Below are 57,671 nucleotides of genomic sequence, written 5' to 3' on the forward strand. Positions count from 1 at the left end.
AGAAAAATTCCTGCCAAAATAGGTTTATTATGCACAGAAGCTATCTTATCCATGAACTTTTCTAGTCTTTCAAAATCAGTGATTAATTGACTTTGAAAAAATTGCGCTCCGGCTGCAACTTTGCGTTCAAAACGACTTTGTAAACCAGACCAACTACCACATTGAGGGTCTACGGCTGCACCGACAAATAAATCTGTTGCACCATCAGTCAAGGGTTTATCGTTGCAATCAACACCTTGATTCATTTTTTGAATTAGTTGCAGCAGTCGCACTGACTCTAAATCAAATACGCCCTTCGCATCGGGATGATCGCCTGCTTTTACTGGGTCGCCTGTTAAAGCTAAGATATTCCGAATACCCAAAGCATGAGCGCCCATTAAGTCGGCTTGCAAGGCAATACGGTTGCGATCGCGGCAAGCCATCTGACAAATTGGTTCAATGCCGTTTTGTAATAAAATCGCTGAAGCCACTAATGACGACATTCGCAACACAGCGCGGCTACCATCAGTAATATTGACAGCATGAACTCTCCCCTTAAGAGTCGCCGCCATTTCAATCATGTGAGTCGAATTTCCCCCTTTTGGGGGTGCTACCTCGGCGGTAACTAAAAATTCCCCCGCTTGCGCGGCTTTACGGAAATAATTTAAAGCAGCACAGCTATGGTTATCTTCCATAACGTTATTCTTTATGTTCTTTTTAAGCGTATAACGAATTACACCTTAAAGAACAAGGGGCATAATTGGGAAGGGGAGTATGGAGGAAGTGAGTCACAACTACCCCCTACACCCTGTTCATACTCGTGCTTTGCTCACGCTCAAGTCGAGATGCTTTCCAGCAGCAGCTTCTCAGCACTACCCACTTTATACCAAGCTTCGGGAATCAAATCATAATTACCAGCTTGTTGTGCGGGAAAATCACCAGCTTCTATTCGGGCAATAATTTTGGGTAAAGCAGCAATAAATTCTGGGCTTCTATCTTTAGGGTGTAGCGTCCACGCCGCAGGATTGGTTAAGTTTGCCCGAAAATAATCTGTCTGTTTTAGTTTTTCCGTTACCATAACTTCCCAAGAATCTAACTTACCTTTACCCGTAAAATTACTCAGAGCCGTTTTTAATTGAGTAGGTAAGTTATTCATCCATTGTTTGTTATATTTACACCAAATTATAGGTAGAGGCAGAAGCTGATTAAAACGCTGACAATTTATTAAATAAACTCTGCTACCAAAAGTTTTAAAAATATCATAAGGCTCTGATTTTTTCTTGGCTGTGGGTGGGCCAGCCAATGGTCTGACAAACATCATTTGGGGATTTTCTGTCATTAATTGAATTGCTTGGTTAATCCAATTATGATTAGGATTTTGGTACATTAACATATCACTATCGAAGTGCAACATATAGTCGCTTTTACATTCTTCAATGCTAAAAGCAGAGCCTAGAATGGGATAGCCTTTATAGTTATGGGTAAAGCGAATTTGTGTACCAAAATGTTTTTTGTAAACTTGCTCGTGATAATTTTTATCGTAGTTTATATCGACGATCCGATCCACAACACCTAATCGCAGTAGCTTTTCTGCACACTCGCGCAATTCTTTCATTGTGCCGATAGAAGGACGAGTTAGTTTATCTCCTGTTAGTGATGCTGTATCAATAGCTAAAACTTTTTCCTCAAAAGGAAAATTATTTACTTTTACTAAATGAGGAATTGTTTGTAAAATAAAAGATGTATCTGGACGCGCTACAAAAATCCACAATGAACAACTTGGATTTGTCACACTAAAAATACCTTGATTCTATAAATTTTATCTGTTTCTTAGGATATATAGTAATACGTAGGTATAGAACTAATTTCTAAATTAGAGTAAAGTTAGAATAAATTTTTTGTTTTGTCAGGGTTGTGGGCATTGGCGCTAATCCAGCGTCTATTCACTGAAAGTCTTGCTCTGCAATGAACGAGAAATCCTAAAAACCTGCATTTATCAGAATTAAGAAGTGGGGAAGAAAAACAATGATCATTCTTCCCCAGCACTTGCTAGTTAGAAAGTACGTAAGTATAAACTTAAGTACAAGCTTGGCTATAGGCCATGACGAACTACACAGGCATAGAGTAGCCTAACGCTGCTTTCACATCTGCTAAAGTTTGATTAGCGACCGCTTGTGCTTTTTCCCGCCCATCACGCAACACAGACTCCAAATACCCCTTGTCATCCATAATTTGCTGATATTTTTCTTGGATGGGTTGCAAAGCATTAATTGTTGTTTCTGTCAATAAAGGCTTGAATTGTCCCCAGCCCATATCTTGGCATTCGGCTGCTACTGCTTCTTTGCTCTTGCCAGACAACAACATATACAAAGTTAACAAGTTATTACACTCTGGGCGTTCTGGATCATCAAAAGTTAAACCCCGTACAGGATCAGTTTTGCACCGCTTGATTTTATTCGCAATCTGGTCTGGTGGATCTAACAGATTAATCCGGCTTAACTCTGACGGATCAGACTTAGACATTTTGCGTGTCCCATCGGTCAAACTCATCACCCTTGCGCCGTCTTTCCGAATCAAAGGATCTGGTAACTTCAAAACTGGTCGATCCTTGGCAAATTGATGATTTAATCGATTGACAATATCCCTTGTCAGTTCTATGTGTTGCTTTTGGTCTTCACCCACCGGCACTTTATCCGCTTGATAAAGCAAAATATCAGCCGCCATCAGCACTGGGTAGATTAACAAACCTGTACTAACGTTTTCACCTTGTTTAACAGCCTTTTCCTTAAACTGAATCATGTCTTGTAGCCAGTTTAGGGGAGTGATGCAGTTAAGCAGCCAAGCAAGTTCACTGTGTGCGGAAACGTGGGACTGGACAAAAATACTGGAATGGTTTAAATCAATCCCACAGGCCAGGTAAAGCGCGGCGATAGTGTAAGTATCTGCCGCCAAAGACGCTGGATTATGCGGTACAGTAATCGCGTGTAAATCCACTACACAAAAGAAATTTTCATACTGGTCTTGGATTTCTACCCAGTTGCGAATTGCGCCTAAGTAGTTACCTAAGTGCAGATTACCAGTTGGTTGAACTCCTGACAGCACACGCTGCTTACCCATAAATTCACTCTAGTTCTTGCTAAATGTTCATGCACGTATTCATCCCTATGATGCCGTGTCACACGGCATTATAGACTTTTTATGCGTCAAAGGTGGCAAGATAGCAATTTCTCTCCAAAACAGTAGGATGTGTTACGGCGATGAAAGGATTGAGCTTATGAAGGCATAAGAATTAGCCGTAACGCACCGAGATATATGGTGAGTTATCAGTAATCCTTAATTTTTAATTAAGTAGAAACTTCAAATTCAGATCAATATTCCAGAAAGAACACAAGGCTGTAACCCTCTTAAATTCTGCTTTATCTCAACAAGAAATATTTACAATCCCCTACTTTTTAACTTTACAGACAGTAGGTAATACTTAAATAGTGCTAGACCACTTTCAGTATTTTGATATGCGACAATTATTTCAGTATCTACGTACCTGGGTCATCGTCTGCCTGATGTGTTTGGTCTTAGGCTGGACACTACCTGCACAAGCAGCTACCGACATTGACTCTAAACTCGAAAAGCAAGTTTTAGAAATTATCCGTAACAATCCACAATTTGTTCTTAACTCTCTGCAAGAGTATCAACTGGCTAAACAAGAAAAATTACAGAAAGTCCAACAAGCTTTTTTAGATGATTTAAAATCTAATCCCGCAAATATCATTGGCGAATCACCAACAACTGGTGCGGCTAAGTCTAAAACAGTGCTAGTTGAGTTTTCTGATTTTCAATGTCCCTACTGTGCGGAAGTACATAAAACTCTGAAATCAGTAGTAGACAAGCACAAAGACGAATTAACCTTGGTTTACAAGAATTTTCCTTTGACTGGAGTCCACCCAGAAGCATTCCCCGCAGCACAAGCGGCTTGGGCTGCTAAACAACAAGGTAAGTTCTGGGAATACCATGATGCTTTGTTTGAAAATCAAAAGCAACTAGGTGAAACCTTATACGTTGATATTGCTAAAAAACTAAACCTCAATTTGGTGAAGTTTGAGAGCGATCGCAAGTTGGCAAAAACAGCCATTGAAAAAGACCTCAAACAAGCAAATGATTTAGGTATCGCTGGTACACCATTTTTAGTTATCAACACTGATAAATACACTGGTGCAGTCCAAGCAGCCGACATTGAAGCGAGATTGGGTAGTGCTAGTTAAATAGACAGAATTTACACACGAAGATTGTAAAAAATAGGTGTGAGGGTGTAGGGGTGTATGTATCCAAAACCCTTACACCCTTAATTTTTTGTACCAAATAACCGTAAAGGACGAGTAGGACACGAAGTTATAGAAATCCGATTTGATTTCTGAACTTACTTGTGAAGGTAGGGAACAGGGAATAAAAACTGTACTGAGTTTTTTACAGAAATCAAATACGAGTCCTGCATAAAAATCTCTCTCCCTTGTCTCCCTTATCTACCTTGTCTCCCTTGTCTCCCTATTCCCGAAGACTTTTTCGTTAATCTTCCAATGATTGGGCTTGTACTTCTACCGCAGTCACATCAATTGTGCCTTCTGGTGCAAAGCGTTGGAAGTGACCTTTCTGGATTGATAGCTGTTCGCCACAGTTAGGACATTGTAATTGGCTATTGTTCAAACCAGTGAATTCGTAGGCGCAGACAGGACACTTGTCAGTTACTAAGTTGCGTTGTAGCCACCAGCGAAAACCAAAGAAAGCCACTACAGGCGCTAGTGACAGCAGTGCAAACAGGATAAATAAAGATTTTACTAACCAACCCAGTCCCAATGAACCTAGCAACCAGATAACTGCTAAGAAAGTGAGCAAAGGGCGGAGATTTAGCATATTCAATTGTGAATTGTTAAAGCTCATTTTTTAATTACAGTCTTGCTCTCTTTCTAGGATAGCGAGTTTAGAGATTGTCAAGGGTCATTTGTTACTGGTCATTGGTTAAGATGTTTTTACTAACGCTGCAAGCTGCTGTTTAAAGGCTGCTGTTCCGAAATGCGCGATCGCTTGTTCTCGCAACCACTTGCCATCACAGCGTTGATCATTCTTTTGTAAAATTTCAATACAAGCGGCGGCGACAGCATCAGCATCACGGTGTGGCACTCGCCAGCCTAGTTTACCATCTTGTAAAGGATCAGCCGAGCCATCTGCATCACCGGATAAAACTGGGATACCACAAGCCATTGCTTCGAGATAAACAATCCCAAAACCTTCTTGAGAAGGCATGATATAAGCATCTGCTAGGCGATAGTGGGCGATTAAATCTTCTGTGGGGACAAAACCAGCAAACACAACGCGATCGCTTACCCCCAAATCTTGGGCTAACTGGGCTAATCGCGGTTGATCATCACCACGCCCAATCACCAAATATTTCACTTCTGGAAAAACCTGGGCGATTTGAGGTAAAGCCCGAATTGTCACATCTACGCCTTTATAAATATCACCCGACCACAGGCGTGCTACTGTCATCAAGACTTTAGCATCTGTTAAACCATACTTCTCGACTAATTCTGGTAGTTTTTCCCCTGGGGTAAATTTATCACCATCAATTGCACAAGGCAGCATTTTCACTTTTTCGGGGTCAATCCCATTCGCCGCACAAGCGCGATCGCGGCTGTAACGGCTGATAGTCCAAATTTCGCTGGCGGCGGCGAGTGCGCGGCGTTCTGAATTTTTTAAGGGTTCCCAGACTTCTTTCCCGTAGGTGAGGACTGTGTAGGGAATACCTAACGGCTGACAAAGAGTTTGGATTAAGACAGCAAGTTTAATATGACCACAAAATACACGTTGGGGACGTTTTTGTAAGAGAAACTTTAATAAAGCCCCGGCCATCGCCATTCTGCCGATTTGCGGCGACTTATTTTTAAAATAATGGAATTTTACACTCTCAGACGCAAAAGGATTAACACAATCTGGACTATCTCGCAGGACAAAAACATCTGTCTTGTAACCTGTATTCAACTCTGTATAAGCTTGAAAAATATCTTTGACATAAGACTGAATCCCTCCTTCACAGCCAAAAACTTCGATAAAAACGAAAAACTGGTGCGGAGTTTGGTGAACTTTGTTAATCCCTTGTGGTTTTTCTTCTGTTAAATCAGTCAGCATTTAAGTTTTTATTGATACAAGTTCCACTTTAGTGCAGCCAGAATTATCTCTATGCTGCTGCCAAATCTTAGCAAAAGTGTCACTAAAATCGTATGCTGACTTTACTAGACTGTGTATATTTTTTATACACAAATTTTGTATTTAACCTGAAATTCCCTTACATTTATCCATCGGAATTTATTGGCGACTGTACTCGGTAATTAACAGACAATTTCGCTCATCCGCGCTACGTTCATAAACCACCCGATCCGTCAAACGCCTCAATAAAAACCACCCATAACCTCCTTCCTGGGGAGTACCTGGTTTCGGCTCGGCGATCGCATCTGGATTAAAAGGCTGGCCATGATCCCAAATTCTAATTTCCATTCGGTCAACCCATAGACTCACTTCAATATCTATAGTTGTTTCCGGTGGCAAAGCCTCATGAGCATGGCGCACTGCATTGGTAAAGCCCTCTGCTAATGCTAAATTCAGACGATAAAGTTGGTTTTCTGTCCAACCACGTTGACATAAATATTTGAGACAAAACTGCTCAAACCATTGTTGAACTTTATTTAAGAGCGGAAGTTCGCTCCTGACAGTCAGATGGTCGCGCTCCACCATTCTCAGCATTGACCTTGACTTGAGTATTCAATAAAAAATGTTTTTACTGGTTGAATTTGGGAGATTTCCAATTTTGGTATAGCTTTGATGTCACAGGACAGCGTTAAATGTCCTTTCCACTGTGGCTATTGTTATAACCCAAAAAAATCTCAGGTACTGCCTAGTACAGTTTGGCGTAAATAAACAGACCCTCAGAAATTGCTAAAAAGCTTATGGTATCAATATTATTTCCTTTTGCCTTTTTACTTTTTCCTTTTGCCTTGTTGTACTAAATTACTAAAATTGACGCTTGTTAGTTGTTTAACTAGCATATTTTAGAGGGTATGAGTGGTTTTAGCCACCACTCACACCCTTTTACATGCTAATCAAACTTACACAAGCGTCAAAGCAATTTTTGGTAACTAATCTAATTTAGAAAAGTCCCAAGGTCAAGGATTTGTCTAAAGGTAAAGCTGCGCCAATACCCAACCACAAAGTTACCAAAGTTCCAAACAGAAATACTGTAGTTGCAACTGGGCGACGGAAGGGGTTTTGGAACTTATTCACGCTCTCAATGAAGGGAATCAGAATTAGTCCCAGGGGTACGGAAGCCATTGCGAGAACTCCCAACAATTTGTTAGGAAGCGATCGCAAAATTTGGAATACAGGGTACAAGTACCACTCTGGTAGAATTTCCAGTGGTGTAGCGAAAGGATCTGCTGGTTCACCTGTCATTGCTGGATCTAGTACAGCTAGAGCCACAATACAAGCGAAAGATCCCATAATTACAACTGGGAATATATAAAGTAGGTCATTGGGCCAAGCGGGTTCACCATAATAGTTGTGACCCATTCCCTTGGCGAGCTTGGCTCTTAAGATAGGATCGCTCAGATCGGGTTTTTTCTGTGTTGCCATTTTTAAATGCGTTCTCCTGCTGAATTTCAGTTAAAGCATTGATGTTAGCCATTTGCTTTGAGGCTACCCCAGTCTTGTCAGACGGGGGAATAGCCATTATTTCTTAGTCAAACTGTCTGTGATTTTTTGCTGATGTGCCATATCTAATTGTTCATCAGTTTAAAACAAACAAATTTGTCTGGAAATAGCTAATGCCTGTTCACATTTTGGCTGAACCAACAATGAAATTACAAAGGCCCGGAAATGCCTTGTTTGCGAATCATCAAGAAGTGGAACAGCATGAAGACTGCAATTAGCCAAGGTAGAACAAAGGTGTGGGCGCTGTAGTAACGAGTTAATGTTCCTTGACCAACACTAGAACCACCGCGCAACAAATCAGAAATCAATGTCCCAACAACAGGAATTGCTTCTGGTACACCACTCACGATTTTCACAGCCCAGTATCCTACTTGATCCCAAGGCAGAGAGTAGCCAGTTACACCAAAGGAAACGGTGATCACAGCCATGATGACACCACTTACCCAGGTTAATTCGCGGGGCTTTTTAAAACCACCAGTCAAGTAAACCCGGAAAACGTGCAGAATCATCATTAACACCATCATGCTGGCAGACCAACGGTGGATGGAGCGAATCAGCCAACCGAAGTTTACTTCGTTCATGATGTACTGTACAGAAGCATAAGCTTCTGTAACTGTTGGTCTGTAGTAGAACGTCATGGCAAATCCAGTAGCAAACTGGATGAGAAAACAGACGAGGGTAATTCCACCCAGACAGTAAAAGATGTTGACGTGGGGAGGGACGTACTTGCTTGTTACGTCTTCAGCAAGCGCCTGAATTTCCAAGCGTTCCTCAAACCAGTCGTAAACGTTGGCCATACAATCTCAAGTTCCTAAAAAATCGGTTGCGGTTGATAAATCTCCCAATTGGCAATTTTGGGATTTTCACAAAAAGGTTGTTTGTTTGGTTTTTTTGCTTTCAGAGTGATGAGCGTTTTCAGCAACTTAACACTCTGTAAATATGAAATATATGGCGTTCTCTTTGCAACCAAACACTTCAAATGCCAGTTCCAAAGAAGATTTTATCGTTTGTAGAGTGCCTTGTGTACTCATAGATTGCCTTAACAATTTGATGAGAGCAATGCACTACTTCTATAAAAAAAGTAACATAGTCGAGAGATAGATTTCATCAACAACGAGAGAACTGGGCAGTTCGATACAATTTGGGTTCAGGTGGAATTGAGAATGGGGTTCATGCAAAAGTACGTTTTTCGGGTGGTTTTGTCACTATTTTTGGCATTTTGTTTGGCGCTTGGCGGGTTTATCCCAACGGCCACAGCATTGACCGGTGAACAAAAGCTAGTTTCAGAAGTTTGGCGCATTGTCAATCGGACTTATTTAGACGACACATTTAATCATCAAAACTGGGCAAGTGTGAGACAAAAGGTGCTAGAGAAGCCTTTGACCAACAAAGACGCTGCTTACACGGCAATTCAATCCATGCTTAAGAGTTTAGATGATCCTTTTACCCGTTTTTTAGATCCAGAACAGTACCGTAGCTTGCAGGTCAATACTTCTGGAGAATTAACTGGAGTTGGGTTGCAAATCGCCCTCAATCCCCAAACAGGTCAATTAGAGGTGGTTTCGCCGATTGAAGGTTCACCAGCCGAGAAAGCCGGCATAAGACCGCGCGATCGCATTCTCAAAATTGAAGGATTTTCCACAGAGAATTTAACTTTGGATGAAGCAGCAGCCAGGATGCGCGGCCCTATTGGTAGTTTAGTAACGCTGTTAATTGAGCGTGATGGAGAAGCACAGCGAGAAGTTAGTATAGTGCGCGATCGCATTGAACTCAACCCAGTTGTTGCCCAATTGCGTACTTCTTCTCAAGGCACATCCATTGGCTATCTTCGCCTGACTCAATTTAACGCCAATGCCTCTACAGAGTTGGCACACGCTATTAATAGTCTAGAGAAAAAAGGCGCTGCTGCCTATATTTTAGATTTACGCAATAATCCAGGGGGACTTTTACAGGCTGGCGTGGAAATTGCCCGACTGTGGTTAGATTCTGGCACTATTGTCTACACTGTGAATCGTCAAGGTATTCAAGGCAGTTTTGAAGCCTTTGGCCCAGCACTCACAAAAGACCCCTTAGTAATTCTTGTTAATCAAGGAACTGCTAGTGCTAGTGAAATTCTCGCTGGTGCATTGCAAGATAATGGCCGCGCTCAATTAGTAGGCGAAACTACATTTGGTAAAGGCTTAATTCAATCTTTATTTGAACTTTCAGATGGTTCTGGTTTAGCAGTCACAATTGCTAAATATGAAACTCCCCAACATCGAGATATTAATAAACTTGGAATTAAGCCAGATAAAATAGTTACCCAACAACCCATTACCCGCGATCAACTCGCCACAGAAGCAGATTCCCAATATAAAGCCGCCGTCGAGATATTGGCACAGAATCCTTTAGTTGTGGGGAGTCGGGAGTAGGGAATTGGGAGTAGGGAGTTGAGCGCATCTGTCCCACCTCGGAATCAATTCCAAGTCTCATAGCGCAAGTTCTCTTTAGAGAACTCAAACAGAAGTTTATTCCAGTCCACTTGAGTGGACTTGGGCTATGAGCCTGGAACTTTAGTTCTAGGCGGGATTGGGTACAACATAGAAATTTTGGACTGGTGTATACACCGCAGAAAAGAGCAATTGACAACCGTATTTTACCTTTTCCTCTTGCTCCGTTTCCCCTTCCTACTCCCCACTCCCTACTCCCTATTCCCTCTATAAAATCGGTTGTACCTGCAACAACTCGGAGAAATCCAAGGCAGCTAAACGCTGATATGCTTGGTCTATCACACGCTTACCTCTCAGAAAACCTGTATTTGCACCCGGACAAAGATACTCAAGGGTGTCTGGGGTAAAGCGTTCTAGTAAAGATTGAACATTTTTAATTTGTCTAGGCCAGTGAAAGGTTTTAGCGGTACGTAATGGTACTGGTTCACCCTGTTGATTGGGTAATAAATGCCGACCAGAAAATAAAACGCCGCCGAATGTGCTGTCATAAAGACAAGCGGAACCAGGGGAATGTCCTGGTGTCCAAATAATTTGGGTTGTGGAAGTCAGAATAATTTCTTGGGTAAAGGTCGTAACAGTTAAATTAGGTAATAAATAGGCTTCTTGTTCTTGAATGATCACCTCACAACCCAAAGCTTGCTGGAGTTCTGGGGTTTTGCCAATGGCACCACGGTGCGTAATCACTAACCAGCGTACACCCCCATGAGATCGCAAAAAATCCAGATTTATTTGTTCTAACGCTGGGCAATCGATGAGGATATTCCCTTCATTTCTTACAATGAAATAGGAGGTTCCTCCCAATGTGTCCCGATTTGGCACAAAAGCAAAAATGCTGTCAAGTACAGGCCGTGGTGCTTTAGCATGATGACCGGGTGGTTGAGGTAAGGAACCCATGAGAAAAACTATACAAAAATGAGGAGTGCTACAAATTTAATCACAGAGTTGAACTACTGATCTAATTTTCGGCTTGAGATTGTCAAACCGTTGTTTTATTAGCTTTTGTGCAGTTCATCTGTGGTCATGATGGAACAAATTGGTACTAAAAAATTCTGCCTTAATAGTTAACTATTGTTAAAAATTGGGGTTTGAGATTCTGCTTTGTGGTGGTGACACTACTGGTGGGATATTTTTCCAAATTATTAAAGAAAACATGAATTTTTGGTTTCTCCTCCTCCTAGGACTAGCTACTTATTTGATGGTGCAACGCAGTGCGCTTGGCATTACACGTACGCCTGTTTGGTTGTTATGGCTAGTTTTAATGACACCAGCATTACTATTGACTGGATGGACAGCCAGATATGGCATTAAACAACCTCCGCCACCATCACTGATTATCGGTTCTTCTATTGTTTGTCTCTTGTTATACTGGCTGTTATTTCAATGGGGGCGAACAGCGTCAACAGATAAGCAAACTGAACCTCAAACTCCCAAACCAGAATCGGTTATCCATCCTACCGCAGAACCAGTACCAGTGCGTCCCATTGAACCTACCGAAGAAAGCCAGCTACGAAATTGTTTTCCTTGGTCTGTATACTATATTCAAAATCTTGAGTATCGACCCCAAGCGATTATCTGTCGCGGACAGTTACGAACTACACCGCAGCAAGCTTACCAGCGAATTAAAGCCAACGTCGAATCACAATTTGGCGATCGCTTTTTGCTCATCTTTCAAGAAGGCGTAAATGGTAAGCCATTTTTTGTGTTAGTGCCTAACTCACAAGCCGCTTCAGCAGCTAATCAAAACAAAACCGAAAAATTAACTAGACCAGGATTAGCACTTTTACTATTAATTACAACTCTTTTCACGACCACATTTGTGGGATCTAGAATCTCTGGGGTTGAACTCACAACATTACAATCTAATCCCCAAACTTTGTTAGAAGGATTGCCATATTCCTTGGGGTTAATCACGATTTTAGGCACTCACGAACTCGGTCATTACTTAACAGCTAAATTCTACAAAATTCGCTCAACGCTGCCATATTTTATCCCCATGCCTTTCTTCTTGGGGACTTTCGGTGCATTCATTCAAATGCGTAGTCCAATTCCTAACCGAAAAGCTTTATTTGATATCAGCATTGCCGGGCCAATTGCCGGATTTATCGCCACATTACCGATTTTAATTTGGGGTTTAGCTCATTCTGAAATCGTCCCCATGAATGAAAAAATGGGTATTCTCAATCCTGATGCCCTGAATCCGAAATATTCAATTTTATTAGCATTGCTTTCTAAGATAGCTTTAGGCAGTCAACTCACTGCTAAATCTGCTATTGATTTACATCCTTTAGCCGTGGCTGGTTTTTTAGGATTAATTGTCACAGCCTTAAATTTAATGCCTGTGGGACAACTCGATGGCGGTCACATTGTTCATGCAATGTTTGGACAACGCACAGCCATGATGATTGGTCAAATAGCGCGGTTATTACTGCTATTACTGTCTTTGGTACAGTCAGAATTTTTTGTTTGGGCAATAATTTTATTGTTTATGCCGCTAGTTGATGAACCAGCCTTAAATGATGTCAGCGAATTGGATAATGGACGCGATATTTTGGGATTAATGGCGATGGCTTTATTAATTATCATTATTTTGCCATTACCACAGGCGATCGCTAACTTACTTCAAATTTAAACATCATTACCTACTGACTAAATTGATAGTAGCCCACCCTGCTAGGAGCGATCGCTAATTAATAAATTCGGCAATGCCGTACTCTCGCCGCTAATGAATTCTACAAAATTGGCGATCGCACTAAACATAATTCAGAAATGGAATAAGTGGTACTAGGATGAAGGAGTGATGAGCCTTAGATTGGGTATTTCTAGGAAGTCTTTGATGTTGTGAGTGACTAGCGGTAAATCATAGTGTATGGCCGTTGCAGCAATCCACGCATATTGAGGCGAAATTGGTCGTCCTGCGTTTTGTCGATTAGCACGAACCTTTGCCCATTCTCGACAAAGAGGTTGATCCACTGGAATAATTAGGTAATTCGAGAGGTATTGTTCTAATTAGGTGATACGATGATTTCCCCACTGACGTAAGATTGCCCACTGAAATAATTCAGCGACACTCATGAATGACAATGCCAATTCTTGACCACTTAAAATTGGCAGGTAAGGGTCGGCATAATCACTACCTTTGAGGATGAAGGAAGCAATGTCAGTATCAATCAAAAGAAGACTCATGGGAGTTTAGTTAGATCGCCTCTTGGCGCTGTTGTCGCAGGAAGGTGAGAAAATCTTCAATAGAGTCTTCTTCCGGCCAAAAATCGGCAGCAATGTCTTTGAGGTTATCAACAGTTTTAGGAGGATGGTTGGCAAGTAGCTGCTTGAGTGTAATACCTTGAAAGAACTGGGTACTAAGGGTTTGAAGATCGGGTTGAGAATTTGAGTTTTGGGTAAGGATTCGCAGCAGTTGTTGGCGTTCTGTAGATGAAAGTTGTTGGATAGCAGCGATCGCAGCTTCAAATTGTTGAGTCATAGGTAGTTTTGTCGTTGTCTGCTTCTATGCTATTTGAATTTGCCTGCGTTAGCGAAGCTTTGCCGGAGGCATCGCTCACAACTATCTCAAGCTTAGGCGATCGCTAATTAATCAATTCGGCGATGCCGTACTCTCGCCGCTAAAGTATTCTAGAGAATTGGCGATCGCACTAATACACATCATCACGATCACCCAAATTTAGCAAGAGAATTGCGTCTTCTTTGCCTTCTTCTTGGTTAGCCACAAATTCAAAAAGAATGCGATAGCTGTAGTCGATGGAACAAGTCCAAATACCAGCAAACTCGCCTGAAAGCTTATGAATTTTCAACTTAGGATGGAAAGGATCTGCAACAAGTTGTTCTAGAGTTTCTTCAATTAAGGATAGTTTGCTTCAAGAGAGGACAGAAATGTATCGAGTTTATCGGGGCTGACTTTGCCTTCAAAACTTTTCCTGGTCAAACTCTTAACATCATCGATAGATGGAGTAATTGAGGAAGACATCATCATCATAAATATCCTTTAGATTTCAAAAAGGGATCAAAACTAATTAATGAGTTTCGACTTTCATAATGATTCTCAGGTTCGTAAACCTCAGAAATCTCAATGCTTTGAGTTGTTTAAAACACTATCAAAACTCCGAGGTGCAGTCTTTACAGAAAAGTATGGAGTTGAAGTATGAAAAGTATGGTTTGATGAAAATGTATACTTTGCTGAAGCTAGAAAATCTATGGAGTTTAAACAGGCACAGGCGATCACTCACCATGTTATCAATAACAAAATTGCTCGACCCCTAAGCTACCCAAACAGCGATCGCCAATCATGCTTTCAATAACAAAATTGGCGATACCTGCGGTAAGCTACGCTAACGCAAAACCAATTTAACCCAGAGAATCGGTGAGATGGGCTAAAATCAGGAGTATCTTCTACAAGCCCTAAACGCCATATCATGCAGATTAGAGTTGACATTCCCGATGAGTTGGCACTCCGGCTGAGTCCACTACAAGACCAATTACCCCAGATTTTAGAATTGGGATTGCGAGAATGGAACGCAATTGGTCAATCTGGATTTTCTGGGTTGACAGAAGTGTTGGAATTTTTAGCAAATCTCCCCTCTTTGGAAGAAATTTTGGCATTGCAGCCTTCTGAGGCGTTACAACAGCAAATCGCCAGCTTGTTAGAAAAAAATAGGACGGTTGGATTAACAGCCCAAGAAGAACAAGCTTGGCAGCAATATGAATATGTTGAACATTTAGTGCGGATGGCTAAGGCGAAAGCATTGCTCAAGCTAAAGGCATTGTAACGGATGAGCAAAACATACATCTCTGCGGCACTCAGACGCTTAGTTTGTAATCGCGCTAATCATGCTTGTGAGTATTGCTTAATGCCGGAAATTGCGGTGCTTGTGCCTCATGAAGTCGATCATGTAATTGCCGAAAAGCATGGCGGACAAACAGACGAAACTAATTTGGCACTGGCCTGTACAATTTGCAACAAGTATAAGGGCAGCGACCTGACATCAATCGATCCCAGCAATGGAGAAATTGTGAGATTGTATCAGCCGCGTCAAGATCGCTGGTGCGACCATTTTCAGTTAAAAGATGGTGAAATTCAGCCGTTGACTGCGATCGCACGGGTGACGGTGCGATTGTTACAGATGAATCGTCCGGAACGTGTGGAAGAACGAAGGGTGTTGCTACAAGCAAATGTGCTAATTGTACCCGACTGTTAATGAGGGTAATGGCTAAAATTCTTTGCAAGTAGTTGAAATAAGAGATCGCTTCCTGATTGTCGGTGAAGCGATCTCTTTCTCAATCTCATACATAAGCTTTTGATATCTGTCTTTACAGAAAAGTATGGAGTTAAAGTATGTAAAGTATGGTTTGATGAAAATTAATACTTGATTATCTTCATTTAAAAACGTATGGAGTTTGCACAGGCACTAGCGATCGCCAATCATACTGTCAATGAAAAACTCGCTAGAACCCTCACTGAGGTGGAAATTGCGCTTTTGTTCGGTGCCTGGAATAACTTGACCTATGAGCAGATTGCCGATCGCTCTGGCTACTCTATTAACTACTTACAGCGAGATGTTGGCCCTAAATTCTGGCAGTTCCTGAGTTATGCACTGGGTCGCAAAATTAACAAAACAAATCTGCGCGGTATTCTGTCCCAATTTACTCCCCCAATCCCCGATCGCCAACCGCAAAACCAACGTTCTGTAGATTGGGGTGAGGCGATTAATGTTTCTTATTTCTGCGGTCGTGGGGAGGAAATAGAAAAGCTGACTCATTGGATAATTGCAGAACGCTGTCGTTTGATTGCGTTGGTGGGAATGGGCGGTATTGGTAAAAGTGCTTTGGCTGCCAAAGTCTCGCAATTGGTACAAGCAGACTTTGAGTTTGTAATTTGGCGCAGTCTCCGTAACGCCCCACCTTTAGAAACTTTGTTGGCTGAACTAGTACCTTTCCTTTCCCAGCAACAAGACATCCAAGCAAAACCAGAACGGTTGCTGTACTGGCTGCAAACTCATCGCTGTCTGGTGATTTTCGATAATCAAGATACTCTCTTACAACCAGGTCAGATCGCTGGCAATTATCAACCCAATTTTACCAACTATGGTGACTTGTTTCGGTTGCTGGGGGAGGCGAATCATCAAAGTTGTATTCTCCTGACCAGTCGTGAGAAATCTGCGGAAGTGGCATTGTTTGAAGATTGGAACGGCGGAGTGCGATCGCTTTCTCTGAAAGGTTCCTGGGAAGCATCCCTAGCATTAATTGACGCTAAGGGACTAGTGGGAAGCGAGGCTGAAAAACGCCACCTGTGCGAATTGTATCGTTGCAATCCCCTGGCATTGAAAATGGTTGCTACCTCAATTCAAAGTTTATTTGATGGGGAAATTGCTGTTTTTTTGCAAACACAAACCCCGATATTTAATGGAATTCGCCACTTGCTTGATCAACAATTTCAGCGTTTATCGCCCCTAGAGCAGACCATTATGTATTGGTTGGCAATTAATCGAGAATGGACGGCGATCGCCCAACTACAAGCCGATATTGTGCCTGCGGTTTATCGTGCCAGTTTGTTAGAGTCCCTGGAATCGCTCACCTGGCGCAGTTTAATCGAAAAGCGATCGGGGGAATATACCCAACAGCCGGTGATTATGGAATATGTCACAGACTGTTTAATTCATCAACTTACCACGGAATTATTAATAGTTAAAACCTCATTTTTTAATCATTATGCACTTTTAAAAACAACTGTTTTAGAATATATCCGCGAAAGTCAAATTCGCTTAATTTTGCACTCACTCATTGAACAATTAAAAGCTGCATTTCATCATAATTATCAACGATTAGAGCAGCATTTGCAATCGGTTTTGCTGGCATTACGTACTGATTCAAAATCAACCTTTGGTTATGGAGTGGGAAACTTTATTAACCTGTGTCTGCGCCTGCAAATTGACCTGACTGGCTATGACTTTTCCCATCTGAAAATTCGCCACGCAGATTTCCGGGGGGTGCGGTTAAAAGATGTCAATTTTCAATTTGCTCATTTTGCTGAATCTACCTTTACTCAAGTCTTCACGAGTGGAATGTCGGGAAAATTTAGTCCTGATGGGCAGCAGTTTGCTGTCGGAGATACCAAAGGAGAACTGCATATTTGGCAGGTGGAAGGGATACAGCCATTAATGTCGATCCAGGCACATCAAGGCTGGGTTATGGGGGCTGATTGGCATCCTGATGGCACAATGTTAGCTACTGGTGTTGATCAGGCGGTTAGCCTTTGGGATGCCCGCACTGGTCAAAAACTGCGGGACTTGCACGGCTATAACAGTTGCATTTTGGCATTAGCCTGGAGTCCCGATGGTAAGTATGTAGCCTGTGGAGGGCAACAGTCGTTGCTGGTGGTTTGGAATGCTACAACCGGAGAGCGTTTGACTGAGCTTGGAAACAACTCTGGCGATCGCAGTAGTTGGATTCCGAGTCTAGCATGGCTACCGGATGGGGCAGTGCTGGCAGCAGGCTATACGGATGGCAAAATTAAATTTTGGGATGTGGTAACTGGCGAGTGCATTCGCGTAATTTCAGACGATGATAATTGGATTTTGTCTGTGGCAGTGCATCCCAATGGCAGAATCGTCGCCAATAGTGGATATGATAAAACCGTCAAAGTTTGGGATTGGCAAACAGGAGAATGTTTAGCAGTTAACCGCCAAGAGCCTTTTAATCAGCTAACCTGGAGTCCAGATGGCGAGAGGCTAGCAGGAGCAAATATGAATGGTTATGTTGTCAACCTGTGGGATTGCTCTCTGCAATGTCTAAAAGTTTTGCAGGGACATGAAAACTGGGTTTGGTCAATCTCTTGGAGTCCTAATAGCAGAACCCTTGTCACCTCATCTTTCGATCAGGTGGTTAAATTGTGGAATACGCAAACGGGACAATGTGTCAAAACGTTGCGCGGCTACAGTAATTCTTCCTGGTGTGTCCGGTGGAGCAACGATGGCATTTGTCTGTTGACTGCCAGCACCAACCATACTGTGCAACTGTGGGATGGTCACACAGGGGAACGTCTGAGAGTCTTTTACGGGCATACCAACGAAGTGATGTTTGTTGCCTGGAGTCCAGACGAAAACTTGATGGCAAGTGGCAGTGCAGATACCACTGTTCGCATTTGGGATGTGCAGACGGGGCAATGCTTACAGGTGTTGCAGGGACATCAGGGTTGGGTAAGGGGAGTTGCCTGGGGTCGGGATGAAAATTGTCTGATTAGCTGCGCCAGTGATGGAACGGTGAAACTTTGGGATGTTCATTCTGGGCAATGTTTATTAACGCTGTCCGGGCATAGTAGTCAGGTAAATTCCGTTGCTTGGTCTTCTGTTGGTAATCAGGTTGCCAGTGGTGGTTTAGATGGAACTATTCGGTTTTGGGATTTAAGCCTGGGTGTTTGTTCCCTCGTCATTTCTGTGGGTCGTTACGTTGGTAGCATTGCTGTTAGTCCAGATGGCAAAACTTTGGTCAGTGGAGACTACGAGGGTATAGTTCAACTTTGGGATGTGGCCTCTGGAGAGTGTTTAAAAACCTTCCTGGGGCATACAAATGTTCGCGTTTATTCAGTGGCGTGGAGTGCCGATGGCAACAAAATCGCAAGTACCTGTACTGGTAAAACAGTGAGAATCTGGAATGTTAGCACGGGTGACTGTGAACAGATTATTCAGGGCAAAAATCACGGAATGTCGGTGCATTGGCATCCAGTCAAGGACTTGCTGGCGATCGCATTTTTAGAACAACCAATTCAAATTTACGATGTGCAAACAGGTAAAACTGTGCAAACTTTAAGCAGGCATCTTCCCTACGAAGGCATAAATATTACCGGGGTGACAGGCATTTCTGAGGGACAAAAAGCCAACCTCAAAGCATTGGGAGCGATCGGCAAGTAATACCGTTTCTTTGTAAAGCTGCGCCAAACTCTCCCTTATTCCTCTATTTGCGTACTTTGCGGTTAGTTTCTTATTAAGCGGAACTTCATACAGAATTGGTATAAAAATTATGGCTTGAAAATTCGTAATTTATCACAAACAAGCATTTATGAATATTCCAGTTAGAAAAAGAGAGACGTGCAATGTTGCACGTCTCTCTTTTTCTATGAAGCTGAATTACTAACTTCTGCTGCTTTTGCCGCAGATGAAGCACCACCCATCCGAATTTCTGAAGTAAAGGAAGCCATACTAAAGCCACCAAAGCGTTTAAGAATACTCACGCGCATTCTTAAATTGGGACTGGCAAACCACAGGCGTTCTTCAGACCACATAGTTTCGTATTCTGTGGTTAAAGTCAATGCGTCATCACTACCCATTTTGTAACGCCCAGCAACAGGAGCTTTTTCGGCATAACCCATCTCGCGCAGTAATCTACCTTCATTGGGATTATCAGCATCGGGTATAGTAACTAGCACAGTTGAACCTGTGTGTTTTTCTTCATCCCATTCCATTGTCCCGTTCCAAGTGACTCTCGCACCACAGGTAGCTTCACTGGGGTTGACTTCGTACTGTTCACAAAGTTTGATCACTTCTGGATGATCTGCTGCCAACATCTCAATTACAATATCTGATTTGCCATCTTCAGACTGTTTAAATGCTAAGTGATGGCTAGTGCGGTGTGAAAACCATTTACCAGCACTTAATTCAAAAAACTCTTCAATATTCATGAATGAAATTACCCTGCATCAAAATACTAAAAGTCCCTCTTATTATTAAAAGGTAGCAGGAGAAGGAAATTTTATGCTTGCTGCCCTTTTTCTTCAATTCGCTTGAGACAGACGCTTGCTGCTTCGGCAACGTTAGGATGACTATCTTTCTCTAAATATTTTAAAGCGGAGATACTCTTAGGAGTTGGCAGATTGCCCAGAGCTTCTGCCAGCCGTTGTCTAACTAACCAATCATCTGATTGAGCAAATTTGAGAATACTATCAACTGCTTCTAAGTCGCCAATTTCACCGAGTGCAGAAATCGCGGCTTCTTGTAAAACCGCTTCACTACTATCCAAAGCCTGTAAGAGAATTTGACGGGCGCGTGGATCTTTAAGATTGCCTAAAGCAACAGCTGCACTAAAGCGGACTAGCCAATCAGTATCTTCATAAAATGCCCTAGCTAATGCCTCAAATGCTCTAATATCACCTAAATAGCCCAATGCACCAGCAGCATCAGCACGAATGCCATAATCGGGGTCGGTTTGCAAAATTCTGACCAAAATAGCGTAGCATTCATCAGTTTGCTTGACTCCCAAGGCAAAGATAGCCATAGAACGCAGTTGCAGAGAATCGTCATCTAAGACTTTTTTAATTAAAGGGACTGCATCTTCAGCAGGGACATCGCGCAGACTGGCCAGTGCAACCATGCGATCGCGTAAATTTGAACTTTCTAACTGAGCAGAAATTTCCTGTAAGGGTAGAGCGGCCATTTATGATTCAAGCACTTTCTTTACTTATCTTTACTTTACCTGATTTGCCCATGAGAGTGCTGTCATTAATTTTTGGTTCTAGCATCAGTCCTCGACTAGCTACTTCTAGTCCCGAATTTCTTACTTATGGGTAGGGGGTGTGGCTTGGCAACGAGCATCTCAGTAAGACAAATGACTTATTATACTTTAATTATTAGATATCTTTGAGGGTGACAGGTAATAAAAATTACTTTATATATAGAATTTATGCAGCTATTATCAAACACATGAAATTACCATTATTAATCATTAGCATTTTAATTACTGCTTGTTATACTCAAATTTTTAAACCTAGTGTATCTTTAGCAAAATCAGATTTAATTTTAGATGAAGAAGCCAGTTTACATTTATATTTATCAGCAAAGTCAGATTATCTTTCACTTGTAGAAAAACAAGTAATTAGTGAGACAAATAAAGTTAGGCGAAACCCTAAATCATATATCCCGATTTTAGCAAGCTATCGCCAGAAGTTTCAAGGTAAACGTGTTAGATTATCCTCCAATTCTTACTTAATTACCCAAGAAGGAAGTCAAGCTGTTGATGAGGCGATCGCCTTTCTTAAATCAGCACGACCTGTTGGAGCGTTAAGCATATCTAAAGGAATGTCTTTAGCGGCAAAATCTCATGTCAAAGACCAAGGTAATAAAGGTGCTACAGGTCATTATGGTAGTGATGGGAGCAGTCCTTTTGATCGCCTGAATCGCTATGGTAAATGGCAGATGACGGCGGCTGAAAATATCAGCTACGGCCCGAATACAGCCCAAGATATTGTTATGCAATTAATTATTGATGATGGAGTTCCATCACGTGGTCATCGCACCAATATCTTTAACTCGGCATTTAAAGTTAGTGGTGTTGCTTATGGAACTCATAAAACCTATAAAACTATCTGTGTAATTAACTATGCTGGGGGTTTTCAAGATAAAAAAAATTAGACTGGCAAATCTCTGTCAACTATGTCAAGATGAATCAGTCTGTTATGGTTAACAAAACAATCGTTTGATCAAAAAATTAAGGAAAATTAAAAAATGCCCGTTATTTAAGTGATTTTACTAGGTATATTACTGCTATAAATTTGATTTAACTATCTGATTACTAAAACCTCGAAGTAAGGTAAATTTGCCTTACTCAAGAAAATAAGTGTTTTTGCTATGTAAGATAATATACTTTTATTTTATCCTAGATACTTGAAAAGTATTCAACGAAAAGCAAGTGACTACAAGTAAGATTTTTCAGCATTCAATCCAGGATACGAGATTTTGAGGAAGAGCAATGCTAGGAAATGAGTGGGAAAAAATACGTCACCTGTTGGTTGTCCAAGACTTACAAGGACAAAGAACCATCCCACTACAAGAAACCACTTATTCCATTGGTCGAGATTCCAGAAATGCAATTGTGCTGCGATCGCGTTCCGTATCAAGACAACACGCCATTTTACTGCGTGTGACTCTTCCGGAAACTGACCAGTATGGTTTTCGGATTATTGATGGCAACTTTAAGGGTAAGTCTAGTACTAATGGCTTATACGTCAATGGAATGAAATGCGTTTCCCATAATCTTCAGCATGGAGATTTGATTGCCTTTGGGAATAATCAAGTCCAAGCTAAATACTATGCGATTTCTCATATTTCGGAAAAAGCTTTTTCCGAAAGTGGTGATATTGAAAACATATCAGATTTTCTCTTAGAACATGCTCATGCCGCCAATCCTTTTCCTACCTTAGCGGTTGATCCTAACTTTGAAGCAGCCAGTGAAACTGCACTAGCACGTCTAGCATCGTTCCCAGAACTTATTCCTAACCCAATTATTGAGATGGATTTGGGAGGAACAATCACTTATCTCAATCCTGCTGCATCGGCGAAATTTCCCAAGATTCGAGAAATTGGTAACAAGCATCCTGTACTGACGGGGTTACTCAATGCCTTGGAAGATCATCAGCTAAATTCCTTTTCCCGTGAGATCACGGTTGATCAGGAAGTGTTTGAACAATGTATCCATTACTTACCAGAAAGTGACTTAATTAGAACATTTATAGTTAGGGATATTACAGAGCAGAAGCAAGCAGAAGCAGAATTGCGTCAACGCGATCGCCTATTGCAAGCAGTAGCCGAGGCTGCTAACTATTTGCTAGTGGAAATGAATTACGAAACTGGCATAGATAAAGCTTTAGCTGTACTAGGAGAAGCTGCCAAAGCTGATCGCGCCTATTTATTTAAAAACCATCGCCATTCAGATACAGGCGAAATAGCCCTTAGCTTGCAATTTATCTGGACAAGAACAAATTTAACTGCATCTCGCTTTCACTGGCAAAATCAACTTTATCAATCTTCAGAACTAGCGCGTTGGTATGCCACACTCTCTTGCGGAAAATCGATTAGTGGTAATATCCGAGAGTTTCCGGTAGCAGAACAAAAGCTACTAGCAAGAGATGGAATTCAATCCTTGCTTTTAGTTCCCTTACGGCTAGAAGATGAGTTTTGGGGTTGTATTGGTTTAGCCGATTGTACTCATGAGCGTACTTGGTCAAGACATGAGGAATCAACGCTTTTAACAATGGCGGCTAGTATTAGCGGTGCTTGGCAGCGTCAACAAGTAGAAGAAAAAATCCGCTACCAAGCACTCCACGATATGCTGACAGGCTTACCCAACCGTTTCTTTTTTAATGAAATCTTGGCTAAAGCCATATCCAACGCCACACGCAATCGTGAAAGTTTAGCAGTGATGTTTCTGGATTTAGACCGCTTTAAAGTGATAAATGATACATTAGGACATACTATCGGGGACAGATTATTAGAAATTGTGGCGCAAAGGCTCAAAGAATCTCTCAGAGAAGGAGATACTGTCGCTCGTTGGGGAGGAGACGAATTTACAATTTTGCTGCCGCATATTAAATATCTTGATGAAGTAGCTCAAGTAGCCCAAAGAATCCTGCAATCCTTAGAAAAGATTTTCTGTCTTGATGGCCATGAACTTTACATCAGTGCGAGTATCGGTATTTCTGTTTTTGATGCACACAGCCATGATGTTGAAACCTTAATTCAACATGCAGATGCAGCACTGTATTATGCCAAGGATGAAGGTAGAAATAATTATCAGTTTTATACCACTACCCTCAGCGCCAAAACTCCAGAATTGCTCAATTTAGAAAAAAGCTTGCGCTATGCCGTAGAAAGACAAGAATTGACAGTATATTATCAGCCCCGTGTCAATATTTTGACTGGCAAAATTACTGGGATGGAGGCTTTGGTGCGCTGGAAAAACCCAGATATGGGACTAGTCGCACCGAATATATTTATTCCTTTGGCTGAAGAAAGTGGATTAATTATTCCGATTGGTGCATGGGTATTACGCACAGCTTGTATACAAAATAAAGCCTGGCAAGCAGCAGGTTTGCCACCTTTGACGGTGGCGGTGAATCTTTCACCTAAACAGTTTCGGCAAGCTACGCTAGTAGAAGATGTGGCTACAATTCTAGCGGAGACAGGATTAGAACCACATTTTTTGGAGTTGGAAATTACCGAATCAACAGCGATCGCCGATTTAGAATTTACCAGAAATGTTTTACAAAAATTAGAACAAATGGGAGTTCATCTTTCCATTGATGACTTTGGCACTGGACACTCTTCGCTTTCACGGCTGCAACTTCTACCACTACACAACCTAAAAATTGATCGCTCCTTTATTAAAGAGTTAACCACAGATGTGCGAGTAGCTCATATTGTGAAAGCAATTGTCACTTTAGGACGGAGTTTAGGCTTAAGACTCACGGCTGAAGGTGTAGAAAAGCAAGAAGAACTAGATTTCTTAAAATCTATTAATTGTGAGGATGTCCAAGGTTATTTTTTCTATAAACCAATGCCAGCAGACAAAGCGACAGAAGTGCTGCAAAACAGACATTTTTCTGAACTAGAGGAGAAAAATGGAATAGGGCATAAATACGAAAAATCTGAGGTTTGACAGGCAGGACTTACGCACAAAGGTTATTTGTGAAGAATGGGTGTGAGGGTGTATGGTGTGTAAGGGTTTTGAACATCTACACCCCTATGGGGAAGTCAAAATTCAAAAGTAAGAGAATTTTTTGACTTGATTTTGCCCCTTCACCCTCTCCCAAACCTTTGATTTTGCTCAGTCCTCATAAATTAAGAGTAAACCCTGAGATTATTTCGGACAGAATAGCTATCTAGTGAGTAAATTGGGTATATATCCAGAAAGTTTTTCTGTTTCAACCTAACCCACATATCGGAATGAGAGAACATTATCGAGATTTCTTAATTCGTAACTGGGAAAAGGGCGATCGCACCAGGGCGGCCGCAGTCATCAGTTATGTATTATCAGAATACGGGTTGGGTTGGGAACCCAACGGTGCTGACCGAGATGTATTGCAAGTAGAAGAATGTTACTTAGCAACAGGCGGTGAGTTTTGGGTAATTGAACACCAAAGCCAGATAGTTGGTACTGGGGCATATTACCCCATAAATCGTGGGGAAAAGGCTGTGGAAATTCGCAAAATGTATCTTTTACCAAGTGTCCGGGGTATCGGCTTAGGGAAATATTTGTTACAACAGCTAGAAGCAGCGATCGCTAACCGTGGTTTTCAGCAAATTTGGATTGAAACAGCCAGCATATTAGTAGAAGCCGTCAAGTTATACGAAAGTCATGGTTATCAACCAGAAACGGGTGTGGAAACTGCACGATGCGATCGCTTGTATGTTAAATATCTAGACTAATTTCCATGCCCAATTGGAAGAATCATGTTCAAGATTTTCTGAACCTGTTTTTACAGTCCCATTGTCCTTTGTGTCAGCGAAGTACATCTGATACTTTGTGTGTATACTGTGCTAGACAACTACTCAACTGTGGTCAAAAAAATCCTGCTGCATCATGGCAAGGTGCAATTCCGATATTTGGTTGGGGTGTGTATGGTGGAAGTCTCAAACGTGCGATCGCTGTGATGAAATATGAAAACCAACCGAATATTGCCCGTATTTTAGGTACATGGTTGGGTGAAGCATGGTTATTAAACTCACCTCAGCGTCATACCCAACTGTTAGTTGTACCTATACCCATGCACCCACAAAAGCAAAAGCAACGTGGCTATAATCAAGCCGCGTTAATTGCTGAAAGCTTCTGCCAGACAACTAAGTTAAAATTAAATTTAAATGGTTTGGAGAGGGTGCGGGAAACTCAAGCGCAGTTTGGTTTATCGGTATCTGAACGCGAAAAAAACTTAGCTGAAGCATTTGCTGTGGGAAAAGAATTTCGTCGTCAATGTCTCAGTACTCCAGTATTGTTAATAGATGATATTTACACTACTGGCGCAACTACCAAATCTGCCGTACAAACACTTAGCCAGTCGGGAATTACCGTGTTGGGGTTAGCTGCGGTGGCGATCGCCATCAAAGACCAACATACTAGTTCCTCTGCGAGTCATATCTGACAAATCTATAATTAAGCGAATACCTTGTGTGTGGCAACACAGTCTGAGATTATGAGTAAAGCTTTTACAGCAAGTTTCAAAAGATTCATCACTGTTCCTACTATTTTTCTGACAATTAGTATCAGTGCAACAGCAGCATTCGCCCAAAGCAAGTTGTACAGTCCAATTCCGTTAACTAATTTGACAGAACTTTCCGATACACTCTCGGAAAAAGATATACCCACAGGACAGGGTGGATTTGCTCGTGACTATACAGTTAAATTGAATAAAGGTGATAATCTAGCCGTTGATTTATCTTCGGAAAACTTTGACTGCATTATTACTCTGTTAGCACCAGATGGTTCAACGGTGGCTGAAAATGATGATGGCCCCGATGGTACTAGTAACTCTCTACTATTTACCCGCATCAACGAAACAGGAATATATATTATCCGCGTTCGCTCTTTTGGAGAAACTGGCGTGGGAAACTTTAAACTGAAGGTAACAAAATTGCAACCGATTAAGTAAGTATAAACAAGGGGCTAGAGGCTAGGGACTAGAGATTTGTATTTTTTCCTCAGCACTCAGCATTTTATCAAGTCAGTTATTGATGAAAAAATCTTCTACAAAAAATCAAAAATTTTCTTGTCTAGCCTCTAAACCATAGCCTCTAGCCTCTTTCTCTCCTTAAAATCCAGTTAACACACAGAGAAATAAGGCTTCTGTCCACTCGACTACTGCACCATAGGTATCGCCTGTGTGTCCGCCTAATTTGTGATTAAACCATAGACCTGTGAGAAAGGCGATCGCACTGCCAGCAAGTATCATTGTTAGTGCGAGAAATAAGTGCTGGCTATCTATCAACCACAGTAAACCACTCACACTCAACAGTAACAGCAGTCCCGGAAGGACATCTTTATAGGAACGAATGGCTTCTTTATGAAATGCTCCTTTACCCGTAGGTTTCAGGTAAGGATATCGCAATATTGCTAGTTGTTGTCCCCAACGCCCCCAACCGCAAGCCGCCATTAAGATTAACCAACGGTGAGCTTCAATTTCTGTTAAGGCTACTGTTTTTAATAATACTATGGCGATCGCTGTCATTGCCCCAAACGCACCAGTGGCACTATCTGTCATCACTTCCAACCGCCTTTCGGGATTGCCTACTGCTAAACCATCCGATGTATCCATTGCACCATCTAAGTGCAATCCTCCAGTCAAAGCAATCCCAGCACAAATAACTAAAGCTGTGCGGGTTAATACTGGGATGCTTAAATAATTCATACTAGTGTCAAGTAGCCCTAAAATTCCGCCAATTACTAACCCTACTAGTGGTGCAAAGCGAGATACTCCCTGAAAATTTAAGCCATTAATATTAGGAAAAGGCACAGTACTGTAAAATATTACACTAGCTATAAAGTTATACAGCGATGTTTTCCACCACTGAAAAAATTTTGTCATTTTAGTTACTTTTATCGAGAAAATATTTCAGGGATAATTCAGGGATAATTATTGATTACTGTGGTACAACCACTAGTAGATAAGTTTAAAGCTTTGGATAAGATAGCTATTAGTTTACAGACTCTGCTGAAAAATTTTGTTATGCTGGACTCGTTAAGCTAATTTTTCTAGCTTGCAATGATAACATAAAAAAATAAATTTAACAACGTAAAGCTAGTACAGCATTTTGTGTATTCATTAGCGAACAAATTAGATCGAGAGTATTGAAGCGATCGCGCCACAAAATTGATATTTTTTAAATGTAGGGAACTAATTAAGCTATTAATTTAAGTTTTTTTAGCTGTGTTCTCATCTTTTTCCTCTCTTTAAATTTCCTATGAGTCATCATCTACCCGATACCAGGATACCGGCTCCGTGCATTGTTGACACGGGCGTGATTGTAAATAAACTCGACATGCGGCGATTACTTTCTGATTTAGGTCGAGTTCACTATATGTACACCCACGGAGAGCAGGTAGTCAGCGAGGGTGAAGGAGATGTCATAGAAGTATTCGCTAATCCCCAGCGTTCGACTTTAGTAGCTAACAGTGCGCTTTATTTAAACGTGTATAGTTTTGATTGTATTGAATTAAAGCAGTTGTCCCAACAAGAAACTTGCTTTGATTTGATGCAAGAAGGAATGTGTCTGCGCTTAATACCCCTCACAACCCCTATACAAGAGCGTCGAGAGAAAACCTTCAACGTCAGCGCCATCGAAGCCATGATGGAACAAGTCCTCTCTGCTAAATGGGATGCAGAAATGGATGATGACTGCACTGATTCGTTTTAGATAAAATGGTTTTTTGTCATTGGTCATCTGTCATTAGTAGAGGTGCAAATTTTTAGGTTTGTGTGATGTGAACTAATAGTATTAAGAATTGCTATAACCAAGGACACAGGACAACTCACCAATGACAATCACTTAGTATAATTATCTAATTTTTACTTTGAGCGATAATTTTTCTTTTCAATCCTTAGCTCGTTGTAGCCAAACAAAAGCTAGAGCCGGGATATTCTTAACACCACACGGTGTTGTGGAAACCCCAAGATTTATGCCTGTGGGGACATTAGCCAATGTCAAAACAGTCACACCTGCTCAGTTAAAAGATACTGGCGCACAGATGGTATTATCTAATACTTACCACCTGCATTTGCAACCAGGGGAAGCAATTGTAGCTGGCGGTGGTGGCTTGCATAAGTTTATGGGCTGGAATGGGCCGATGCTCACTGATTCTGGTGGTTTTCAAGTATTCAGCTTGAGTGAGATGCGGAAAATAACTGAGGAAGGTGTAACTTTTCGCTCACCTCATGATGGACAAATTATCAATTTGACACCAGAACGTTCCATAGAGATTCAGAATACTTTAGGGGCGGATGTGATTATGGCATTTGATGAATGTCCGCCTTATCCCGCCACTCGCCAAGAAGTAGAAACAGCTACTCAAAGGACTTACCGTTGGCTAGAACGTTGTATAGTCGCCCATAAACGCCAAGATCAGGCATTATTTGGAATTGTGCAAGGGGGCGTGTATTTAGATTTGCGTTCCCAAGCGGCTGTAGAGTTGGCTAAGTTAGATTTGCCTGGATATGCTATTGGCGGTGTGAGTGTGGGCGAACCCGCAGAATTAATGGCTCAGATTGTCCAAGCCACAGCACCACTACTACCGCCCGAAAAGCCCCGTTATTTGATGGGTGTGGGGACTTACCGCGAAATGGCGATCGCGATCGCTTCTGGGATAGACTTATTTGATTGCGTCATCCCGACTCGTTGGGCGAGACATGGTACAGCGATGGTGCAAGGCGAACGCTGGAATTTAAAAAATGCTAAGTTCCGTGAAGATTTTGCACCATTGGATGAAACTTGCCCTTGTTACGCTTGTCAAAATTTCAGTCGGGCGTATATTTCCCATTTAGTGCGATCGCAAGAAATTTTAGCTTACACCTTACTCAGCATTCACAATATCACCGAACTAATTCGGTTCACTCAGAAGATTCGCCAAGCAATATTAAACGATTCCTTTCTGGAAGAATTTGGTCATTGGCTAAACTCGTCGGAAACTGGAGAATAGGGTTATGGAGCAATTAACACTACCAGATATTCTCACTCTCGAAGAAGCCTCTGCATATTTAAGACTACCCATTGAAACAGTTGTGCATCAAGCTACTTTGGGTAATATTCCAGGGCGCAAAATTGAAGATGACTGGAGATTTTTAAAGGTGGCGATTGATGACTGGCTACGTTATCAAAGTAGTCGAGCGATTCTTCTGCAACAAGCAGGAAGTTTAGCAGATGATGATTCAATAGCAGAATTGAGAAACACTATTTATCAAGCAAGGGGACGCTCAGAAGTTGATGCGGAGTCTGAAAGTTAATGTATCTGCTTGATACTGACACACTTACATATCTTTATGCTGGAAATGCTAATGTGGTTGAGCGTTTGAGGTCTGTAAATGATCCCGAAGTTGGCATTACCATTATTACGAAAGCAGAAGTTTTGCGTGGCAGGATTGAATATCTTTTAAAAGCCAATTCAGGAGTAGATTTACTCAAGGCGCAATCTCTTCTATTTCGTACAGAAGAACTACTCAGCCAACTTTTGATTGTACCCGTCAGTCAAGCCGCATCAGAACAGTTTGAGCGTTTACGTATCATCCCGAAATTCCGAAAAATAGGACGAGCCGATTTATTGATTGCTAGTATTGCCCTCTCTAATCAAGCTACGTTAGTAACAAGAAACCTTCGCCATTTTAGACAGATTCCTGGTGTACAAGTAGTAAATTGGGTTGACTAAAGTGGGTGGAGTTATTTATTGGTACAACGGTAAATTAATCGAATCTCAAACCCTAGAATTAGATATTAACGATCCGGGGTTACTTTATGGTGCAACGGTATTTACTACACTGCGGGTTTATGAAAATTCTCTCGATAGTAGTTTAACCAACTGGCAGGCACACTGCGATCGCCTCAAGTTGAGTTTACAAGCCTTTGCTTGGCAACAACCAGATTGGCAGCGCATATATCAAGGCGCACAAATTCTCATCCAACATTTCCCCGTTCTCAGAATTACCTTGTTTCCTGATGGTAGGGAATGGATAATTGGCAGAAATTTACCAGTAGATTTAACAGAAAAGCAACAAAATGGGGTGAAATGCGCCATTGCACAACCAGAATTTTCCCGCAACTTGCCTTCTCATAAAACAGGTAATTATTTAGGTGCTTGGTTAGCGAAAAATAGTGTGCAGAACTTAGCCGCCCAAGAAGCGATTTTAGTTGATGGGGCAGGTAATTGGTTAGAAACCACAACTGGCAATCTTTGGGGATGGCAATATGGTAGGTGGTGGACACCGCCCTTAGATGTAGGGATTTTACCCGGAATTGGGCGATCGCAAATTATTCAATGGCTGGAAAATCAGCAGATACAAGTGCGAGAAGAACCTTGGACACCCCAGTTAGTCACGGGATTTGAAGCGATCGCCTACACTAATAGTGTGGTAGAAATTATCCCCATTCATACCGTTGAGCAAGCTTCAGGGTCGCTACAATATAATCCCTACCATACGAATTTTCAACAAATTAGGAGACTTTTTAGCATGACAGACACATCATTTTGGTATACCTTAAAATAAGTTAACATAATTCTTAATAATCCCCTCTCATACAGAGACACTCCGCGAAAGCACAGAAAATACAGGAGATAGACCTCAGTGAATAAAAGATGGAGAAATGCGGGGCTGTACGCACTACTGTTTATTGTTGTCATTGCGCTAGGAACAGCATTTTTTGACAAACAGCCACAAAACACACAAACATGGCGCTACAGTCAATTTATTCAAGAAGTTGAAAAAGGTAGAGTTACACAAGTTAGGCTGAGTGCAGATCGTTCTACAGCGATCGTTAAGTCTCAGGATGGAACTAATATTAAAGTTACATTAGTCAACGACCCTGACCTGATTAACACTCTCACTTCAAAAGGCGTTGATATTTCTGTATTGCCTCAAACCGATGAAGGCTTTTGGTTTAAAGCACTGAGCAGTTTATTTTTCCCTGTACTGCTGTTAGTTGGTTTATTTTTCTTACTCCGTCGCGCTCAAAGCGGCCCCGGTAGCCAAGCAATGAACTTTGGTAAATCCAAAGCTAGAGTCCAAATGGAACCGCAAACTCAGGTGACATTTGGTGATGTTGCTGGTATTGATCAAGCCAAGCTCGAATTAAACGAAGTTGTAGACTTTCTGAAAAACGCCGATCGCTTTACCGCAGTCGGTGCCAAAATTCCTAAAGGAGTATTATTAGTCGGCCCTCCAGGTACAGGTAAAACCCTCCTCGCTCGTGCTGTGGCTGGGGAAGCTGGTGTACCTTTCTTCTCTATCTCTGGTTCCGAATTTGTGGAAATGTTCGTGGGTGTGGGTGCTTCCCGCGTCCGTGATTTATTTGAACAAGCTAAATCTAATGCTCCTTGTATCGTCTTCATCGATGAAATTGACGCAGTTGGTCGTCAACGGGGTGCCGGTTTAGGCGGTGGTAACGATGAACGGGAACAAACCCTCAACCAATTACTCACCGAAATGGATGGTTTTGAAGGTAACACAGGTATCATCATCATTGCTGCTACCAACCGTCCCGACGTATTAGACGCAGCATTATTACGTCCTGGTCGCTTCGACCGTCAAGTTGTCGTAGACCGTCCCGACTACGCTGGACGTAGCGAAATCCTCAAAGTTCACGCCCGTGGCAAAACCTTAGCTAAAGATGTGGACTTGGATAAAATTGCGCGTCGTACCCCAGGTTTCACAGGTGCAGATTTATCTAACTTGCTCAACGAAGCCGCAATTTTGGCAGCACGCCGCAACTTAACCGAAATTTCGATGGATGAAATCAATGATGCCATCGATCGCGTGTTAGCTGGCCCAGAAAAGAAAGACCGGGTAATGAGCGAAAAACGCAAGACCTTGGTAGCTTATCACGAAGCTGGTCACGCCTTAGTTGGTGCATTGATGCCCGACTATGACCCAGTACAAAAGATTAGTATTATTCCTCGCGGTCGTGCAGGTGGTTTAACTTGGTTCACCCCCAGCGAAGACCGGATGGACACTGGTTTATACAGTCGCTCCTATCTTGAAAATCAGATGGCTGTGGCATTAGGTGGTCGTTTAGCCGAAGAAATTATCTTTGGTGAAGAAGAAGTTACCACAGGTGCTTCTAACGACCTACAGCAAGTAGCAAGAGTAGCCCGTCAAATGATCACTCGCTTTGGGATGAGCGACAAACTAGGCCCAGTTGCTCTTGGTCGTCAGCAAGGTAATATGTTCCTTGGACGCGATATCATGTCAGAGCGCGACTTCTCCGAAGAAACTGCTGCTGCCATTGACGAAGAAGTGCGGAAACTCGTAGATACAGCCTACAACCGCGCCAAAGATGTGTTAATCAACAACCGTCACATTCTTGATCAGTTAGCCCAAATGCTAGTTGATAAAGAAACAGTAGATGCCGAAGAATTGCAAGAAATCTTGGCAAACAATGATGTGAAAACTGCCGCCTTTGCTTAATCAACTGCGGTAATCATCTAAAATTTGGATTTGGGGTAGTTCTGAAAAAGAATTACCCCATTTTTTCTTTGTGTTCTTTGCGTCTTACCCGGCGGTTGATATTGAGACAGCTAATTTTGTGCATTAGATTTAGATAAAATTAACCGCAGATGAACGCAGATGAACGCAGATAAAGATGAACTTGACAACTAACCAATCCTCAGAATTTGCGATATATGATTCCGGGATGCTGTCAGATTATGTCACAGCCTTAGCTTGGTCTCCTAGAGGTGATATTCTCGCGGCGACATCTGCGGCTGGCGAGGTGGTGCTATGGAATGATGGCAATGCCATAGAGTTGCAAAGTGGTAGTGGTAAATCTGTAGACTGTGTGGCTTTTTCGGCTGATGGCAAATTTTTAGCTGTTGGTGGACAGGATGGAAAAGTCAAAATTTGGCGGGAACAGGAACTCATCGCCACCTTAGAAAATGCACCAGCTTGGGTAGATAAGTTGGCTTGGAATCATACTACTAACCAACTAGCTTTTAGTTTGGGGCGTTATGTGCAAGTCTGGGATGCCGATTTGGGTGAGATAGTCGTCACCTTGAATTTTGATCACTCTTCAGTTTTAGGAATAGATTGGCGTAGCGATGGCCAGTATTTAGCAATTAGCGGCTATCAAGGAGTCAAGATTTGGGAGAGTAAAAACTGGGATGAAGAACCATTCTTTCTGACTATGCCGACTGTCAGTGTAGCTATGGGTTGGTCGCCTGATAGCAAATATTTGGCTTCCGGTAATATGGATCGCAGCGTCACAGTGTTGGACTGGAGCAACCCCGACCCGTGGATTATGCGTGGCTTTCCTGGTAAGATTCGACAATTGGCTTGGTCAGAAGCTACTACTCAATTAGGTGCGCCAATACTTGCTTCTTCTAGTGTTGAAGGTATTGTCGTTTGGGAAAAGTTAGAGGATGAATCCTTGGGTTGGGAAGCGCGAGTATTGACTAATCATGTGGATGTGATTAATGCGATCGCATTTGCACCCCACAGCTTCTTATTAGCCTCTGTCGGCGCTGATGGTTTATTGTGTTTGTGGTCAGAAGCAGCACAAGTATCTCAAATTCTCACAGGTGCTACCGCCGGGTTCTCTACCTTAGCTTGGCATTCTCAAGGCAAGTTTCTCGCCGCAGGTGGTGAACAAGGCGAGTTAATTATTTGGGCAAAGGAAATCTGAAGTGTGAAGTCTGAATTTTCAGGTATTTTGTTTTTACCTAACAACAAGGTAGACAGAGTATTTATTGATAAAAGTTTACCTAGTTTATAGCTTATTCCTGAATATTTAATATTTCACTGTTATTTAATAATAATGATTATTGTTAAATTTATTCAGGAAAGCTACTAGCCCTTGATTATGCTCAATAAACTGCTATTTAATACTTTGTTACGGGCTGCTTGCGTTAGTTTTTTGATTGGCTTGGTTGGTTGTACAAGACAAGCGACTCAAACTTCCTTCACACAAACGACAACAGCAGATGAAAATCTACCCAAAGTTGTTGCTACAACCAGTATATTGTGTGACTTAATCAAACAAGTTGCTGAAAATACAGTCAACCTTGCTTGTTTAATTCCCCCAGGTACAGACCCTCATAATTACCAACCAAAAGCCGCCGATAGGGAAACTATCGACCAAGCTAATCTGATTTTCTACAATGGCTACAATTTTGAACCAGGGTTGATCAAAACTATTAAATCAAGTAGTAATACTGCACCAAAAATAGCTGTGAGTCAGTTAGCAGTCCCAAAAGCACAAAGATTTATTGAAGATGGCAAAAGAGTTATCGACCCCCATATTTGGCACAATCCGAAAAATGGCATCAAAATGGTTGATGTCATTAACAATAACCTGAAAAAGCTAGAGCCTAATAATGCGGCAATTTATAATCAAAATACTAAACAAATTAAAAATGAATTAACTCAATTAGATAGTTGGATAAAAACCAGAATTGCTAGTATTCCTAGTGATAAACGTGAATTAGTCATCAGTCATAATGCCCTGGCTTATTATGCTAAAGCTTATGGGATGACTTTAGTCGGGGTATTGGCTGGTATTAATCCTGAAAATCAACCAACAGATAGGCAGTTAAATAGTTTAGTTAAAAATATTCAACAAGCTAAAGTCCCAACTATTTTTGCTGAGAAAAATATTAATAAACAGTTAATTCAATCGGTAGCCCAAACCGCAGAAGTCAAAGTTTCGGAAAGAGAACTTTATACAGATAGTCTTGGCGATGCCAATAGTGATGCTAATAGTTATCAAAAAATGCTGGAGGCTAACACACGCACTATTGTAGAAGCTTTGGGAGGGACTTATTTAATCTTTACACCGAAAGCTAGTAAGTAGCAGGAGTTAAGACAGCGTTTTTTGGTTAAGTGCAGTACAAGTTAATAGCGGCTAGAGGCTAAGGGCTAGTACAACAAGGCAAAAGTAAAAATAAATAATAACAATACCACAAGCATTTGAGCATAACTATTAGTACAGGTTCCATACCTCAATAGTTTGCTGATTTTGAGCATTTCTAGCAAAGCCTACTAATATTTGACTATCATTACTCATTGCTATATCAATAATGTAATTTTCTCCCTTGATTGTTCCTACATTTTTTCCATTACCTATGTCCCAAATTTGAATTAAGCCATCGCTACCGGAACTAAATAAGGTTTGATTATCAAAATTGAATATCACATTCCCGACATGATCAAGATGCTTATGAAACTGAATATTTTTAAATTTATCAACTCTTTGAATTTGTTCTCTTGTCTCAAAATTCCAAATTTTAATACCGTCATAGCCACTACCAGCTACTAATTTACCATTATGACTAAAGGAAAGTTTGCGTACTGCGATCGCACCATGATTATCTAATATACGTAGTTCTTTTCTTGTAATTAAATCCCAGACCTTTATTTTGCCATCAAATCCATCTTCGCCAACCACGGTTTTACTATTTGGGCTAATAACCCACATTACAGTATATGTTCCAAGATATCTGCGAATTTTCTTACCACTTTCTAAATTCCAAATTATCGTACCAGCACTTCCTTGAGTAAGCAAAATTTGATTATCAGCACTAATGTTTATATAGAATATCCAACCACTACTTCTGAATATACGAATCTGTTTTCCAGTTGCTAAATCCCAAGCTTTGAGAATATTTCCACCAGTCAATAGAGTTTTTAGATTTGGAGTGATTGCTACAGTATTAATACTTTTTGTCAAATTAATAGGTTTGGAAGATTCAGTTAGCCAAGAATTGATAAGCTGTCCAGTATGGATATCCCAGACTTGAATTTTAAAATCTTCACTTTGATAAGTTACTAATATTTTTCCATCATAGCTCAGGGCTTTTGAAGTAAAATTTGAGTTTAGGTAAAAAGTGGATTGATGTTTAAAAAAATTGGGTCTATATTCTGTCAATTTGCTACCTTTATCAAGATTTATATCTGTTAGCTATGTTCGTTTTTTTTGCAATTCTTGCCAGACCAAAGCTTTTTGTTCTATCTCTTTGATAAAGCTATCTTTGCCATTCATGTAGCCATTTATATCATTGGGGTACTGCTTGGCTAATTGACGCTTCAATTCACTATATTTTTGTGCTGCTTCAGGATGGGTAATCATGTAATCACGAAATGCCAAATGTCTAATTATTTCTGGCGAATTCACTTCAAAAGTGTGAACATTATGTGTTCTGATATTTTCCTTCTCTTTACGAAAATAACGGCGACCGGGGATGCCAAACTCACCCATAAATTCATAGCCTAATGCTTCCATCACTGAAATTTGCTCATCTACCTTGGTGATATCTTTGACTTCTATCAAAAAATCAATGATTGGTTTGGCATAGATGTTGGGAATTGACGTACTACCAATATGATGAATAGTAACCACATTCTCGCTAAACGCCAGCGCAATTTGCTTTGACTCAGTTTCAAATTGACTACGCCAGTTAGGATTATAGGGTACAACTTCTACCTTCATTGCTATTTGAAACACTTAGGATACAGAGTATTTTCTAAAAAAATAGGAAATTCAGCAAATGTTAACTAAAAAATCCTCTTGGGAACAGGTAGTACATTTACGGATGTCTTACCTTTAAAACTCAGAAAAGTAGGTGCATCAGATGAATCGAATTCTTATTGCGGAGGATGAACCCAGAATTGCCGCTTTTATTGAGAAAGGATTGCGTTCTCACGGTTTTACAACATCTGTGGCGGTTGATGCACGTTCAGCTACGGAAATGGCTTTAGGTAGTGCTTTTGACTTAATGATTTTGGATTTAGGACTACCGGGTAAAGATGGTTTAGATGTTTTAGAGGAAATACGCGGACAAGGTGAGAATTTTCCTGTAATTATTTTGACGGCGCGAGATGATATTCAAGATAAAGTTGCAGGCTTTGAAGCTGGTGCTGATGACTATATTACTAAGCCTTTTCGCTTTGAAGAATTACTAGTACGAGTCAAAGCGCGATTACGTAATAGTTTTAGTAGCCAAGCTAATGATGAGATGGTGCTGAAAGTGGGAAATGTAGTTTTAGATTTGCGATCGCGTAAAGTAAAAGTGGATAACAAAACTCTAGAATTACCGGCACGGGAATTTACCCTCGCAGAAACTTTCTTTCGCCACCCCGGACAAGTTTTGAGTCGTGAACAATTGTTAGATAGGGTGTGGGGTTACGACTATGACCCAGGTTCTAATATTGTCGATGTTTATGTAGGATATTTGCGAAAAAAACTCGGCAACCACCTGATTGAAACTGTCAGAGGTATGGGTTATCGTCTGCGAACATGAGAAATTTCTCATTAAATTTTTATCTTCTTATCGTATACTCAATAAAATCATCAAGATGTAAATCATCAATAGTTAAAACGCGGCAGATAACGTTTTTATAAAAAATTTATCTGTCGCATTGTTATTTGATAATGAGAAAAATTCAACACCATCAACAAGAAGTCAAAACTAGCTTTTTTAAATATTTTAAGGGTCTGTTTTGGGCGACACGTACTCAAATACTCTTTTGGTATTTTCTCATTTTATGTTTTATATTTATCTTTTTTGTGCCAGTGTTTCGTTATTTCTTGTATGCCCAAGTTGATAGACGTGTGCATAAAGAAATTAATGAAAAAATGGGAATTTTTCTAGAATTAGTTAATGGTAAACCGCAGTTATTAGATTATTTAGAAAATAATGAAGCAGATGAGACAATTAATCTCTTAAGAGAAGCAGATAACCGCTTAATTAAAGCGCCAAAATCTTTAGATGAGTTAAAAGATTTCTTCGATGCTTTTTTGGTAAATCAGATTCCAGAAGATGATACTTTTTTGATTGCCTTAACAGAAGGAAAATTTTACAAATCTAGTCCTAGAGGTAGACCAAAAGAACTAAGTAGAGATTCAAAACTAATTCGCTATTGGTCAAACTTAACTCAACCAGAAGAAGGAGAAAAAATAATTACAGGTAGCAGTGTTGGGAATATTATTTATTTAGCTCAACCGGTGAAAATTAACGGTGAAGTTATCGGAGTATTTGTCATTGCTCACACGACAGCCGGGGAACATGGTGAGGTAGGAGAAGCTATCAGAATTATAATTCCTGTAAGTGTAGGAATTATATTATTAGCTTTAGTTTTAGCTTGGTTCGCTTCAGGAAAAATTCTCGCACCTTTACGCTTGTTAACTCAAACTGCACGGAATATTAGCGAGTCTGATTTAAATCAACGCCTTTCTATAGTTGGTGAGGGTGAACTTGCAGAATTAGCGGCTACTTTTAATGAAATGATGGATAGGTTGCAAGCTGCTTTTATTAGCCAACGTAATTTTATTAATGACGCTGGCCATGAATTACGTACACCAATTACGATTATTCGTGGTCATTTAGAGTTGATGGGTGATGACCCACAAGAAATACAAGAAACGCTGGCTTTAGTCATGGATGAATTAGAAAGGATGAATCGGTTTGTGAATGACTTAAGTTTACTGACAAAGGCGGAGCGTCCTGATTTTTTGTGTTTAGAAACAGTCGATGTTCGCGCTTTAACTGAAGAATTGTTTGTGAAAGTTCAAGCTTTAGGCGATCGCAACTGGCAACTGAGAGCTACTGCTAAAGGTAGAATTGTTGCAGATCGCCAGCGTTTGACTCAGGCTGTGATGAATTTAGTGCAGAATGCTACACAGCATACAAAAACTACTGATATCATCACCCTGGGTTCGGCTATTCGTCAAGGTAAGGTTTGCTTTTGGGTGAGTGATACTGGCGAGGGTATTGCAAAAGCAGACCAAAAAAGAATTTTTGAACGTTTTGCGCGTGCTGCAAACAGTCGCCGTCGTTCGGAAGGAGCCGGGTTAGGATTATCTATAGTTCAAGCTATTGCAGAGGCTCATGGTGGAGAAGTGACTCTGGAAAGCCAACTAGGAGCGGGAGCAACATTTACAATTACATTACCTTTGGAACCACCGCAAGAGAATAATAATTAAAAGATTATTGATAAAGTAAAAATACAATCACCTGAATGTAATTGGTAGAACCCAAATTTTATGATGCCTCTACAAAAAACTATAGTCGGCATTTTTAATGCTGTGGTAGTTTTAGCGATCGCTGGTTGTGATATTGTATCAAATCAAAACAAATTGCCAGAAACTCCTGCACCTGTAGAATCCGCATTCAAAAATAAATATTCTGACAGACCGCGTATTTGGCATAGAAATTACTATGGTTATGAAGCAACTTTTATTAAAAAAAATATTAAATATGAAGCCGAGTTTTCTGAGACAGGTGAATGGTTAGAAACAGAATACTATGTGACTGAGAAAGAATTTCCTGATGTTATTTTAAAACGCATTCGCCAAGAATATCCAACATTTAAAATTACCAAATATGAAATTGAAATCACACCCAAAGGCAATTTTTATGAAGTGGATATTACTGATGGTGAAATGGAATATGAGTTATATTTTGATGTTCATGGTAATACACAAGTAGATATGTATGAAGATTAAGCTTAATTATGAGAAATTTCTCATGATTAATCAGCTTAATTTAAGATTAAATTAAAATAGAGTTAAGACAAAATATTGACGATTAACTCTTCTCTTCCCATGTCTAATGTGTGTAAAAAAATAATTTTTTTATCAAGTTTATTATTCTCCACATTTACAATTAATTCACCAACTTTTGCCGGAGAAAATCAGCTAGATACACCTCCAAAAGAACTAGCACAATTAATTTCAGTTTCTCAACTTTCTGATGTTCAATCCACAGACTGGGCATTTCAATCTTTAATATCTTTGGTAGAAAAATACGGTTGTATTGCTGGTTATTCTAATGGCAGTTATTTAGGCAATAGCGCCATGTCACGTTATGAGTTTGCCGCAGGTTTAAATAATTGTCTAGCGAAAATTCAAGAACTCATAACTACAGCAAAAGATAGTTCTATAACTAAAGCAGACTTAGATTTAATTCAAAAACTCCAAGCAGAATTTTCTTCAGAATTAGCTCCAATTCGCAATCGTGTAGATACTTTAGAAATTCAAACCTCGGAGTTAGCCGCAAATCAATTTTCCCCTACCACAAAACTAGAATCTGAAGTAATTATAGGTGCGGCTGGCATTGTAGGTAAAACTATTGCTGATGGTGATGATAATCCTAATAACAATCTTGATTTAATTACAAATATCACATTTGCTCAACGTGTGCGGTTAAATTTTCTCACGAGTTTTACTGGTCAAGATGAGTTAAACATCCGCTTAGAATCGGGTAATATTCCTGAATTGGATGAAAATATTACCGGAACAGCAATGACACGTTTAGGCTTTGATGAAGATACCAATAATAATATTGGTCTAGATGAAGTATATTATTCATTCCCTATTGGAGACAGAATCAAAACCACACTTGCTGTTACTGAAATGGAGTTAAACGATATTGCTGAACCAATCAATCCTTTAGCAAGTAGTGATAGTGGTGCAGTTTCCCGCTTTGGTAGATATAACCCGATTGTTCGCAGCATGGATGGCACAGGATTAGGACTAAATTATCAAATCAATAATAATACTAATCTTGGCGTTGCTTACCTAACCAATAATGCAGCTTTACCAACAGAAAAAAACGGTTTATTTAACGGTAATTTTGCAGCATTAGGAAATTTAACTTATCAACCATCTCAAAATTTAGGCATTGCTTTTACCTATATCCATACTTACTATGTAGGCGGTGGAGAAAGCAACGTAAATTTGACAGGTAGTACAGGTAGTTTAACAGCACGTAGCCCTTTTGGTAATATTTCGACTACAGCAAATTCCTTTGGTTTAGAAACTAGCTGGCGAATCAATCCTAAATTTATTGTTGCTGGTTGGATTGGCTATACACAAGCAGATTCATCAGTGACAAATGATGATGCAGAAATTTTAAATTATGCCATTAGTTTAGCCTTTCCTGATTTAGGTAGGGAGGGTAATTTAGCAGGTTTAGTTGTGGGAATGCCACCAAAAGTTATCAGTAGTAGCTTAGTAGCTGATAGAGATACTTCCTTACATATAGAAGGTTTTTATCGATTTCAGGTGTCAGAGAATATTTCGATTACTCCGGGAATATTTTTAATTACTAACCCTGAACATAACGCCAATAACGATAGTCTTTTTGTCGGGACTATTCGGACTAGCTTAGAATTTTAATTAGTTGGCGATAAATGAGCGCGAACGCTGTTCAATAAATCAGTAAATTTAAATGGTTTAGTGATGTAAGGAACAGCTTTATTTCCTGATTGGGAGACTTTTCCTAAAACGTCATAATTTGCGCTAACTATGATGATGGGAATCAGTAAATTATGTTCGCGCAGTTCAGACATAACTGTTAAACCATCCTTCACAGAAATATTGATATCTAATAACAATAAATCAAATTTAGCTGTGGTCAACATTTGTAAAGCTTGTTCACCATTATTTGCGATCGCAGTATTAAAACCATTCCGCCGCAAGCCTTTTTCGATAAATGTGGCAATGCGAATTTCATCTTCAACAATCAAAATTTTCTGCATAACTACTCCTAATATATACACATTCAAAAATCCCCAAAATAACCAGATAAATAGTAAATTTTGGGGAAATATGTAAATTCACATTAGCTATAAACTACTAACTTATAGATTTATAGCTCGAAGTCACTAACTGACTCTCTGACACTCTACGTCCTTTGTGATTCGTTTTATTCCTTTGTCCTATGTCTTGATAACGTCTAATTTGCTTACCAACTAACAACAACCTTGCTACTTGTTCAGCCGCATTAGTTAATAAAGTCCCTGTTTGAGAAATAGCCTCATTTAATTGACAAGGATGAGTCAAAATACTATTGAAATAATCAATTCCTTGGTGAAAATTAATTTCTGCACCTTCGCCAATTGTTCCAACTAATGCAATCACTGGTAATTGATAACGCTTGGCACGTTTAGCAACTTCCGCCGGAATTTTACCCCGTGGCGTTTGAAAATCAATGCAACCTTCTGCTGTAATCACCAAATCAGCTTTCGGAATCAAATTATCTAATTCCAAATACTGCATTACAATATCGTAGCGTGGGTGTAATTTCGCGCCAATTAAAGCGTGCAAGCCAGTACCCAAACCACCAGAAGCACCACTACCAGGCATTTCTCGCACATCCAAACCCAAATCTGCTTTGATAACCGCAGCGTAGTGTTCTAATGCGAAAGCCATTTGTTCTACCGTTTCAGCAGATGCGCCTTTTTGCGGGCCGAAAACTCTCGCAACCCCTTTTTCACCACACAAAAGATTATGCCAGTTGCAAGCAACATCAATCTCAACTTGATTTAAACGAGAGTCCTTTGTAGATAAATCTATGCGTTGGAGTTTAACTAACTCACTGCAACCCAAACCTAAATCATTACCATGCTCATCTAGCAACTTCACTCCCAAAGCTTGCGCCATTCCCGCACCACCGTCATTCGTGCCAGAATCACCACAGCCAACTAAAATGCGTTCTGCGCCAGCATCTAAAGCAGCCTTAATTAACTCACCTACTCCATAAGTCGTGGTTATCATAGGATTTCGCATATTAGTAGGTACCAGCCGTAACCCAGCCGCCGCAGCCATTTCTAACACTGCGGTTTTTTTCATAGTTCCACCCAAAAAGCCAAAGTGAGATTGTACTTTTTGTCCTACAGGGCCAGTTACTTCCAAGTGATGCAAGGTTCCGCCTGTGGCTGCAACTAAGGTTTTGCTAAAGCCTTCACCGCCATCTACTAAAGGTGCTTTGCAAATATTTACATCGGGTATAACTCTGGCGATACCTGTAGCAATGCAGTCAGCGACTTGTTCTGCATCAAGACTTTCTTTAAATCCAGAAGGAGCGATTAGAATGTTTAGTGTCATTATTAATTTCCTGCGGCAATCCAGCCGCTTTTTTTGTCGTTAAATTTAGAGAGATGGGGAAGAATTAGAGAGATAATCCTACCCAACGCCACCAGGTGTAATAAAACAGCAGAATTAAAGCCAAGTGAATCACAATCATTACTGAACTTAACCGGAGTAAATCTGTTGGTTTAAAGCCTTCGTCGGCATCTTGATAAACCATTAATGCTTTAGAACTGACAGGAAAAGTTAGGCAATAGTCCATACCCAAAGTGCTGAGAAATAAGACAGCAACAGGATTGATATTTAAACTGTTAGCTAGGTAAAGTAACGGCGGAATCAAAGCTGCTGCCCTAGCGGTGTGAGAAGTCATATATATGTGGGAAGTGAGAGAAATAATGGCAATTAGTAATAAAATCAAGAAGTGAGATTTGGCACTGTTGATGTCACTAAATTGAAAAATATTATTAATCAACCATCCTGAAGCACCAGAACTAATTAATGCTTTGCCTAATACTAAAGTTGCCCCAACAAAAATAATCAAATTCCAGGAAACAGCTTTGACAGCATCTTTCCATTTCATCACTCCAAAGTTCGGCGCTGTGAGAATCATGGCACCGATGACGGTGACAGTAGCAATTTCTAAGCCATGCCATTGTTCAGTTATCCACAGTGCCAACATTAACAAAACAATCCATAATGTTTTGCGTTCTGGTATAGATAAAGATTCTGTTTGTAAATATTCCACATTTAATTTTTGTTGCAAGCGTTGTTTATCTAAAAACAACCGCATGATTACCCAGCAAGAGGCGTAACTAGCAACGACTCCAAAAGGTAAGCCATAAAGCAACCATTGGCTAAAAGAAATACTGGTATCGGAAATTTCTTGTAATAAATCTTGGGCGACTAAATGCGAGCCTGCACCTGTAAGCGAAACGATTGTAGAGACTAGAATTACAGTTGGCATTAATAGTGCGATCGCCCGACGAGTTTGTTGATCCTCCGTAGCATTGGCGACGCTGCGAAAAATCGGATGGGTAACAGCAGCGCGTCCTGAAGTCGAAGGAATTAAAAAAGATAGGGGAATTAAAACTGTTGTTAATAGCCAAAATAAACTGCTAATATTATGTGCTTTTGCTGCCACTATTTGAGTTAGTCTTGTAGCTAAACCTGTTTGCTTAACTGCACCACCTAAAATAAACGCCCCTATCATTAACCAGACAACATCAGAACCCAAAGATTCAAAAAACTGTTCTTGAGAAATGCCTCCAGTTAACAGCAACAACAGCACAGAAAATAAAGCTACATAACCAGCATTAATTGAGGTTGTTGACCATAAAATAACTGCTAGGAGAAAGACAAATATTGTCAACCGTCCTTGTATAGATAAACCCTGCGGTATAAATACTAATACTCCAGATAGAGAAGTTAAAAATATTGCTACGATCGACTTAATCTGCCAACGGTTAGAACTGCGAAAAAATGTACTAAGTCTCACTAATAAATTATTTATAGGAATACCCTTGTGTTGATTTACAGGTAGTTTCATTTTCTAGATTTTGCTGGAATTGATTGAGACAGCCTTATTTGTAGGTGTGTCTCCTGACTGAAATTACAGCCTGAAGTTTAACTTCCGCTTAATCTAAATTTAATTAGGGCTTTATGAGAACATAATTAAGGAAAAATGAGAAAAGTCTCATGAAACATCAGCAGTTGACTCACGTCGTCAATCTCATACTCATTCCAGATCCCCGACTTGTTAAACAAGTCGGGGATCTATTCATAAAGAGTGCTGAGAATGATAAAATTTGCGTAGCTTGGGTGTAATGAAGCGAATTTAGTAGGGACGGGTTTATTTAGATCATCGTTAATTGGTGAGCATATCTGTAAACCCGCCCCTACTTTAAACCTTTTGGCAGAGGGTAGAATTATTTTCTAAAACCCTAATATCTCCTGCTTTGACTTGGTATGTCTTAACATTTGGCAACATAATATGTAAGTGTTAAAAGTCAAACAGTAAACTTTGGTATCAAAGTTAATTCTCTGAATTTAGCTGTGATAAATTAATAATTGAAGTTGAAAAACTTCCCTGGCAGATTAACAGCCAATGTTCAAGTTAGTTATGAGGTAAAAACGCTGTTTAATTTGAATCTGTCTCGCATAAACGACAACACCCAACTCGAACACTAATATTTCCTCCTTTGGGTAAACTGAGGCGTTATAACTGATAGTTGAATGTATATCGGTTAGAGCCTAAGATGAATGATGTATTTGAGGAAATCACTAAGTGAGTAGTAGTTTGGGTGTTGTTGTTTTGAGTAGGTTATAGGTTATAGGTGACAGGTTACAGAGTTTTACTTATTTCAACTCAGCATTCAGAAATTCACCATCCCCAAGTACCAGGCCCGCCTTTAAATGGCCCGACAATATTATGAGTAACCCAACCACCGTAGAAGTTTCCTGGTTGTGGTTGGACTTTTTCACCATCTACATAACAAGCATCCATTAAATGAGCATAAAAAGCTACATGATCTTGAATAGATGCAAAAGCTGATGTTGGGCTGGGATAATACCAAGCGGCGTTTTGGGCTTCTTTATCACCAACGCGAATGGTGTAATAGCCTGCACGTCCTTTCCACTCACAAAAACTAGATTGTGGTACTGATATCAAGTATTCCATTTTGATATCTTCAGGGGGAAGGTAGTAGGAGGGGGGATGGCTGGTTTCTAAGACACGTTTGGCGTTGTGGGTGTCTGCAATGGTTACGCCATTAAAAATTATCTGTATGTGTTTGTTGACAGGTTCTAAGCGCGGGGGACGGGGATAATCCCATACTGATTCTTGTCCGGGTGCAGGTTCGATGCGTTGAGGAAAAACCATACAAGTAGGTAGAAATAAATATGCGATCGCTTTTACTTTACCGTAAAGTTATAGGTTGGTGTAAATGCGATCGCTGCAACAAAACTCAAAGCGCCAAAATTAGCGTACTTCTTTTAAACTATCCACCTGCTTGGTAAACAACTCAGTAAACAGACTCATGACTGTTCTTTCTTCCCGTACCTTAATGTTAGCTGTGATTGACATCCCAGATTGCAAGGGTAGTTGTTTACCGTTCATTTCAAGTGCTTGCTTATCTAAGGATATTCTGGCAGGGAATCGGTAGAATTTATGAGTTTCATCCGGTGGTAAAGCATCAGAACCAACAGAAACTAATTCTCCTTTAATATCACCAAATTCGCTGAAAGGAAAAGAATCAATTCTGACATCAGCTTTCATTCCTTCCCGGACAAACCCAATATCTTGATTAGTAATAAATACTTCAGCAATATACTTATCGTTGGGGACAATTTGCAGTAATTTTTGGGTTGAATTAGCTACAAACCCCGGATTTTTTGCTTGTACATCAAAAACTGTCCCACTCACAGGTGCGCGGAGTTCTTGGTATCTGAGATTGAGTTGAGCTTGGGAAAGTTTACTGCTAATATCTGCTAAACGCTGTTCATTATCTAGGACAATTTTGATAAATTGGCTATCAATATCTGCGATACGCTGTTTATTTTCTGAGATTTTTTCTAAAACATTTTTACCGGAAACCGCTACAGTATTAGTGAGTTCTTGCCGTCCTCGTTCGATTTCATATTTGAGGCGTTTGTCTTCTTCTTGTAATTGGGCGACTTCGGCTTCTAGGGTTTGTACTTGTTGTTGCTGGTTGAGATATTGTAACTGAGAAATACCACCTTCTTCAGCTAGGGTTTTTAGCTTATTTAAAATCTGCTGTTGAATCGCTAAACCTGATTGAGTGTCAGCTATTTTAACTTGGTTTTGTGTTAGTTGTTTTTTGGTTTTTTCAATTTCTAATTGTGCTGCATTGGCGCGGGTAGCTAATTCTAGTTTAGATACTTGTAGACGTTGTTGTTCATCTACGCCCAGCCCTTGAGTAGATGATGAATTTCTTAATTCTTTGCGTAACAATTCATTTTCAGCAACTAAGGCGGCGCGACTTTTCAACAGAAAAACTGCATCTGTTGGTAATCTACTGCGTAAAAATTCTAATTCTGAACCCACAGTATAACTAGAATTCATCAAGCGGCGATAAATTTGATTTTCTCGAATCAAACTATTCCGCACTTGAATTAAAGAATTTAATTCGGCTATAGTCGCAACGGTTTCAAAGGTGAGTAATAAATCTCCTTGGTTGACTTTTTGTCCATCTTTTACATAAACTGCTTTGACGACACCATTGACTGGTGCTTGTACTTCTTTGACTGTTCCTTGGGGTTTTAATTGACCAGTCGCAGGTACAACTTGTTCAATTTTGGCAATAAAAGCCCAAGCAATACCAAACCCAGCTAATGCTATCAAGGTCAACATAATTGTACGTGACCAAACTGGAGACTGGCGTAAAACAACCGATTGTTCAAAGTTATCAAATCTTTGATTTATTAAAGGCTGTTGGGAAACTTGCTTTACAGATGTTAATACAGGTGATTCGGTAGGAGTTTCTGAATGATGTTTACCGTTACCATTATTGCCATTGAGACGATTACCATTTACTTGAGTCATAGCAGTTTTACCCTTTTAGGAATAATGAGTGATTAACCCTTGACTAATTACAAATTAACTTCTTGCTGTTGATATAGGTAAGAATAATGACCTTTAGCAGCCATTAACTCTTGATGACTTCCTTGTTCTATGACTCGGCTTGCGTCCATGACAACGATAGTATCTGCATGGCTGACGGTGTTTAGGCGGTGGGTAATGAAAAATACTGTACTACCTTGAAAGGCTTTGGCTAAGTTTAAACAAACTTGGCGTTCTGTGGGGTAATCTAAGGCACTGGTAGCCTCATCTAAGACTAGCAGTTTTGGTCGTTGGAGTACAGAACGGGCGATCGCAATTCTTTGTCTTTGTCCCCCAGAAAGTCCCGCACCTCTTTCACCAACACGGGTATTGTAACCGTTGGGTAAGCCCATAATAAATTCATGGGCGCAAGCCACACGGGCGGCTTCAATAATTTCTTCGGTGGTTGCTTCTGGGTTAGTTAAAGCAATATTTTCTTGTACTGTTCCGTCAAATAATAATGTTTCTTGGGGAACGACACCTATTTGTCTTCTTAAAGAGTAAAGTTCGACTTTGGCAATATCATAACCATCAATTAAAATTCTGCCGGATTCCACATCATACAATCGCAGCAGTAATTTCATCATTGTACTTTTGCCAGAGCCACTCTGCCCGACGATACCAATAAATTGTCCGGTGGTAAATTCCAGGTTGATATTAGTTAGTTGTAAGGGGCCATTGGGGTTAAAGCGGAAGGAAACATTATCAAATTTCACTGCGCCTTCAATGGCTGGTAAGGGAATGTTACCTCTGTCTGCTTCCCCTTCTTCCGGGGTATCAACAATATCACTTAATCGTTCTAAAGATAAAGCAGTTTCTTGGAAGTTTTGCCAGAGTTGGGCTAAACGTAAAATTGGGCTGGTAACATAACCAGAAATAATCCGAAACGCAATTAATTCACCTAATGTCAGTTCACCTTGTAATACTAAATAAGCACCCACCCATAAAACTAGCAAACTACTGAGTTTATTTAAAAAGTTACTCGTAGAATTAGCCAAGGTTGAAGTGACAACAGTTTTAAATCCTGCGCCTACATAACGAGCATAACGCTCTTGCCAAGAAAAGCGCGATCGCAATTCGATATTTTGCGCTTTCACTGTTTGAATACCAGACATCACCTCAACTAAATAAGACTGAGTTTCGGAGTTGCGTTCGGCTTTGTTGCGTAACTGTTTACTAATTGTGGGTGAAGCGATTAAAGTAATCACCACAAATATGGGAATTGTCCCTAATCCAACTAAAGTTAGTTGCCAACTGTAAAACAGCATCACAACTATATAAACTACAGAAAATAAGGCATCTAACCCGACAGTTAAGGCTGTCCCTGTAAGAAACTGGCGAATATTTTCTAACTCGTTGATTCTGGTTGACAATTCACCGACGGGACGGCGTTCAAAATAGCGCAGTGGTAATCTTAATAAGTGGTCAATAATTTGTGAACCCAAACCCATATCAATGCGGTTGGTTGTATCCACAAATAAATAAGTCCGCAAAGTCCCAATTACCGCTTCAAACAGTCCCACTACTAACAGTAATGCTCCCAGAACATTCAAAGTACTAATACTGTTTTGGACAATTACCTTGTCGATAATTAACTGAATTACCAGTGGGTTTGCCAGTTGTGCTAACTGGACAAAAAACGAAGCAATAAATACTTCAATTAACACTCGACGGTAGCGCGACAAATAAGGTAAAAACCACGATACACCAAATCTTTCTTTTGGCGTTTCTTTGGTTGCACTTAGCAGTAACACCCGCATTTGTGGCTGGTAATTGCCATCTTCGAGTTCTAAATTTGCCAGTAATTCTTTTGGTTTACAGCGTACTATACCTTGGGATGGCACACCCACAACAACATGATGTGCATCCGCCGCATACAATACAGCGAAATTACTGCGATAACGAATGAGTGCTGGTGTGGGGAGACGTTCAATTGTCGATGCGGGTAAATCTACTAACTGTGCTTTTAAACCAATTAATTCTGCGATGTAAGCACAAGCCGGGAAAGATATACTACCTTGGCGTTTAATTTGTTCCGATAAAATGCGCCGTACAACTTCTCGACGTATGGGAATTTGTAAATGCTTGGACAGCATTTGAAAACAAGCAAAAGTCGCATTGACTTCTCCACTACCACGAACAAAAGGATATTTTAGGTGCTTTTGTTTTTTTTGTGCTGGATAGTCTACCGCCGTAATTTCTTCCGGTGCGTAGGGAATATCTAACTCATCTGTAATGTCTGTTTGTGTATCATAAATAGACTCTTCTTCAGCTTGGGAATAGTTATCTAAAAATGATAAATCTCCTGGTGCAAAACCAATTAACCTAGCAGGATTTCTCCCAGTAACTTCTATTGTGCCTGCATTTAATTCTAGGCGAGAACCGGGAGGAAAATTCTTAACTTCACCCCCACTTACAAACCAAACACTATCAATATCTAGCTGGTTAGATGATTTTTTGCCGGGTGATAAGTATTGTATTTGAGTATTGAGTAAAGCTTGCTCGGATAATTCCAGAAAATTAGTGACAGAATTGGCTTGTTTGGCGACTTGTACACCCAAAACACTGAAAACTTCGGAAATATGGCTGTGATGTTGTCGCGTGTGAGCAAATTCTGGATATTCTGTTATGAGGCGCGAATATTCTTCAATATTTAAAGCTAAACATATCACCTCTGTGGAAGCGATCGCCACTTCACAAGGAACCTGACGCAAAAAACTAATTTCCCCAATAGCCGCACCTGGTTTGAGCAATTTTAATGTAATAGCTGCTTGGGTTTGCGGTTCATATCCCAACAGCCGTACTTGCCCTTCATATAAAAATATGACTTTTTGTGGTATTGTTTCGTTACCTATAATTTTCTGCCCAATGCGATAGCGCCAAGCTTCTAATTTTTCCGCAATACTCACAATCACTTCGGCAGGTAATTGCTCAAATCCTGCTACATTAGCAATAAAATCTTGAAAGGCGCTTTTAATATAGGTCATACTTTAAATTTGATTTGATATTGGGAAAAACTTACATCTTGACTGTGATCAAGATAATCAAAAAGCAATTAATTTATATTATGGTTCGGTTAAATAGGTCGCTTAAACTGCAACTAATAAACATACCTTCTATCCTTGTTAAATAAATTCAGTTTTTGTTATTTGATAGCTTGATTTTTTTAGTTACAGCAAAGTCTTAATATTAATTAATATTCTCTAGCAAATTAATAATACATAGCTTATTTAACTTGAAAAATTGTGCTGACTCAGATACCCGACTTCTTCAAGAAGCCGGGTATCTGGTTGTTCACGTAAAACAAAACTATCACAACCTCGTGTATAGAAATCGTAAATTATTGGTTAAAAATTTTAGGTATTTATCAGGTGACGATTCAACAGTGCTTGAGTAACTTTTTCCAGTACCTTTAAACCTTGTAAAGAACCACGAATTAAACGAGTCGCCGCGATGGGTTGACTGATTAAACTCCATGCTAAAGGTAAAGTTTGCAGTGAACCATCGGTACTGATAGCATCGGAAAGGTCAGGAATATCATGTAGACTGTCATCACTGACCACACGTAAGACAGTGACTTCAATTCCCATCACTTGAAAAAACTGTAAAGCGGCGAAACTTTCCATATCAACAACATCACAGTTAGATGTTGCTGCTAAAGATGATTTTTCTGTAGCAGACCAGATGACGCGATCGCTTGTCAAGCCTTTCACCAGTGAGACTTTTTGTTGTACAGCAGATAACTGATTCATCAAGGTGCGATCGCATTCTTGCACAAGTCCTTGATAAGTGCAATTTTGATACAACACAACATCCCCAACAGCGTAATTCTGGCGCAAGCTACCACACAAACCCATCACCAAAACCTTAGCTGGCGAATGCTGTTTATCCCATTGCTGCAAGTATTTTGTCAACGGCTGCATCCCCACTGGTATCGCTAAAACTGTTGGTATCGACTCCATATTTTTACGTAAGCCACGACACACAGCTTTATACTCCGCACCCTGCGGCACTAAAATTACAGTGTTCATCATCAATCTTTGTGTGGAGAATTATTTTGCGAAGGGGGATAAGGTGGATAGGGGAGACAAGGGGGACACTGACACCCCTATGGGGAAGTCAAAATTCAAAAGTTAGAGAGTTTTTGACTTTTGACTTTTAACTTTTAACTTGATTTTGCCCCTACACTCTTACCCCCTCCCCAAACCCTTTCCGTTTCGGTAGTAACTGGAGAGTATTCAAAGCTGTGGTGGCGAGTCGAGGTAGCAGTTGCGGTTGCAATATCCGCGAGTCGAACTTACTCATTCGCCGTTGATTTTCTTGGATGCACACTTTAAGAAATTTTTCAAGTGTTAAATCTTGACTAAACACACTGGCTCCACTAGCAGTAAAACCTGCACCATTGGGATCAGACTCACCAATGGCTTTAATCACACTGCTCAAGGCTCTGCCGTAATACCAGAGAGTTTTAGCACTCCGCAGGGGTAAAAATCCATCACCACGTTGAATTTGCAAATCAGTGAACCAGTTGACAAAAAATACAATATGCCGTACTTCTTCATCAACAATTGAGTCAAAGATTGTGAAGATTTGCTCAGGAAATACTCTGGCTTCTCGCGCAATTTCAAATAAGCCAAAGGCAAAAAAAGAATCGAGACATTCTTCAAAACCAAATTCCATGAATGTCTGCTCAAGGTTGGCGGGAATTTCGATGGGTGGACAAGCAGGCATAGGGATGTCATAACGCTCAATAAAGACTTTTAGCAAGCGAGCATGACGAGATTCTTCTTCACCTTGGAGGGCGATCGCATCTTGTAAAATGCCCCTATCTAAAGTTTTGGCATATTCACTGACGATAACTCCCGCTTGGCGTTCTTTATTCAAAGCCTGACCCCAAAAAGGGATGCCTCGCAATAGTGCCAAAGCTGCATGATCCAAATCAGGCCAAGGGAGATGCTCAGGCTCATATTCCCTGTAACTCTCCATAAAACTACGACAGAATAATTCCCTATGGTCAACAGAACCAATTTTCATAAGTAAGGTTATGTGTGCTTAAAATTGCCGTTAGAACCAGGACGATGTAGTGAGTAACACAAGTTTTATCTCAGCATAGAGTAATACATTACTGATTACCTAGTGCTGATTGCTAAGTATTAATTATTAAGTGTTTGAGTAGAAGAAATTTTTTGACCGTTTATCCTTTATGCTTTTTTAAGAAACCCATTAAGTAAAATTGCCCACCAAAGGAAACTAAACCATCCAAACTTTAGACGATTAATGTAGCATGACAATTAATTGGGACACCAGCAAAATTTTCCAAGATGGTAAAGGTTAGTAGCGCAAAATCTGCACGAGAACGCTTCAATATCTCCAAATTGGCCATTGACTTCTCGTGGTTGACAGTGAGTTTCTGGATTGCTGTAACGGTAGCTGGGCTTTTGGCGTTCAGTTCCCTCAAGTATGCTTTGTTTCCAGATATTACTTTTCCGGTGGTGGTAGTTAACGCCACAGCACCACTGACAACAGCAATTGATACAGAAGCCAAGCTCACCAAACCAATCGAAGAGCGCCTCCGCTCTGTAGAAGGACTAGATGATCTGCGTTCATCTGTTTATCCTGGTCAAACGGCAGTTAGTTTAGCTTTTGCAGTTGGTACTGATTTAGAAAAATCCACCAGCAAGGTAGAAACTGCACTTAAACAGTTAAGTTTGCCGCAAGGGGCAAATTACAAAATTATTCCCCTGAATTTAAACGAATCAGCAGCCGTTAGCTACACAATAGAGAGTGCCTCGCAGAATCTCACAGAATTGACCAAGGTAGCGCAAGACAAAATTATCCCAGTGATTACCAAAGTACCGGGAGTCTTGAAAGTCAATTTGTTGGGAGAGCCAAGCCCTAAACCCGCATTACCAAGCGCCCAAAATGCAACTGCGGCACTTCCCCAAGGCGGAGCCACATTAGTCCGGTTTAATGGGCAAGATGCACTGGCTTTTCAAGTCATCAAACGGGGGAACGCCAACACCTTAGAGGTTGTGAGTCGGGTAGAAAAAGAAGTTCAAAAGCTGAGAACTAACCTCAAAGATGTCAAACTCACCTTAGCTGCTACCCAAGCCGAGTATATTCGCAATGCCACCAAGTCAACCATTGACGCGCTCATCGAAGCCATAGTGTTGGCTATTGTTGTGATCTTTCCTTTCTTGTGGAGTTGGCGAGCCACATTAATTTCGGCACTGGCGATACCGACTTCTTTGTTGGCGACGTTTATTGTCATGGCCATTTTCGGTTTCAACTTAGAAACGATTACATTGTTAGCTTTGGCATTAGTCATTGGTAGCGTGATTGATGATGCCATCATCGATGTCGAAAATATTATGCGGCATATTGAAGAAGGAGAAAGCCCTCGTCAAGCGGCCTTCTCAGCCACCAGTGAAATTGGGTTAACCGTTGTCGCCACCACAGCTACAGCCGTGGCAGTGTTTTTACCAATTGGTTTGATGGGTGGTGTAGTTGGGCAATTCTTCAAGCCCTTTGGAATTACAGTTTCCGCTTCTTATATTGCTTCTACCTTAGTAGCCCGGACACTATCACCAGTTTTATCCACTTACTGGCTTAAACCAATCTCTACCAATACTCCCCGCAAGGAAGGAAAGCTGTGGTCAGGGTTTGCCCAAGCTTACCGGAAATTGCTGTATTGGTCGTTAAATCACCGCAAAACAGTGGTTTTTTTGGCTGTTCTCAGCTTTGTTGGGGGAATTGCCATAGTACCATTCATTCCCAAAGGCTTTATCCCGAAATTAGACCGTGGCGAATTTAATATTACCTATACGGCTCCTTTACCACAAATACCTGATATTGCCGCTTTGCAAAAACAGGCAGCACAGGCAGCACAAGCGGGAATTCCTTTGTCATCTCAACCCCCCATTTCCCTTCCCAACCCACTCAATGATTCTCTGGAAGTTGCGAAAAAACTAGAAGCGGTGGTGAGAAAATCCCCAGCCGTGGAAACAGTCTTTACTACCGTCGGTTCCCGCGAAGGTGAACCCAATAAAGGTACGCTTTACGTCAAGCTGAAAGAAGACCGAGAGCTAAAGACGGCAGAAGTCCAAGACCAAATACGCGCTCAGTTGCCTAATTTAACAGGCGTAACCACCAGTGTGGAAGACATTCAATTTATCGATACTGGTGGACAAAAACCTCTACAAGTGTCATTACGAGGTGAGAATCTCCAAGAACTGAACAAAGCAGCCCAAGCAATTAAAGAACGCATCGCCAAAATACCGGGATTTGCTGATGTGACGGTAACGGGTGACAGTAAAAACCAGGGGGGAATTTTTCAAATTGAGCGACTGAACAATCAGCGTGTGGCTTATATCAGTGCCAATCTAGGCCAGGATTTGTCTTTGGGTAATGCCACAGACAAAATCGTTGCGGAAGCCAAAGAAGTTTTACCTGCTGGTGTAACTTTAGACTTGGGTGGCGATTCTGCCCGTCAAAACGAAGTCTTTAGCAGTTTTGCTTCTACTTTGGTGCTATCGGCACTTTGCATTATTGTGGTGCTGATTTTGTTGTTCCGCAGTTGGATAGACCCTGTAGTTATTGGTGTTTCATTGCCTTTGTCAATTGTGGGAGCCATGCTGGCATTACTCTTTACCAAGAGTGATTTTGGCATGATTTCCTTAATTGGTTTTGTCTTTTTGTTGGGTCTGGCTAACAAAAATGCGATCGTGTTGGTGGATTACATTAATCAACTGCGTCAAGCTGGTTTAAGCCGCAAAGAAGCCATCTTGAAAGCTGGGCCAGTGCGCCTGCGCCCAATTATGATGACGACTGCTTCCACACTATTAGGGATGTTACCCATTGCCTTGGGTTTTGGTGCTGGTTCAGAATTGCGATCGCCTATGGCTGTTGCTATTGCTGGCGGCTTGATCAGTTCCACAATCCTCAGCTTAATTGTTGTCCCCGTAGTTTACGCCATCTTAGATGACTGGTTCCCGCGCTTTCGTCAGGAGGCGAAACACTAATGCAGGCTTTTGTTACAGGAGGAACCGGCTTTGTCGGTTCCCACTTGGTGCGGTTGTTACTGCAACAAGGATACAAAGTCAAAGCTTTAGTCCGCCCCAGCAGCAATTTAGCCAATTTACGCGGCTTGGATGTGGAACTAGTCAAAGGTGATTTGACAGATGCTGAGATTTGGCAACAAATGAAAGGTTGTCAATATTTATTCCATGTCGCTGCCCATTATTCTTTGTGGCAAGTAGATAGACAACTACTGTATCGCTACAACGTCATCGGTACAAGGAATATTCTTGAAGCTGCCCGCAAAGCCGACATTGAACGCACTGTTTACACCAGTTCCGTATCAGCCATAGGAGTCGGACCAGGCAGTAAACCTGTCGATGAAACTTATCAAAGCCCAGTAGAAAAACTGATTGGTAGTTACAAACAGTCAAAATTTCTTGCCGAACAAGAAGCTAAACAAGCCGCCGCTAGAGGGCAAAATGTCGTAATTGTCAACCCCAGCACACCGATTGGTTCATTAGATATCAAACCCACACCCACAGGCGATATTATCCTGCGGTTTTTGCGGCGAGAAATGCCAGTGTATTTAGACACTGGGTTGAATTTCATCGATGTACAAGATGTGGCTTGGGGACATTTACTGGCGTTGCAAAAAGGGAAGTCAGGCGATCGCTATATCTTAGGACACCAAAACCTCAGCCTCAAACAATTACTAGAACAACTCGCCGAAATTACGAATTTACCAGCACCCCAACGCACAATTCCTGCTTGGATACCCTTGAGTGTGGCTTGGATTGATGAGAAAATTCTCGCACCATTAGGAAAAACGCCTTCCGTCCCGATAGATGGTGTCCGTATGGCTCAACAACACATGTACTATGACGCGAGTAAAGCTGTCCACGAGTTGGGGCTACCCCAGTCCCCCTTAAAAGCAGCACTTAAAGACGCTGTGGATTGGTTTATCGCCGAAGGTTATGTCAAATGAAGTCGGATAAAGAGGTTAGAGGTTAGAGGTTAGAGGTTAGTATTTTTACTCAGCACTCAGCACTCAGCACTCAGCACTTTTTACTTATAAGATGAGGAGTAATAAATAAAGTGGGAATTAATCTACAACAAGCGATGGATATCGGGAAGTATCTGGTGACTCAGCGTTTTTTAGGGCGCAAACGCTTCCCCTTGGTATTGATGCTAGAACCATTATTTCGTTGTAATTTAGCTTGTTCTGGTTGTGGTAAGATTCAGCACCCCGTGGAAATTCTCAAACGCAATCTCACACCCCAAGAGTGCTTCGCCGCCGTGGAAGAATGTGGCGCACCTGTAGTTTCTATTCCTGGGGGAGAACCGTTACTTCATCCCCAAATTGATGAGATTGTCCGGGGCTTAGTAGAACGCAAGAAATATGTTTACTTGTGTACCAATGGTTTGTTACTGGAAAAAAGCCTCGACAAATTCCAACCTTCGCCTTACTTTACCTTTAGCGTCCAT

Annotated in this window: 52 protein-coding genes and 1 pseudogene (2 of these 53 cut by a window edge); 27 read left to right on the forward strand and 26 right to left on the reverse strand. The window is 40.8% G+C overall.

The genetic code is table 11. From position 1 onward, the window contains the following. From H6G74_RS05605 to trpS, 3 genes are all read right to left on the reverse strand, one after another. On the reverse strand, positions 1-674 hold the 5' portion of the coding sequence (locus H6G74_RS05605; protein WP_190966740.1) for a methylenetetrahydrofolate reductase. 256 nt of this gene lie to the left of the window's left edge; 674 of the gene's 930 nt are visible here — the first part of the coding sequence; its start codon is at positions 672-674; its stop codon lies beyond the left edge, outside the window. A 140-nt stretch (positions 675-814) separates the two neighbouring features. Next, positions 815-1,771: a hypothetical protein gene (locus H6G74_RS05610; RefSeq protein ID WP_190966741.1), complete on the reverse strand. Its 957-nt coding sequence runs from the start codon at positions 1,769-1,771 to the stop codon at positions 815-817. A 317-nt stretch (positions 1,772-2,088) separates the two neighbouring features. Then, a complete protein-coding gene (gene trpS, locus H6G74_RS05615) occupies positions 2,089-3,096 on the reverse strand; it encodes a tryptophan--tRNA ligase (protein ID WP_190966742.1) in 1,008 nt (335 codons plus the stop codon). Positions 3,097-3,491: 395 nt separating this feature from the next. Between trpS and H6G74_RS05620 the strand changes: the two genes are divergently transcribed. Then, the gene (locus tag H6G74_RS05620) at positions 3,492-4,238 is read left to right on the forward strand and encodes a DsbA family protein (protein WP_190966743.1); all 747 of its coding nucleotides are present in this window, start codon (positions 3,492-3,494) and stop codon (positions 4,236-4,238) included. Positions 4,239-4,539: 301 nt separating this feature from the next. On the opposite strand, the gene H6G74_RS05625 is transcribed toward H6G74_RS05620, so the two are convergent. The 5 genes from H6G74_RS05625 to petB form a co-directional block, all read right to left on the reverse strand. Next, complete coding sequence (locus H6G74_RS05625; RefSeq protein WP_190966744.1) at positions 4,540-4,911, reverse strand: hypothetical protein; 372 nt, start codon at positions 4,909-4,911, stop codon at positions 4,540-4,542. Between the two features lie 78 nt (positions 4,912-4,989). Continuing rightward, on the reverse strand, positions 4,990-6,156 hold the full coding sequence (locus H6G74_RS05630; RefSeq protein ID WP_190966745.1) for a glycosyltransferase family 4 protein: 1,167 nt from the start codon (positions 6,154-6,156) through the stop codon (positions 4,990-4,992). 177 nt (positions 6,157-6,333) lie between these two features. Further along, a complete protein-coding gene (locus H6G74_RS05635; protein WP_190966746.1) occupies positions 6,334-6,768 on the reverse strand; it encodes an ATP-binding protein in 435 nt (144 codons plus the stop codon). 402 nt (positions 6,769-7,170) lie between these two features. After that, complete coding sequence (gene petD, locus H6G74_RS05640; RefSeq protein WP_190592621.1) at positions 7,171-7,653, reverse strand: cytochrome b6-f complex subunit IV; 483 nt, start codon at positions 7,651-7,653, stop codon at positions 7,171-7,173. Positions 7,654-7,880: 227 nt separating this feature from the next. Continuing rightward, positions 7,881-8,528, reverse strand: a complete 648-nt coding sequence (gene petB / locus H6G74_RS05645) for a cytochrome b6 (RefSeq protein ID WP_062297765.1) — start codon at positions 8,526-8,528, stop codon at positions 7,881-7,883. 366 nt (positions 8,529-8,894) lie between these two features. Here petB and ctpA point away from each other — a divergent pair, with 366 nt between their 5' ends. After that, on the forward strand, positions 8,895-10,142 hold the full coding sequence (gene ctpA / locus H6G74_RS05650; RefSeq protein ID WP_190966747.1) for a carboxyl-terminal processing protease CtpA: 1,248 nt from the start codon (positions 8,895-8,897) through the stop codon (positions 10,140-10,142). A gap of 285 nt (positions 10,143-10,427) precedes the next feature. On the opposite strand, the gene H6G74_RS05655 is transcribed toward ctpA, so the two are convergent. Then, positions 10,428-11,114 carry an MBL fold metallo-hydrolase gene (locus tag H6G74_RS05655; RefSeq protein ID WP_190966748.1) on the reverse strand — a complete coding sequence of 229 codons (687 nt, stop codon included), beginning with the start codon at positions 11,112-11,114 and terminating at the stop codon, positions 10,428-10,430. A gap of 256 nt (positions 11,115-11,370) precedes the next feature. Here H6G74_RS05655 and H6G74_RS05660 point away from each other — a divergent pair, with 256 nt between their 5' ends. Further along, on the forward strand, positions 11,371-12,849 hold the full coding sequence (locus H6G74_RS05660; protein ID WP_190966749.1) for a site-2 protease family protein: 1,479 nt from the start codon (positions 11,371-11,373) through the stop codon (positions 12,847-12,849). 152 nt (positions 12,850-13,001) lie between these two features. Here H6G74_RS05660 and H6G74_RS31055 read toward each other — a convergent pair. From H6G74_RS31055 to H6G74_RS05675, 4 genes and pseudogenes are all read right to left on the reverse strand, one after another. Next, positions 13,002-13,202 (reverse strand): annotated as a pseudogene (locus H6G74_RS31055) (type II toxin-antitoxin system VapC family toxin); the annotation flags it as partial. A gap of 24 nt (positions 13,203-13,226) precedes the next feature. Continuing rightward, positions 13,227-13,403 (reverse strand): hypothetical protein, encoded by a 177-nt coding sequence (locus H6G74_RS31060; RefSeq protein ID WP_242051159.1) that lies wholly within the window; start codon positions 13,401-13,403, stop codon positions 13,227-13,229. Positions 13,404-13,413: 10 nt separating this feature from the next. After that, positions 13,414-13,698: a hypothetical protein gene (locus tag H6G74_RS05670; protein WP_190966750.1), complete on the reverse strand. Its 285-nt coding sequence runs from the start codon at positions 13,696-13,698 to the stop codon at positions 13,414-13,416. Positions 13,699-13,867: 169 nt separating this feature from the next. After that, positions 13,868-14,074, reverse strand: coding sequence for a type II toxin-antitoxin system RelE/ParE family toxin (locus H6G74_RS05675; protein ID WP_190966881.1), 207 nt, complete (start codon positions 14,072-14,074; stop codon positions 13,868-13,870). 570 nt (positions 14,075-14,644) lie between these two features. Between H6G74_RS05675 and H6G74_RS05680 the strand changes: the two genes are divergently transcribed. The 3 genes from H6G74_RS05680 (at position 14,645) to H6G74_RS05690 (ending at position 19,135) form a co-directional block, all read left to right on the forward strand. After that, on the forward strand, positions 14,645-14,998 hold the full coding sequence (locus H6G74_RS05680) for a hypothetical protein (RefSeq protein ID WP_190966751.1): 354 nt from the start codon (positions 14,645-14,647) through the stop codon (positions 14,996-14,998). Between the two features lie 3 nt (positions 14,999-15,001). Next, positions 15,002-15,427 (forward strand): HNH endonuclease, encoded by a 426-nt coding sequence (locus H6G74_RS05685; protein WP_190966752.1) that lies wholly within the window; start codon positions 15,002-15,004, stop codon positions 15,425-15,427. Between the two features lie 192 nt (positions 15,428-15,619). Then, on the forward strand, positions 15,620-19,135 hold the full coding sequence (locus tag H6G74_RS05690; protein WP_190966753.1) for a WD40 domain-containing protein: 3,516 nt from the start codon (positions 15,620-15,622) through the stop codon (positions 19,133-19,135). Between the two features lie 203 nt (positions 19,136-19,338). Here H6G74_RS05690 and H6G74_RS05695 read toward each other — a convergent pair whose 3' ends face one another. Then, positions 19,339-19,902 carry a phycobiliprotein lyase gene (locus H6G74_RS05695; protein WP_190966754.1) on the reverse strand — a complete coding sequence of 188 codons (564 nt, stop codon included), beginning with the start codon at positions 19,900-19,902 and terminating at the stop codon, positions 19,339-19,341. 71 nt (positions 19,903-19,973) lie between these two features. Beyond that, complete coding sequence (locus H6G74_RS05700) at positions 19,974-20,654, reverse strand: HEAT repeat domain-containing protein (RefSeq protein ID WP_190966755.1); 681 nt, start codon at positions 20,652-20,654, stop codon at positions 19,974-19,976. 2 nt (positions 20,655-20,656) lie between these two features. Between H6G74_RS05700 and H6G74_RS31465 the strand changes: the two genes are divergently transcribed. The 6 genes from H6G74_RS31465 to H6G74_RS05725 all read left to right on the forward strand — a co-directional run bounded on the left by H6G74_RS31465 (position 20,657) and on the right by H6G74_RS05725 (position 26,637). Continuing rightward, complete coding sequence (locus H6G74_RS31465; RefSeq protein ID WP_277927130.1) at positions 20,657-20,788, forward strand: hypothetical protein; 132 nt, start codon at positions 20,657-20,659, stop codon at positions 20,786-20,788. A gap of 132 nt (positions 20,789-20,920) precedes the next feature. Then, positions 20,921-21,628: a CAP domain-containing protein gene (locus H6G74_RS05705; RefSeq protein ID WP_190966756.1), complete on the forward strand. Its 708-nt coding sequence runs from the start codon at positions 20,921-20,923 to the stop codon at positions 21,626-21,628. Between the two features lie 337 nt (positions 21,629-21,965). Next, positions 21,966-24,650 carry an EAL domain-containing protein gene (locus tag H6G74_RS05710; protein ID WP_190966757.1) on the forward strand — a complete coding sequence of 895 codons (2,685 nt, stop codon included), beginning with the start codon at positions 21,966-21,968 and terminating at the stop codon, positions 24,648-24,650. Between the two features lie 287 nt (positions 24,651-24,937). Next, a complete protein-coding gene (locus H6G74_RS05715) occupies positions 24,938-25,420 on the forward strand; it encodes a GNAT family N-acetyltransferase (RefSeq protein ID WP_190966758.1) in 483 nt (160 codons plus the stop codon). A 5-nt stretch (positions 25,421-25,425) separates the two neighbouring features. Continuing rightward, a complete protein-coding gene (locus H6G74_RS05720) occupies positions 25,426-26,130 on the forward strand; it encodes a ComF family protein (RefSeq protein WP_190966759.1) in 705 nt (234 codons plus the stop codon). 51 nt (positions 26,131-26,181) lie between these two features. After that, positions 26,182-26,637 carry a PPC domain-containing protein gene (locus H6G74_RS05725; protein WP_190966760.1) on the forward strand — a complete coding sequence of 152 codons (456 nt, stop codon included), beginning with the start codon at positions 26,182-26,184 and terminating at the stop codon, positions 26,635-26,637. A 159-nt stretch (positions 26,638-26,796) separates the two neighbouring features. Here H6G74_RS05725 and cobS read toward each other — a convergent pair whose 3' ends face one another. Beyond that, on the reverse strand, positions 26,797-27,570 hold the full coding sequence (cobS, locus tag H6G74_RS05730; protein WP_190966761.1) for an adenosylcobinamide-GDP ribazoletransferase: 774 nt from the start codon (positions 27,568-27,570) through the stop codon (positions 26,797-26,799). Between the two features lie 376 nt (positions 27,571-27,946). Here cobS and H6G74_RS05735 point away from each other — a divergent pair, with 376 nt between their 5' ends. The 8 genes from H6G74_RS05735 (at position 27,947) to H6G74_RS05770 (ending at position 35,533) form a co-directional block, all read left to right on the forward strand. Beyond that, complete coding sequence (locus tag H6G74_RS05735) at positions 27,947-28,399, forward strand: hypothetical protein (protein ID WP_190966762.1); 453 nt, start codon at positions 27,947-27,949, stop codon at positions 28,397-28,399. A 157-nt stretch (positions 28,400-28,556) separates the two neighbouring features. Continuing rightward, positions 28,557-29,678 carry a tRNA guanosine(34) transglycosylase Tgt gene (tgt, locus tag H6G74_RS05740; RefSeq protein WP_190966763.1) on the forward strand — a complete coding sequence of 374 codons (1,122 nt, stop codon included), beginning with the start codon at positions 28,557-28,559 and terminating at the stop codon, positions 29,676-29,678. Between the two features lie 4 nt (positions 29,679-29,682). Further along, complete coding sequence (locus H6G74_RS05745; protein ID WP_190966764.1) at positions 29,683-29,982, forward strand: helix-turn-helix domain-containing protein; 300 nt, start codon at positions 29,683-29,685, stop codon at positions 29,980-29,982. After that, complete coding sequence (locus tag H6G74_RS05750) at positions 29,982-30,401, forward strand: type II toxin-antitoxin system VapC family toxin (protein ID WP_190966765.1); 420 nt, start codon at positions 29,982-29,984, stop codon at positions 30,399-30,401. The genes H6G74_RS05745 and H6G74_RS05750 overlap by 1 nt, the downstream gene beginning before the upstream one ends. Before the next feature lie 13 nt (positions 30,402-30,414). After that, a complete protein-coding gene (locus H6G74_RS05755) occupies positions 30,415-31,236 on the forward strand; it encodes an aminotransferase class IV (RefSeq protein WP_190966882.1) in 822 nt (273 codons plus the stop codon). Positions 31,237-31,314: 78 nt separating this feature from the next. Continuing rightward, a complete protein-coding gene (gene ftsH3 / locus H6G74_RS05760; protein WP_190966766.1) occupies positions 31,315-33,153 on the forward strand; it encodes an ATP-dependent zinc metalloprotease FtsH3 in 1,839 nt (612 codons plus the stop codon). A 175-nt stretch (positions 33,154-33,328) separates the two neighbouring features. Further along, positions 33,329-34,366, forward strand: coding sequence for a WD40 repeat domain-containing protein (locus H6G74_RS05765; RefSeq protein WP_190966767.1), 1,038 nt, complete (start codon positions 33,329-33,331; stop codon positions 34,364-34,366). A gap of 177 nt (positions 34,367-34,543) precedes the next feature. Next, positions 34,544-35,533: a metal ABC transporter solute-binding protein, Zn/Mn family gene (locus tag H6G74_RS05770; protein ID WP_190966768.1), complete on the forward strand. Its 990-nt coding sequence runs from the start codon at positions 34,544-34,546 to the stop codon at positions 35,531-35,533. Positions 35,534-35,662: 129 nt separating this feature from the next. Here the strand turns inward: H6G74_RS05770 and H6G74_RS05775 are convergent, their stop codons facing one another. Continuing rightward, positions 35,663-36,607, reverse strand: coding sequence for a WD40 repeat domain-containing protein (locus H6G74_RS05775; RefSeq protein WP_190966769.1), 945 nt, complete (start codon positions 36,605-36,607; stop codon positions 35,663-35,665). A gap of 33 nt (positions 36,608-36,640) precedes the next feature. Continuing rightward, positions 36,641-37,168 (reverse strand): GrpB family protein, encoded by a 528-nt coding sequence (locus H6G74_RS05780; RefSeq protein WP_190966770.1) that lies wholly within the window; start codon positions 37,166-37,168, stop codon positions 36,641-36,643. A 142-nt stretch (positions 37,169-37,310) separates the two neighbouring features. Here H6G74_RS05780 and H6G74_RS05785 point away from each other — a divergent pair, with 142 nt between their 5' ends. The 4 genes from H6G74_RS05785 (at position 37,311) to H6G74_RS05800 (ending at position 41,857) form a co-directional block, all read left to right on the forward strand. After that, positions 37,311-37,979, forward strand: coding sequence for a response regulator transcription factor (locus tag H6G74_RS05785; RefSeq protein ID WP_190966771.1), 669 nt, complete (start codon positions 37,311-37,313; stop codon positions 37,977-37,979). Positions 37,980-38,110: 131 nt separating this feature from the next. Next, entirely contained in the window at positions 38,111-39,661 is a 1,551-nt protein-coding gene (locus H6G74_RS05790; RefSeq protein WP_190966772.1) for a sensor histidine kinase, read from the forward strand. A 60-nt stretch (positions 39,662-39,721) separates the two neighbouring features. Then, on the forward strand, positions 39,722-40,183 hold the full coding sequence (locus H6G74_RS05795) for a PepSY-like domain-containing protein (RefSeq protein ID WP_242051160.1): 462 nt from the start codon (positions 39,722-39,724) through the stop codon (positions 40,181-40,183). A gap of 99 nt (positions 40,184-40,282) precedes the next feature. After that, positions 40,283-41,857, forward strand: coding sequence for an iron uptake porin (locus tag H6G74_RS05800; protein WP_190966773.1), 1,575 nt, complete (start codon positions 40,283-40,285; stop codon positions 41,855-41,857). Here H6G74_RS05800 and H6G74_RS05805 read toward each other — a convergent pair. The 8 genes from H6G74_RS05805 to H6G74_RS05840 all read right to left on the reverse strand — a co-directional run bounded on the left by H6G74_RS05805 (position 41,854) and on the right by H6G74_RS05840 (position 53,201). Continuing rightward, positions 41,854-42,219: a response regulator transcription factor gene (locus H6G74_RS05805; RefSeq protein ID WP_190966774.1), complete on the reverse strand. Its 366-nt coding sequence runs from the start codon at positions 42,217-42,219 to the stop codon at positions 41,854-41,856. The genes H6G74_RS05800 and H6G74_RS05805 overlap by 4 nt on opposite strands. Before the next feature lie 97 nt (positions 42,220-42,316). Then, complete coding sequence (locus tag H6G74_RS05810) at positions 42,317-43,567, reverse strand: glycerate kinase family protein (RefSeq protein ID WP_190966775.1); 1,251 nt, start codon at positions 43,565-43,567, stop codon at positions 42,317-42,319. Positions 43,568-43,631: 64 nt separating this feature from the next. After that, positions 43,632-45,095, reverse strand: coding sequence for an SLC13 family permease (locus H6G74_RS05815; RefSeq protein ID WP_190966776.1), 1,464 nt, complete (start codon positions 45,093-45,095; stop codon positions 43,632-43,634). An 834-nt stretch (positions 45,096-45,929) separates the two neighbouring features. After that, on the reverse strand, positions 45,930-46,427 hold the full coding sequence (locus H6G74_RS05820; protein ID WP_190966777.1) for a DUF427 domain-containing protein: 498 nt from the start codon (positions 46,425-46,427) through the stop codon (positions 45,930-45,932). 99 nt (positions 46,428-46,526) lie between these two features. Then, the gene (locus H6G74_RS05825; RefSeq protein WP_190966778.1) at positions 46,527-48,110 is read right to left on the reverse strand and encodes an HlyD family efflux transporter periplasmic adaptor subunit; all 1,584 of its coding nucleotides are present in this window, start codon (positions 48,108-48,110) and stop codon (positions 46,527-46,529) included. 47 nt (positions 48,111-48,157) lie between these two features. Beyond that, positions 48,158-51,154, reverse strand: coding sequence for a peptidase domain-containing ABC transporter (locus H6G74_RS05830; RefSeq protein WP_190966779.1), 2,997 nt, complete (start codon positions 51,152-51,154; stop codon positions 48,158-48,160). Positions 51,155-51,523: 369 nt separating this feature from the next. Next, complete coding sequence (locus H6G74_RS05835) at positions 51,524-52,201, reverse strand: 5'-methylthioadenosine/S-adenosylhomocysteine nucleosidase family protein (RefSeq protein WP_190966780.1); 678 nt, start codon at positions 52,199-52,201, stop codon at positions 51,524-51,526. A 148-nt stretch (positions 52,202-52,349) separates the two neighbouring features. Further along, positions 52,350-53,201 carry a ferritin-like domain-containing protein gene (locus H6G74_RS05840; protein WP_190966781.1) on the reverse strand — a complete coding sequence of 284 codons (852 nt, stop codon included), beginning with the start codon at positions 53,199-53,201 and terminating at the stop codon, positions 52,350-52,352. 287 nt (positions 53,202-53,488) lie between these two features. Here H6G74_RS05840 and H6G74_RS05845 point away from each other — a divergent pair, with 287 nt between their 5' ends. The 3 genes from H6G74_RS05845 to hpnH all read left to right on the forward strand — a co-directional run. Then, on the forward strand, positions 53,489-56,188 hold the full coding sequence (locus H6G74_RS05845) for an efflux RND transporter permease subunit (protein ID WP_190966782.1): 2,700 nt from the start codon (positions 53,489-53,491) through the stop codon (positions 56,186-56,188). Next, the gene (gene hpnA, locus H6G74_RS05850) at positions 56,188-57,171 is read left to right on the forward strand and encodes a hopanoid-associated sugar epimerase (RefSeq protein ID WP_190966783.1); all 984 of its coding nucleotides are present in this window, start codon (positions 56,188-56,190) and stop codon (positions 57,169-57,171) included. The genes H6G74_RS05845 and hpnA overlap by 1 nt, the downstream gene beginning before the upstream one ends. A 110-nt stretch (positions 57,172-57,281) precedes the next feature. Next, positions 57,282-57,671 carry the 5' end (the start) of an adenosyl-hopene transferase HpnH gene (gene hpnH, locus H6G74_RS05855; RefSeq protein ID WP_190966784.1) on the forward strand. The gene runs 630 nt beyond the window's last position, so 390 of the gene's 1,020 nt are visible here — the first part of the coding sequence; it begins with the start codon at positions 57,282-57,284; its stop codon lies beyond the right edge, outside the window.

The organism is Nostoc spongiaeforme FACHB-130 (assembly GCF_014698475.1).
Taxonomy (GTDB): Bacteria; Cyanobacteriota; Cyanobacteriia; order Cyanobacteriales; family Nostocaceae; genus Nostoc_B; species Nostoc_B spongiaeforme.

Excerpts from the sequence above, each read along its gene's own strand:
- trpS (WP_190966742.1), bottom strand. The coding sequence starts at position 3,096 with ATGGGTAAGCAGCGTGTGCTGTCAGGAGTTCAACCAACTGGTAATCTG.
- H6G74_RS05620 (WP_190966743.1), top strand. The coding sequence starts at position 3,492 with ATGCGACAATTATTTCAGTATCTACGTACCTGGGTCATCGTCTGCCTG.
- H6G74_RS05625 (WP_190966744.1), bottom strand. The coding sequence starts at position 4,911 with ATGAGCTTTAACAATTCACAATTGAATATGCTAAATCTCCGCCCTTTG.
- H6G74_RS05630 (WP_190966745.1), bottom strand. The coding sequence starts at position 6,156 with ATGCTGACTGATTTAACAGAAGAAAAACCACAAGGGATTAACAAAGTT.
- H6G74_RS05635 (WP_190966746.1), bottom strand. The coding sequence starts at position 6,768 with ATGCTGAGAATGGTGGAGCGCGACCATCTGACTGTCAGGAGCGAACTT.
- petD (WP_190592621.1), bottom strand. The coding sequence starts at position 7,653 with ATGGCAACACAGAAAAAACCCGATCTGAGCGATCCTATCTTAAGAGCC.
- petB (WP_062297765.1), bottom strand. The coding sequence starts at position 8,528 with ATGGCCAACGTTTACGACTGGTTTGAGGAACGCTTGGAAATTCAGGCG.
- ctpA (WP_190966747.1), top strand. The coding sequence starts at position 8,895 with ATGGGGTTCATGCAAAAGTACGTTTTTCGGGTGGTTTTGTCACTATTT.
- H6G74_RS05655 (WP_190966748.1), bottom strand. The coding sequence starts at position 11,114 with ATGGGTTCCTTACCTCAACCACCCGGTCATCATGCTAAAGCACCACGG.
- H6G74_RS05660 (WP_190966749.1), top strand. The coding sequence starts at position 11,371 with ATGAATTTTTGGTTTCTCCTCCTCCTAGGACTAGCTACTTATTTGATG.
- H6G74_RS31060 (WP_242051159.1), bottom strand. The coding sequence starts at position 13,403 with ATGAGTCTTCTTTTGATTGATACTGACATTGCTTCCTTCATCCTCAAA.
- H6G74_RS05670 (WP_190966750.1), bottom strand. The coding sequence starts at position 13,698 with ATGACTCAACAATTTGAAGCTGCGATCGCTGCTATCCAACAACTTTCA.
- H6G74_RS05680 (WP_190966751.1), top strand. The coding sequence starts at position 14,645 with ATGCAGATTAGAGTTGACATTCCCGATGAGTTGGCACTCCGGCTGAGT.
- H6G74_RS05685 (WP_190966752.1), top strand. The coding sequence starts at position 15,002 with ATGAGCAAAACATACATCTCTGCGGCACTCAGACGCTTAGTTTGTAAT.
- H6G74_RS05690 (WP_190966753.1), top strand. The coding sequence starts at position 15,620 with ATGGAGTTTGCACAGGCACTAGCGATCGCCAATCATACTGTCAATGAA.
- H6G74_RS05695 (WP_190966754.1), bottom strand. The coding sequence starts at position 19,902 with ATGAATATTGAAGAGTTTTTTGAATTAAGTGCTGGTAAATGGTTTTCA.
- H6G74_RS05700 (WP_190966755.1), bottom strand. The coding sequence starts at position 20,654 with ATGGCCGCTCTACCCTTACAGGAAATTTCTGCTCAGTTAGAAAGTTCA.
- H6G74_RS31465 (WP_277927130.1), top strand. The coding sequence starts at position 20,657 with ATGATTCAAGCACTTTCTTTACTTATCTTTACTTTACCTGATTTGCCC.
- H6G74_RS05705 (WP_190966756.1), top strand. The coding sequence starts at position 20,921 with ATGAAATTACCATTATTAATCATTAGCATTTTAATTACTGCTTGTTAT.
- H6G74_RS05710 (WP_190966757.1), top strand. The coding sequence starts at position 21,966 with ATGCTAGGAAATGAGTGGGAAAAAATACGTCACCTGTTGGTTGTCCAA.
- H6G74_RS05715 (WP_190966758.1), top strand. The coding sequence starts at position 24,938 with ATGAGAGAACATTATCGAGATTTCTTAATTCGTAACTGGGAAAAGGGC.
- H6G74_RS05720 (WP_190966759.1), top strand. The coding sequence starts at position 25,426 with ATGCCCAATTGGAAGAATCATGTTCAAGATTTTCTGAACCTGTTTTTA.
- H6G74_RS05725 (WP_190966760.1), top strand. The coding sequence starts at position 26,182 with ATGAGTAAAGCTTTTACAGCAAGTTTCAAAAGATTCATCACTGTTCCT.
- cobS (WP_190966761.1), bottom strand. The coding sequence starts at position 27,570 with ATGACAAAATTTTTTCAGTGGTGGAAAACATCGCTGTATAACTTTATA.
- H6G74_RS05735 (WP_190966762.1), top strand. The coding sequence starts at position 27,947 with ATGAGTCATCATCTACCCGATACCAGGATACCGGCTCCGTGCATTGTT.
- H6G74_RS05745 (WP_190966764.1), top strand. The coding sequence starts at position 29,683 with ATGGAGCAATTAACACTACCAGATATTCTCACTCTCGAAGAAGCCTCT.
- H6G74_RS05750 (WP_190966765.1), top strand. The coding sequence starts at position 29,982 with ATGTATCTGCTTGATACTGACACACTTACATATCTTTATGCTGGAAAT.
- H6G74_RS05765 (WP_190966767.1), top strand. The coding sequence starts at position 33,329 with ATGAACTTGACAACTAACCAATCCTCAGAATTTGCGATATATGATTCC.
- H6G74_RS05770 (WP_190966768.1), top strand. The coding sequence starts at position 34,544 with ATGCTCAATAAACTGCTATTTAATACTTTGTTACGGGCTGCTTGCGTT.
- H6G74_RS05780 (WP_190966770.1), bottom strand. The coding sequence starts at position 37,168 with ATGAAGGTAGAAGTTGTACCCTATAATCCTAACTGGCGTAGTCAATTT.
- H6G74_RS05785 (WP_190966771.1), top strand. The coding sequence starts at position 37,311 with ATGAATCGAATTCTTATTGCGGAGGATGAACCCAGAATTGCCGCTTTT.
- H6G74_RS05790 (WP_190966772.1), top strand. The coding sequence starts at position 38,111 with ATGAGAAAAATTCAACACCATCAACAAGAAGTCAAAACTAGCTTTTTT.
- H6G74_RS05795 (WP_242051160.1), top strand. The coding sequence starts at position 39,722 with ATGATGCCTCTACAAAAAACTATAGTCGGCATTTTTAATGCTGTGGTA.
- H6G74_RS05800 (WP_190966773.1), top strand. The coding sequence starts at position 40,283 with ATGTCTAATGTGTGTAAAAAAATAATTTTTTTATCAAGTTTATTATTC.
- H6G74_RS05805 (WP_190966774.1), bottom strand. The coding sequence starts at position 42,219 with ATGCAGAAAATTTTGATTGTTGAAGATGAAATTCGCATTGCCACATTT.
- H6G74_RS05810 (WP_190966775.1), bottom strand. The coding sequence starts at position 43,567 with ATGACACTAAACATTCTAATCGCTCCTTCTGGATTTAAAGAAAGTCTT.
- H6G74_RS05815 (WP_190966776.1), bottom strand. The coding sequence starts at position 45,095 with ATGAAACTACCTGTAAATCAACACAAGGGTATTCCTATAAATAATTTA.
- H6G74_RS05820 (WP_190966777.1), bottom strand. The coding sequence starts at position 46,427 with ATGGTTTTTCCTCAACGCATCGAACCTGCACCCGGACAAGAATCAGTA.
- H6G74_RS05825 (WP_190966778.1), bottom strand. The coding sequence starts at position 48,110 with ATGACTCAAGTAAATGGTAATCGTCTCAATGGCAATAATGGTAACGGT.
- H6G74_RS05830 (WP_190966779.1), bottom strand. The coding sequence starts at position 51,154 with ATGACCTATATTAAAAGCGCCTTTCAAGATTTTATTGCTAATGTAGCA.
- H6G74_RS05835 (WP_190966780.1), bottom strand. The coding sequence starts at position 52,201 with ATGATGAACACTGTAATTTTAGTGCCGCAGGGTGCGGAGTATAAAGCT.
- H6G74_RS05840 (WP_190966781.1), bottom strand. The coding sequence starts at position 53,201 with ATGAAAATTGGTTCTGTTGACCATAGGGAATTATTCTGTCGTAGTTTT.
- H6G74_RS05845 (WP_190966782.1), top strand. The coding sequence starts at position 53,489 with ATGGTAAAGGTTAGTAGCGCAAAATCTGCACGAGAACGCTTCAATATC.
- hpnA (WP_190966783.1), top strand. The coding sequence starts at position 56,188 with ATGCAGGCTTTTGTTACAGGAGGAACCGGCTTTGTCGGTTCCCACTTG.